This window comes from Leisingera aquaemixtae (assembly GCF_001458395.1).
GTDB lineage: Bacteria > Pseudomonadota > Alphaproteobacteria > Rhodobacterales > Rhodobacteraceae > Leisingera > Leisingera aquaemixtae.
Window position 1 is genome coordinate 1 of record NZ_CYSR01000031.1, and the last position, 56,183, is coordinate 56,183.

Annotated in this window: 52 protein-coding genes (1 of these 52 running past the window's edge); 20 read left to right on the forward strand and 32 right to left on the reverse strand. The window is 63.7% G+C overall.

Translation table 11 applies throughout. The features are described 5' to 3' along the window. The first annotated feature begins 152 nt into the window (after positions 1-152). The 7 genes from PHA8399_RS16920 to PHA8399_RS16950 all read left to right on the forward strand — a co-directional run bounded on the left by PHA8399_RS16920 (position 153) and on the right by PHA8399_RS16950 (position 4,975). Positions 153-767, forward strand: a complete 615-nt coding sequence (locus PHA8399_RS16920; protein ID WP_058287300.1) for a ribonuclease D — start codon at positions 153-155, stop codon at positions 765-767. Beyond that, the gene (locus PHA8399_RS16925; protein ID WP_058287301.1) at positions 764-1,732 is read left to right on the forward strand and encodes a KpsF/GutQ family sugar-phosphate isomerase; all 969 of its coding nucleotides are present in this window, start codon (positions 764-766) and stop codon (positions 1,730-1,732) included. The genes PHA8399_RS16920 and PHA8399_RS16925 overlap by 4 nt, the downstream gene beginning before the upstream one ends. A gap of 23 nt (positions 1,733-1,755) precedes the next feature. Continuing rightward, positions 1,756-2,355, forward strand: coding sequence for an LPS export ABC transporter periplasmic protein LptC (lptC, locus tag PHA8399_RS16930; protein ID WP_058287302.1), 600 nt, complete (start codon positions 1,756-1,758; stop codon positions 2,353-2,355). A gap of 3 nt (positions 2,356-2,358) precedes the next feature. Next, the gene (locus PHA8399_RS16935) at positions 2,359-2,871 is read left to right on the forward strand and encodes an LptA/OstA family protein (protein ID WP_058287303.1); all 513 of its coding nucleotides are present in this window, start codon (positions 2,359-2,361) and stop codon (positions 2,869-2,871) included. Then, entirely contained in the window at positions 2,871-3,629 is a 759-nt protein-coding gene (gene lptB, locus PHA8399_RS16940; RefSeq protein ID WP_058287304.1) for an LPS export ABC transporter ATP-binding protein, read from the forward strand. The genes PHA8399_RS16935 and lptB overlap by 1 nt, the downstream gene beginning before the upstream one ends. 271 nt (positions 3,630-3,900) lie before the next feature. After that, positions 3,901-4,458, forward strand: a complete 558-nt coding sequence (gene hpf, locus PHA8399_RS16945; protein WP_058287305.1) for a ribosome hibernation-promoting factor, HPF/YfiA family — start codon at positions 3,901-3,903, stop codon at positions 4,456-4,458. Positions 4,459-4,510: 52 nt separating this feature from the next. Next, positions 4,511-4,975, forward strand: a complete 465-nt coding sequence (locus tag PHA8399_RS16950; protein WP_058287306.1) for a PTS sugar transporter subunit IIA — start codon at positions 4,511-4,513, stop codon at positions 4,973-4,975. A gap of 354 nt (positions 4,976-5,329) precedes the next feature. Here the strand turns inward: PHA8399_RS16950 and PHA8399_RS16955 are convergent, their stop codons facing one another. From PHA8399_RS16955 to cysQ, 8 genes are all read right to left on the reverse strand, one after another. Continuing rightward, complete coding sequence (locus PHA8399_RS16955) at positions 5,330-6,766, reverse strand: hypothetical protein (RefSeq protein ID WP_058287307.1); 1,437 nt, start codon at positions 6,764-6,766, stop codon at positions 5,330-5,332. Between the two features lie 6 nt (positions 6,767-6,772). Next, positions 6,773-8,473 carry a DUF5927 domain-containing protein gene (locus PHA8399_RS16960; RefSeq protein ID WP_058287308.1) on the reverse strand — a complete coding sequence of 567 codons (1,701 nt, stop codon included), beginning with the start codon at positions 8,471-8,473 and terminating at the stop codon, positions 6,773-6,775. Continuing rightward, entirely contained in the window at positions 8,470-9,456 is a 987-nt protein-coding gene (locus PHA8399_RS16965; protein WP_058287596.1) for a glycosyltransferase family 2 protein, read from the reverse strand. Before PHA8399_RS16965 ends, PHA8399_RS16960 begins: the two co-directional genes overlap by 4 nt. A 192-nt stretch (positions 9,457-9,648) precedes the next feature. Next, complete coding sequence (locus PHA8399_RS16970; protein ID WP_058287309.1) at positions 9,649-10,689, reverse strand: glycosyltransferase family 2 protein; 1,041 nt, start codon at positions 10,687-10,689, stop codon at positions 9,649-9,651. A 2-nt stretch (positions 10,690-10,691) separates the two neighbouring features. Then, the gene (gene galE / locus PHA8399_RS16975) at positions 10,692-11,675 is read right to left on the reverse strand and encodes a UDP-glucose 4-epimerase GalE (RefSeq protein ID WP_058287310.1); all 984 of its coding nucleotides are present in this window, start codon (positions 11,673-11,675) and stop codon (positions 10,692-10,694) included. Between the two features lie 47 nt (positions 11,676-11,722). Next, the gene (gene galU, locus PHA8399_RS16980; RefSeq protein WP_058287311.1) at positions 11,723-12,616 is read right to left on the reverse strand and encodes a UTP--glucose-1-phosphate uridylyltransferase GalU; all 894 of its coding nucleotides are present in this window, start codon (positions 12,614-12,616) and stop codon (positions 11,723-11,725) included. Between the two features lie 182 nt (positions 12,617-12,798). Then, complete coding sequence (locus PHA8399_RS16985) at positions 12,799-13,599, reverse strand: 3-deoxy-manno-octulosonate cytidylyltransferase (RefSeq protein ID WP_058287312.1); 801 nt, start codon at positions 13,597-13,599, stop codon at positions 12,799-12,801. Beyond that, entirely contained in the window at positions 13,599-14,396 is a 798-nt protein-coding gene (gene cysQ, locus PHA8399_RS16990) for a 3'(2'),5'-bisphosphate nucleotidase CysQ (protein WP_058287313.1), read from the reverse strand. Before cysQ ends, PHA8399_RS16985 begins: the two co-directional genes overlap by 1 nt. 110 nt (positions 14,397-14,506) lie before the next feature. On the opposite strand from cysQ, the gene PHA8399_RS16995 reads away from it, so the two are divergent. Next, on the forward strand, positions 14,507-15,328 hold the full coding sequence (locus PHA8399_RS16995) for an ABC transporter permease (RefSeq protein ID WP_058287314.1): 822 nt from the start codon (positions 14,507-14,509) through the stop codon (positions 15,326-15,328). Then, complete coding sequence (locus PHA8399_RS17000; RefSeq protein WP_244270246.1) at positions 15,325-15,978, forward strand: SH3 domain-containing protein; 654 nt, start codon at positions 15,325-15,327, stop codon at positions 15,976-15,978. The genes PHA8399_RS16995 and PHA8399_RS17000 overlap by 4 nt, the downstream gene beginning before the upstream one ends. A gap of 80 nt (positions 15,979-16,058) precedes the next feature. Here PHA8399_RS17000 and PHA8399_RS17005 read toward each other — a convergent pair whose 3' ends face one another. Further along, positions 16,059-16,661: an alpha-ketoglutarate-dependent dioxygenase AlkB family protein gene (locus tag PHA8399_RS17005; RefSeq protein ID WP_058287316.1), complete on the reverse strand. Its 603-nt coding sequence runs from the start codon at positions 16,659-16,661 to the stop codon at positions 16,059-16,061. A 215-nt stretch (positions 16,662-16,876) separates the two neighbouring features. On the opposite strand from PHA8399_RS17005, the gene dnaK reads away from it, so the two are divergent. The 3 genes from dnaK to radC all read left to right on the forward strand — a co-directional run bounded on the left by dnaK (position 16,877) and on the right by radC (position 21,043). Further along, positions 16,877-18,799 carry a molecular chaperone DnaK gene (gene dnaK, locus PHA8399_RS17010; RefSeq protein WP_058287317.1) on the forward strand — a complete coding sequence of 641 codons (1,923 nt, stop codon included), beginning with the start codon at positions 16,877-16,879 and terminating at the stop codon, positions 18,797-18,799. 77 nt (positions 18,800-18,876) lie between these two features. Continuing rightward, a complete protein-coding gene (dnaJ, locus tag PHA8399_RS17015) occupies positions 18,877-20,034 on the forward strand; it encodes a molecular chaperone DnaJ (RefSeq protein ID WP_058287318.1) in 1,158 nt (385 codons plus the stop codon). A gap of 244 nt (positions 20,035-20,278) precedes the next feature. Continuing rightward, positions 20,279-21,043 (forward strand): RadC family protein, encoded by a 765-nt coding sequence (radC, locus tag PHA8399_RS17020; protein ID WP_058287319.1) that lies wholly within the window; start codon positions 20,279-20,281, stop codon positions 21,041-21,043. Positions 21,044-21,143: 100 nt separating this feature from the next. Here radC and PHA8399_RS17025 read toward each other — a convergent pair whose 3' ends face one another. From PHA8399_RS17025 to secA, 3 genes are all read right to left on the reverse strand, one after another. After that, positions 21,144-22,697 (reverse strand): phosphate ABC transporter substrate-binding/OmpA family protein, encoded by a 1,554-nt coding sequence (locus tag PHA8399_RS17025; protein WP_058287320.1) that lies wholly within the window; start codon positions 22,695-22,697, stop codon positions 21,144-21,146. 24 nt (positions 22,698-22,721) lie between these two features. Continuing rightward, positions 22,722-23,627: a hypothetical protein gene (locus PHA8399_RS17030; protein WP_058287321.1), complete on the reverse strand. Its 906-nt coding sequence runs from the start codon at positions 23,625-23,627 to the stop codon at positions 22,722-22,724. Positions 23,628-23,976: 349 nt separating this feature from the next. Then, entirely contained in the window at positions 23,977-26,676 is a 2,700-nt protein-coding gene (gene secA / locus PHA8399_RS17035) for a preprotein translocase subunit SecA (RefSeq protein WP_058287322.1), read from the reverse strand. A 176-nt stretch (positions 26,677-26,852) separates the two neighbouring features. On the opposite strand from secA, the gene PHA8399_RS17040 reads away from it, so the two are divergent. The 3 genes from PHA8399_RS17040 to mutT are packed head-to-tail and all read left to right on the forward strand — an operon-like array spanning position 26,853 to position 29,328. Further along, entirely contained in the window at positions 26,853-27,704 is an 852-nt protein-coding gene (locus PHA8399_RS17040) for a peptidylprolyl isomerase (protein WP_058287323.1), read from the forward strand. 2 nt (positions 27,705-27,706) lie between these two features. Beyond that, entirely contained in the window at positions 27,707-28,933 is a 1,227-nt protein-coding gene (gene argJ, locus PHA8399_RS17045) for a bifunctional glutamate N-acetyltransferase/amino-acid acetyltransferase ArgJ (RefSeq protein ID WP_058287324.1), read from the forward strand. After that, entirely contained in the window at positions 28,930-29,328 is a 399-nt protein-coding gene (gene mutT, locus PHA8399_RS17050) for an 8-oxo-dGTP diphosphatase MutT (RefSeq protein ID WP_058287325.1), read from the forward strand. Before argJ ends, mutT begins: the two co-directional genes overlap by 4 nt. Positions 29,329-29,996: 668 nt before the next feature. Here mutT and infB read toward each other — a convergent pair. The 6 genes from infB to pip all read right to left on the reverse strand — a co-directional run bounded on the left by infB (position 29,997) and on the right by pip (position 37,349). After that, the gene (gene infB / locus PHA8399_RS17055; protein ID WP_058287326.1) at positions 29,997-32,483 is read right to left on the reverse strand and encodes a translation initiation factor IF-2; all 2,487 of its coding nucleotides are present in this window, start codon (positions 32,481-32,483) and stop codon (positions 29,997-29,999) included. 8 nt (positions 32,484-32,491) lie between these two features. After that, complete coding sequence (locus PHA8399_RS17060) at positions 32,492-33,112, reverse strand: RNA-binding protein (RefSeq protein ID WP_058287327.1); 621 nt, start codon at positions 33,110-33,112, stop codon at positions 32,492-32,494. Positions 33,113-33,138: 26 nt separating this feature from the next. After that, entirely contained in the window at positions 33,139-34,755 is a 1,617-nt protein-coding gene (nusA, locus tag PHA8399_RS17065) for a transcription termination factor NusA (RefSeq protein ID WP_058287328.1), read from the reverse strand. Next, positions 34,755-35,345 carry a ribosome maturation factor RimP gene (gene rimP / locus PHA8399_RS17070; RefSeq protein ID WP_058287329.1) on the reverse strand — a complete coding sequence of 197 codons (591 nt, stop codon included), beginning with the start codon at positions 35,343-35,345 and terminating at the stop codon, positions 34,755-34,757. The genes nusA and rimP overlap by 1 nt, the downstream gene beginning before the upstream one ends. A 181-nt stretch (positions 35,346-35,526) precedes the next feature. Continuing rightward, positions 35,527-36,372, reverse strand: coding sequence for an ABC transporter substrate-binding protein (locus PHA8399_RS17075; protein ID WP_058287330.1), 846 nt, complete (start codon positions 36,370-36,372; stop codon positions 35,527-35,529). After that, positions 36,369-37,349 carry a prolyl aminopeptidase gene (gene pip / locus PHA8399_RS17080; RefSeq protein WP_058287331.1) on the reverse strand — a complete coding sequence of 327 codons (981 nt, stop codon included), beginning with the start codon at positions 37,347-37,349 and terminating at the stop codon, positions 36,369-36,371. Before pip ends, PHA8399_RS17075 begins: the two co-directional genes overlap by 4 nt. A 50-nt stretch (positions 37,350-37,399) precedes the next feature. On the opposite strand from pip, the gene ubiG reads away from it, so the two are divergent. After that, a complete protein-coding gene (gene ubiG / locus PHA8399_RS17085) occupies positions 37,400-38,146 on the forward strand; it encodes a bifunctional 2-polyprenyl-6-hydroxyphenol methylase/3-demethylubiquinol 3-O-methyltransferase UbiG (RefSeq protein ID WP_058287332.1) in 747 nt (248 codons plus the stop codon). A 314-nt stretch (positions 38,147-38,460) separates the two neighbouring features. On the opposite strand, the gene PHA8399_RS17090 is transcribed toward ubiG, so the two are convergent. The 4 genes from PHA8399_RS17090 to PHA8399_RS17105 all read right to left on the reverse strand — a co-directional run bounded on the left by PHA8399_RS17090 (position 38,461) and on the right by PHA8399_RS17105 (position 40,815). Further along, positions 38,461-38,901 (reverse strand): MarR family winged helix-turn-helix transcriptional regulator, encoded by a 441-nt coding sequence (locus tag PHA8399_RS17090; protein WP_058287333.1) that lies wholly within the window; start codon positions 38,899-38,901, stop codon positions 38,461-38,463. Then, positions 38,901-39,731 (reverse strand): carbon-nitrogen hydrolase family protein, encoded by an 831-nt coding sequence (locus tag PHA8399_RS17095; protein WP_058287334.1) that lies wholly within the window; start codon positions 39,729-39,731, stop codon positions 38,901-38,903. The genes PHA8399_RS17090 and PHA8399_RS17095 overlap by 1 nt, the downstream gene beginning before the upstream one ends. Positions 39,732-39,746: 15 nt before the next feature. Beyond that, positions 39,747-40,004, reverse strand: coding sequence for a glutaredoxin 3 (grxC, locus tag PHA8399_RS17100; protein WP_058287335.1), 258 nt, complete (start codon positions 40,002-40,004; stop codon positions 39,747-39,749). Positions 40,005-40,086: 82 nt separating this feature from the next. Continuing rightward, complete coding sequence (locus PHA8399_RS17105; protein WP_058287336.1) at positions 40,087-40,815, reverse strand: ComF family protein; 729 nt, start codon at positions 40,813-40,815, stop codon at positions 40,087-40,089. Between the two features lie 13 nt (positions 40,816-40,828). Here PHA8399_RS17105 and PHA8399_RS17110 point away from each other — a divergent pair, with 13 nt between their 5' ends. The 3 genes from PHA8399_RS17110 to PHA8399_RS17120 all read left to right on the forward strand — a co-directional run bounded on the left by PHA8399_RS17110 (position 40,829) and on the right by PHA8399_RS17120 (position 45,912). Further along, positions 40,829-41,668 carry a methyltransferase domain-containing protein gene (locus PHA8399_RS17110; RefSeq protein WP_058287337.1) on the forward strand — a complete coding sequence of 280 codons (840 nt, stop codon included), beginning with the start codon at positions 40,829-40,831 and terminating at the stop codon, positions 41,666-41,668. A 102-nt stretch (positions 41,669-41,770) separates the two neighbouring features. Further along, entirely contained in the window at positions 41,771-42,832 is a 1,062-nt protein-coding gene (gene hemH / locus PHA8399_RS17115) for a ferrochelatase (protein ID WP_058287338.1), read from the forward strand. Between the two features lie 71 nt (positions 42,833-42,903). Then, on the forward strand, positions 42,904-45,912 hold the full coding sequence (locus tag PHA8399_RS17120; protein WP_058287339.1) for an aminotransferase class III-fold pyridoxal phosphate-dependent enzyme: 3,009 nt from the start codon (positions 42,904-42,906) through the stop codon (positions 45,910-45,912). A gap of 76 nt (positions 45,913-45,988) precedes the next feature. Here PHA8399_RS17120 and PHA8399_RS17125 read toward each other — a convergent pair whose 3' ends face one another. Both PHA8399_RS17125 and PHA8399_RS17130 read right to left on the reverse strand, forming a co-directional pair. Then, positions 45,989-46,171, reverse strand: a complete 183-nt coding sequence (locus PHA8399_RS17125) for a hypothetical protein (protein WP_008557026.1) — start codon at positions 46,169-46,171, stop codon at positions 45,989-45,991. 138 nt (positions 46,172-46,309) lie between these two features. Then, entirely contained in the window at positions 46,310-46,927 is a 618-nt protein-coding gene (locus PHA8399_RS17130; RefSeq protein ID WP_058287340.1) for a L,D-transpeptidase, read from the reverse strand. A 170-nt stretch (positions 46,928-47,097) separates the two neighbouring features. Here PHA8399_RS17130 and dalA point away from each other — a divergent pair, with 170 nt between their 5' ends. After that, positions 47,098-47,580 (forward strand): divisome-associated lipoprotein DalA, encoded by a 483-nt coding sequence (gene dalA / locus PHA8399_RS17135; RefSeq protein ID WP_058287341.1) that lies wholly within the window; start codon positions 47,098-47,100, stop codon positions 47,578-47,580. A gap of 108 nt (positions 47,581-47,688) precedes the next feature. Here the strand turns inward: dalA and PHA8399_RS17140 are convergent, their stop codons facing one another. The 8 genes from PHA8399_RS17140 to hslO form a co-directional block, all read right to left on the reverse strand. Further along, on the reverse strand, positions 47,689-48,216 hold the full coding sequence (locus tag PHA8399_RS17140) for a L,D-transpeptidase family protein (RefSeq protein WP_058287342.1): 528 nt from the start codon (positions 48,214-48,216) through the stop codon (positions 47,689-47,691). A 65-nt stretch (positions 48,217-48,281) separates the two neighbouring features. Then, entirely contained in the window at positions 48,282-49,091 is an 810-nt protein-coding gene (locus PHA8399_RS17145) for an ion transporter (protein WP_058287343.1), read from the reverse strand. Between the two features lies 1 nt (position 49,092). Continuing rightward, positions 49,093-50,340 carry a class I SAM-dependent RNA methyltransferase gene (locus tag PHA8399_RS17150; RefSeq protein WP_058287344.1) on the reverse strand — a complete coding sequence of 416 codons (1,248 nt, stop codon included), beginning with the start codon at positions 50,338-50,340 and terminating at the stop codon, positions 49,093-49,095. 54 nt (positions 50,341-50,394) lie between these two features. After that, on the reverse strand, positions 50,395-52,239 hold the full coding sequence (locus tag PHA8399_RS17155; protein ID WP_058287345.1) for an ABC transporter ATP-binding protein: 1,845 nt from the start codon (positions 52,237-52,239) through the stop codon (positions 50,395-50,397). Continuing rightward, positions 52,236-54,074, reverse strand: a complete 1,839-nt coding sequence (locus PHA8399_RS17160) for an ABC transporter ATP-binding protein (protein WP_058287346.1) — start codon at positions 54,072-54,074, stop codon at positions 52,236-52,238. Before PHA8399_RS17160 ends, PHA8399_RS17155 begins: the two co-directional genes overlap by 4 nt. A gap of 214 nt (positions 54,075-54,288) precedes the next feature. Continuing rightward, on the reverse strand, positions 54,289-55,440 hold the full coding sequence (locus tag PHA8399_RS17165) for a CCA tRNA nucleotidyltransferase (protein WP_058287347.1): 1,152 nt from the start codon (positions 55,438-55,440) through the stop codon (positions 54,289-54,291). Continuing rightward, the gene (locus tag PHA8399_RS17170) at positions 55,440-56,096 is read right to left on the reverse strand and encodes a CoA pyrophosphatase (protein ID WP_439330526.1); all 657 of its coding nucleotides are present in this window, start codon (positions 56,094-56,096) and stop codon (positions 55,440-55,442) included. Before PHA8399_RS17170 ends, PHA8399_RS17165 begins: the two co-directional genes overlap by 1 nt. Then, a protein-coding gene (gene hslO, locus PHA8399_RS17175; protein WP_058287349.1) for an Hsp33 family molecular chaperone HslO crosses the window boundary here: on the reverse strand, positions 56,041-56,183 show its 3' end. The gene runs 844 nt beyond the window's last position; the window shows 143 of its 987 coding nt (coding positions 845-987); its start codon lies off the right edge, out of view; it ends in the stop codon at positions 56,041-56,043. The genes PHA8399_RS17170 and hslO overlap by 56 nt, the downstream gene beginning before the upstream one ends.

A 56,183-nucleotide genomic window follows, 5' to 3' on the forward strand; every position in this document is an offset into this window, starting at 1 on the left:
ATATTAAATCCAAACCGCGCCCGGCTGACCGGAGGCCCCGCATGTGTGCCCCGCATAAACCAGCGTGGCCCCGCGCAGTTGAGTTTGAAGGCCAGAGCGCCTATCTCCTCTCCAGCCCCTGCCGGCGCGATGATCATCAAAAGGGAATTCCAGTGGCCAACCACCTGTACAAAAACGACCTGCCCGACGGGCTGGACCTCGGTCCCGTTGTCGCCATCGACTGCGAGACCATGGGGCTGAACCCGCACCGCGACCGGCTTTGCGTGATTCAGATGTCCGGCGGCGACGGCAATGCCCATATCGTGCAGGTGGAAAAGGGCCAGTCCGAGGCGCCCAACCTGTGCCGGATGCTGGAAGACCCCAATGTGCTGAAGCTGTTCCATTTCGGCCGGTTCGACATCGCCGCCATGTATCATGCCTTCGGCGCCCTGGCCGCGCCGGTCTATTGCACCAAGATCGCCAGCCGCCTGGTGCGCACCTACACCGACCGGCACGGGCTGAAGAACCTGACACAGGAACTCTTGGCCATAGACATCTCCAAGCAGCAGCAGATGAGTGACTGGGGCGCGGAGGAGCTGACCGAAGCACAGCTCGACTATGCCGCATCGGACGTGTTGCACCTGCACAAGCTGCGCGACGCGCTGGACAAGCGGCTGGCCCGCGAAGGCCGCTCCGAGATGGCCCAGGCCTGCTTCGATTTTCTTCCCATGCGCGCCAAGCTGGACCTGGCCGGCTGGCCCGAAATTGACATCTTTGCCCACTCATGACCGATACAGAAAAATTCCTCGTGACCGCGCGGCAGGTGATCACCGATGAGGCGCAGGCGCTGAATGCCCTGGCCGAAAGCCTGGACGAGCGCTTTGCCGAAGCGGTGCAGCTGATTTTGCAGGCCAAGGGCCGCATCATCGTCAGCGGCATCGGCAAATCCGGCCATATCGGCCACAAGATTGCCGCAACGCTGGCGTCTACCGGGACTCCCGCCTATTTCGTGCATCCGGCCGAGGCCAGCCATGGCGATCTGGGCATGCTGTCCGAAGGCGATGTGGTGCTGGCAATCTCCAACTCCGGCGAGGCGCCGGAGCTGGCCAACCTGCTGGCCTTCACCCGCCGCTTTTCGATCCCGCTGATCGGGCTGTCCAGCAAGATGGACAGCACCTTGATGAAACAGGCCGACGTGCATCTGCAGATCCCCTCGCTGGGCGAGGCCTGCGGGTTCGGGATGGTGCCCTCGATCTCCACCACGCTGACGCTGGCGATGGGTGATGCGCTGGCGATTGCGCTGATGAAGCACCGCGATTTCCGCCCCGAGAACTTCCGCGACTTCCATCCGGGCGGCAAGCTGGGCGCGCAGCTGAGCAAGGTGCGCGACCTGATGCACGCGGGCGACGCCCTGCCGCTGGTCAGCGGGGACACCCCGATGGCCGATGCGCTGATCGAAATCAGCCAGAAGGGCTTTGGCGTCGCGGGCGTTGCTGCCGCCGACGGCTCGCTGGCCGGCATCATCACCGACGGCGACCTGCGCCGCCACATGGACGGGCTGCTGAACAAGACCGCGGCGGAAGTGATGACCGCAAGCCCCGCCACCATCGCCCCCGGCGCCATGGCGCAGGAGGCCGTCGCGGTGATGAACCAGCGCAAGATCACCTGCCTGTTTGTGGTCGACCCGGACAACGGGCAGAAGGCTGAGGGTTTGCTGCACATCCATGACTGCCTGCGCGCAGGCCTGGGCTGACCGGGCGCCGGGGGGAGCTGACGATGGACAGTCATTCCAGAGCCGTTGCCTATCTCAAGGTGCTGCTGCCGCTGGCGGCCCTGGTTCTGATGTCGACCCTGTTCCTGATCTCGCGGGGGGTGAACACCGATGCGGTGATCCCCTTTGCGCAGAAAGAGATCGAGGACCGGATGAAGGGACAGCAGGTGACCGCCCCGTTCTTTTCCGGCACCACTGCGGGCGGGGATGAGATCATGGTCACCGCCTCGCTGGCGCGTCCCGGCCGCGACGGCGCACCGGCGGTTGCCAGCGATCTGTCCGCCGACATCCAGCTTGCCCAGGGCGGCCGGATCACGCTGGCCTCCGAAACCGGCGCCATTCACCCGGACCAGGACATGGCACGGTTTGCCGGCAATGTGACAATCACCACAGCCGACGGGCTTGTGGTCGAAACCGAAGAGCTGAACACCGCGCTCAGCGGGCTGGAGGCCGACAGCCCCGGACCGGTCCGCGCCACCGGCGCAATCGGCGAGCTGACTGCGGGAAATATGCACATTGGCGTTAAAACCGAAGGCGGCCCGGTCCATATGCTGTTCAAAAACGGCGTGAAGCTGCTATATGACCCCCAGCAACCGGAAAGATAACCTGTGTCCTATTTGCGCACCCTGATCTTCTGCCTGCCGCTGGCGGTATTTCCCGGCCTCGCGGCAGCGCAAACGGCTTCCGTCGCCTTTGGCGCCGTCAAGGCCGACCCCAGCCAGCCCGTCGAAGTCACCGCCGACAATCTGGCGGTCAACCAGGCTGACGGATCCGCCGAATTCACCGGCAATGTTCTGATTGTGCAGGGCATCATGCGGCTGTCTGCGGACACCGTCCTGGTGATCTACAAAACCGCGGACGACAGCGGCGCCAAGGCAGGTATCGAACGGCTGGAGGCGGCCGGCAACGTGGTGCTGGTCAGCGGCCCTGACGCCGCCGAGGCGGAGCGCGCAGAATACACCATCGACAACGGCACCATCGTGATGACCGGCAATGTGCTGCTCAATCAGGAAGGCGGCACCCTGGCGTCGAACCGGCTGGAGGTGAACCTGACTTCGGGCACCGCCAAGATGGCCGGCCGGGTGAAGACCATCCTGAACCCCAACGGCGGCAGCAACTGATGGCGAAACCCGACCTGACCGTGACCGAAGGCTCCTCCGGGCTGCGCATCGAGCGGCTGCGCAAATCCTACCGCAAGCGGGTGGTGATCCGGGACGTCTCGATGTCGCTGAACCGCGGCGAGGTGGTGGCGCTGCTGGGGCCCAACGGCTCCGGCAAGACCACCAGCTTTTACGCCATCGCAGGCCTGGTGTTTCCCGAAGCGGGCACCGTCAGCATCGACGGCCAGAACGTGACCGGCCTGCCGATGTACCGCCGCGCGCGCCTCGGCATCGGCTATCTGCCGCAGGAAATGTCGATCTTCCGCGGCCTGTCGGTGGAGGACAACATCTCCGCCGTGCTGGATATTTCGCAAAAGCATGAGCACAAACGCCGCGAGCGGCTGGAAGAGCTGCTGTCGGACTTCTCGATTGAGCATCTGCGCCGCGCGCCCGCGCTGGCGCTGTCCGGCGGTGAGCGCCGCCGCGTCGAAATCGCCCGCTGCCTGGCCGCCGATCCCAAGTATCTGCTGCTTGATGAGCCCTTTGCCGGCGTGGACCCGATCTCGGTCGGCGACATCCGCCATCTGGTGGGCGACCTTAAAAAGCGCGGCATCGGCGTGCTGATCACCGACCACAATGTGCGCGAAACGCTGGAGATCGTCGACCGCGCCTATATCCTGCATGACGGGCAGGTGCTGATGTCCGGAAGCCCCGAGGAAGTGGTCGAAAATGAGAACGTCCGCCGGGTCTATCTGGGCGACAATTTCCGCATTTCCTGAGCCGCTGCGCCGGCGGCGGGCACCCCGGAAATATGCCTGAAAGGCAGGCTTCATTTTTCGGGAATATCCATTGACTCTCCCGCTGTCTTGCCGTCGAATTGGCCCATGGCATACGCGCAGTCCGATGCAATCCGCTCATCAGCCTTGGCGACAAGGACCGGATGGATGCACCCGGACGGCTGGCCTGCCCCCCGGTTCCGGACCTGATGTGACAGCGCCAAGGATTGCCTTGGCGGCGGGCCCGGCCGCAATAATTTGTGAAGGAGATCACATGCGTTACAAAATCAGCGGTAAACAGATCGACATCGGTGAAGCTCTGCAGACCCATGTGCAGAACGAACTGGGGTCGGCCGTTCAGAAATATGCCGAACGCCCGACCGACGCGGCTGTGGTCTTTTCCCGTTCGGCGCATGAGTATGTGTGTGAAGCCACCGTCCATCTGTCGACCGGATTGAGCGCCCAGGCCAAGGCGCATGCAACGGAGATCTATGCCGCTTTCGAGGCCTGCTGCGAAAAGATGGAAAAACAGCTGCGCCGCTACAAGCGCCGCCTGAAGGACCATCACAAGGACCGCAGCGAGCCGGTTGAACATTTGGGCGCCAACTCGTATATCCTCGCGGCTGAGGAAGCGGATTCCGAACCGGACACGCTGCAGCCCATCATCGTCGCGGAAATGGAAACCCGCATTCCGTCTCTGTCGGTCGGGGAAGCGGTGATGCAGATGGAGCTGGCAGGCGCCCCGGTTCTGGTCTTCCGCAACGAAGGCAAGGACGGATTGAATGTGGTCTACCGCCGCGAAGACGGCAATATCGGCTGGATTGATCCGTAAACACATCTAAGGCATCGGCGCCCCGCCGGGGGCGCCGGAACGGAGCAGACATATGCAGATTTCCAGCATCCTCAAGCCAGAGGCCGTCCGGGTAATCGGAGCGGCCTCGAGCAAGAAGCGGTTGTTCCAGGAAGTCGCAGATATTGCTCAGACAGCCTATGGGCTGGACGCCCAGCCCACGGTCGAGGCCTTGCTGGACCGCGAGAGCCTCGGCCCCACCGGTGTCGGCCATGGCGTCGCCCTGCCGCACGCCCGGCTGGGCAGCATCAGCGAGGTCTGCGGCGTCTTTTTGATCCTTGAGAAACCGCTGGATTTCGGTGCCGTCGACCGTCAGCCGGTGGACATCGCCTTTGCCCTGTTTGCGCCGGAGGATGCAGGCGTCGAGCACCTGAAGGCCCTGGCGCTGGTGTCGCGCACCCTGCGCGAGCAGAGCTTCTGCACCAAGCTGCGCGCCAACCACGACCCGGCCACGCTTTACACCATCCTGACCGAGGACCAGTCCGTCCAGGCCGCCTGATCCCGGCGCGGCGCGTGTTGCGTCCGGTCAGCCGGCTGACCAGAAGGCCAGCGGGAAGTTGCCGCCCCGCCGCCGCAGTCTCCGGCCAAGGCAGTCCAAGCTCCGCAAGCGCTCCCGCCCGTCATCGGCCGCCGTCCGGCGGCGCTCTTCCCGTTGGGCCGGGCATGGGCCACGGCCTGCGGCCCCGCCCCATGCGGCAGCATCCCTTAGCCCGGTTTGAGTGTCACCGCACAGACCTGCGCCAAGCGCCGCGCCGCACTGTGTGCGGCGCCGGGCCCAAGGCCGCCAAGGGTATTTGGCGCAGCCAATACCCTGCGGGCGCGGGAGCGCACCGCCTGCCCCAAGCCGTCCGGGTCAGTCTGCGCGCCAGGGTCCGAAACCGAACGCCAGATAATCACGCTGGTAGACCGACGCGATCAGCGCTTCCAGACCGGCGTCGTAAATCTCATCCAGCGCAAATGGCTGCTCCGGCAGCGCGGCCGGAACCGGCCCGGGCTCCATCCGCCCCAGTTTCCGCGCCAAGGCCGGCAAGTCGTCTGCCATCTCCGTTTCGCGGATCAGCAGATCCGGCACCCCGGCGCCGGCGAACCCCTCCAGCGCCTGGCTCTGGCTGGCCCATTCCGCGTCCAGCCGGACCGAGGTCTGACCCGCCAGGCTGGCCCGCACGAACTCCAGGAACGTGGCGAACGCCTCCCGGTGCTGCGCCCGGGTGTACCCCTCGCCCGGCCCCGCCTCCGGCACCGCCAGCCCGAACTGCCGCCGCAGCGTGTTGCGGATCTGCCGGTAACTGCCCGCGCCCGCGTTCAGGATCCGGCGGCAGAACACCGCATGGGCCCGCGCCGCCGGATGCCGCAGCACGGTAAAGCTGCGAAAGCCCTTGTTGCCGCGCTTCCACTGGCGCAGCTGCTTCTGGTTCAGGCCCCGGATCAACCCGTCCGGCGCGACCCGGTCCAGATCCGCCATCCACTGCTCCACCTCCGCCTCCGGCCCGCCCTTGAGCGGCAGATACAGGAGCGGCGTCACCGCACCCGCCACATAGCCCGGCACTGCCGGGCCTCGGCGCGGCTCGAAGTTCGGGGTGCGGGTCAGGTTGAACCTGTCCAGGCCGGACAGGGCCGCCTGCATCTCCTCGGGATTGGCCACCTTGTCCAGCACCGGCGCCGGGTTCTGCCGCTTGAGGCTCTCGTCCAGCGCCTCCAGCTGTTGCGGGACCCCCAGCCAGCGGGCCAGCCCGTTCATCACTGCGACGCTTTGCAAGTCCTCGTAAGCAACATAAAACGCAGTCTGGCCCAGCGCCTGCAGCCGGTTCAGCAGCGTCATCTGAAAGGCCTGCAGCGTTTCGACATGGGCGGCAAACTCCGCCGCATCAAACTGTGCCTTGGCCTCCTTGCGGCGCTTCACATTGGTCAGCTTCCATTGCCCGGTCTCCTGGGCGATCTTCCAGGACACGTAGCTGTCCAGCGGATTGCGCGTCAGCACGATCTTGGCGCAGCGCGGATCCTCCAGCATCTGATCCAGCACCCGCGGATCATGGTCGTGGAAGTAGCGGAACCCGCCCAGCACCCCCGGCTGCGCCCTGATCTCCTGGATCAGCCGCGCCGGATCGGCCTCGCGCAGGCTCTGGGTCACACCCAGGATATCCGCGGAATCGGGATAGCCGATGAAATGCGGATTGAACGCCTCGCCATGACAGGCGAGCCCATCAAAGGCATTCAGATTGGTTTCCAGAAAATTGGACCCGGTCCGCATTTCGGCAAAGACAACGAAGTAATCAAAAGCGGGTACAGACATAAGCGGTTATCGCACCAGATAGGGTTTGCGCTGCGGCGTTGACGGGCTGACAGGCATCGGTCCGGCCGGAAAATCCCCCATCAGATAGGGATGCATCCCCTGGTTCTTCAGAGTCTGCAGAAACTGACCAAAGCCTTCAAGATCCGTCATCCTCGGGGCCTCGCTCAGGTGGCGGGCGGAGATCGCGCCGATTTCGCCAAGGACGGTCTGCAGCGGTTCCATCGGCGCCTCGGCAAAGTCTGCCATGCTCCAGATCCGCACCCGCGCCTTGGTCCATTGCGACCGCAGGATCTTCAGCTGCTCCGCCTCGATCTGCTGCAGCCGCGCCGCCTCCTGCCGCAGTTCCGCGAAACTGCGGCTGGATTTGAACAGCGGCACCGCCCAGGCCCCGCTGATGACCGAGATCTGCGCATTTGTATCGCGCGCCAGCAGCCAGTTCACCGCCTGATTGTCGCGCGGGCCGAACTGAAAGCACTGGCGCTCGCCGCGGGTATTCCAGATCAGGCTGGTCAGAAAGCTTTCCGGATTGCAGTCGCGCGCTTTGGCATTGCTGTTGAGGCAGCCGTTGACCAGTCTCTGCGCTTGCGCGAATTCCGCCCCCTCCGGCGCAAAGAGATGGCCGTGCACCCGGGCGCCAGTGGTTCTGGCCAGCCAGGGCTCAAAATCCTCGAACAGCTCCGTAAAACCCTGGAACACCGAATAGGGGCTGGAGGTGATCCCGTTTTCCGACCCCTGCCCGGGAAAGCGGCTTTGCATGTAAAGGCCGGGCCGCCCGCGGGTGCGCCGTTCCACCGCCTTGGCAAAGATCCGGTCGATCTTGCCGGGGTTCGGCTCGGTCCGTTTCATCGCCCCGGCAGAATCCGTCAGGAATGCCTGATACAGCCGGTCCGCATGCGGCCAGATCTTACGCGCGACAAAACAGTCGGACCGGCGCAAGAGCTGCAGATGGTCGTCATAGAAGATATGCGGCTTGCCCTGAAAATCGAACTTGCTCAGCGTCAGGGAGCGGCTTTCGATATTGCTGGAATACCGCCGCACCAGGGTCTGGAAATAGCTTTCGTCCGGGATCCAGACCTTGCGGAAGTAGGCGTCATAGGCCGGGCGCTCCGGGTCCTCCAAGATCGCCGACAGGGTTTGCCGGGTCAGGCACCACCACTGGCTGCCCATATGCGGCACCAGCCCGGGCGGGATCCGCCGCTTGAACCGCAGCTTGCGCTGCAGGTTTACATAGCGGTCGAACAGGTAGCGGTGCTTTTTCCAGGAGAACGGGAACCGCAGCGTGAACCGTTCATGGCTGAGGCCGCCGACAATCCAAGGCACATCCGCGGTGGTGGCACTTTCGATGAAATCGGTGTCCGGGCGCGCGGCCAGGTAATCGATCAGCTCCTGCACCGGCCTGAGCGGCAGGCAGGAGCCCGAGGCGAGGTAGACGTGGCGCACATCCGGAAACTCCGCCAGCATCACCTCAGACGCCGCCTGCGAGGCGGCAACGATACCCCAAGTGCCCCATTCGCAGCGGTGGCGGGTGGAAAACCGCACCAGCGGGTTGCCGTCCAGCGACCGGCGGAAGCGGTCAAACGCTTCCTGCCGGACCTTGCGGTCCACATGCAGCACAACCGGGCAGCCCGCCGCGGTCCAGTGGCGCACCACCTGCGCCGCCCGTTCCAGCGCGGTGTGGACCAGCATGACAACCCCGGCCGTGCTCATGCCCAGTTGCCCTTGGACATCAGCCCCAGGATCTCAAGCTGGCGCCAGTTGATGTATTTCTCGCTCCATTTGCACCACAGCTCCGGCTGCTCCGTCAGCTTGGCGGCATAGGCCTTGTACTCCACCGATCCGCCGTAATGCTGGCCGCGCTCCAGCTCCTCCTGCGCCTTGGCGGTGAAGGTGTCGAGGAACTTGGTGTGCAGCAGTGCGCCGCTCGCCTTTTCGCCGCCGTCGGTCTCATAAACCTGGTTCAGCCCGCGCGGCAGCAGCGCATGGGTGGAGCTGGCATAGGCATAGCGGCGGTGCCATTTCACCAGCGGGATCTTGTTCAGCGCCGGCGCCCGGTCCGGCTGGTCGGCAAAGAACATCCGCGCCCGCGGCCCGCCCTGGATCCACAGGTTGCCGTATTCCGGGTTGCGGCGGATGGTGTAATTGCCGCTGTCGAACCAATGGGCAATCTCCAGCGGATTCTGCCCCGCCTGATACGGCACCTCACCGATCCGCCCCTTGGGGTAAACATCCAGCAGCATCGCCGAGAAGCTGCGGATAGCCGAATTGTCCAGCCAGTCGGTCAGCGCCCGGATCGGCCGCGTGTCGCAGAACGGGTAGATAAAGAACTCATCCGGATCGACCACCAGCACCCAGTGCCCATGGGCGTATCTGCGCTTGAGACAGTTCATCCAGTCGATGCCAAAGCCCGCGCGCTTGTAGCTTGCCGTGGTGTGCCACAGCGAGACATCCGCCATCCCGCGCAGGTAATCCGCCGTGCCATCGGTGGAGCCATTGTCCACAAATAGGAAATGGTTGATCCCAAGTCCGCGGTAGTACTGCAGGAAATAGGGCAGCCGGATCTGCTCGTTGCGCATGGTGCAGACCAGCAGGATATCCTTTGGGCGGATCGACCGTGTATTGTCCTGCACAGACGTCAGCTCACCGGACTTGCGCACGGCGCGGACCAGCCGCCGTTTGCGCCGCAACCGCATCCGGTAAGAATCCCAAAGCCCCACGTTTACTCCAAACCCTTTTCCAAGGAGCGCGCCAGCCTGCCGAAGCCGCCCCGCACCTTCGGCAAGTTTCCGCGCAATATGTCACGGGCATATGGTATTAACAACGGATTTAGAAACAGTTACGCGGACGCACGGCGCGGCTGCAACACCCCGCGCCGGACATGGCGGTCACCAGGAAAGCGGCGTCATCAGGCCCAGCTCTGCCAACTGGTCCGGACCGCTGTAGCGGGCGGATCCCGGGCGCCACAGATCCGGCGCTTGCGCGATCCGGTCGTAATAGGTGTCAAATTGCTGCGGCGTGTGGAAATGCTGCTGCCGCTGTTTTTCCGTGGCCGATCTGGAAACAATTTCCGGCAGGAACTTCGTGTGCAGCAGCACCCCTGACGGCGCTGTGCCGCCCGGCCCGCCGTATTGCGCATTCATCCGCGGCGGAAGCATCGAATGGGTGGAGTTGATATAGGCATAGCGCCGGTTCCAGCGCACCAGCGGCAGCTTGTTCAGCGTGGGCGACCGCTCCGGCTGGTCCGGAAAGAACATTCTCTCGCGGGCGCCGCCCTGCACCCACAGATTGCCCATCGGCTGCTGCCGCACCGCGCGGTAAGGCCCGGCGTCAAACCACTGCAGCACCTCGCACGGGTCCTGCCCGGGTGCATAGCTCTGCGCGCCCAGCGGCCCCTTGGGATAAAGATCCAGCATCAGCGCGCCAAATCCCGTGCGCCCCTGCTGTTCCAGCCGCTGCGTCAGGGCGTCCAGCCCATGCGTCTCCATGCCCGAATAGACCAGCAGCTCATCCGTATCGACCGTCAGGCACCAGCGCCCGTGGCCATACCGGATCAGCAGCCAGCCCAGCCAGTCGAGACCAAAACGCGTGTCCCGGTAGCTGCCGCCGGCGCGCCACAGGGACACATCCGGCTGGTCCGCCAGCAGTTCGGCGCTGCCGTCATCGCTGGCGTTGTCCACGGCCAGGAAATGCACCGCGCCCAGGCGCCGGTAATGCTCAAGGAAAAAGGGCAGCCGGGTGATCTCATTGCGCAGGACGATGAAGACGAGGACGCCTTCCTGGGGGATCTGACCGGTGCGGTCCGCGGCCTTGGCCATCCCGCGGCGGGCCCGCAGGGCCCGCCACAGCATCCGCCGCCGCTTCCACCGCATCCGGTAGGCCCCGGTCAGGCCCAGCGGCGGCAGATCAGGGGCGGCGGGGCCAGTCATGCTCAGGCCTCGTAATGGCCCGTCTTATGCCACTTCCAGGCATCGGCGATCATGGTTTCCAAGGTGGAGCGCCGCGGCTCCCAGCCCAGATCGGTCACCGCGCGGGTCGAGCCCGACACCAGCTTGGTGCAGTCGCCAGCCCGGCGCGGTCCGGTGTTGCAGGGCACTTTCTGGCCGGTCACGGCCTCCGCCTTGTCCATCACCTCACGGACAGAGAAGCCCGAACCAGTGCCCAGGTTGAACACCTGGCTGCCGTTGCCGTGTTCCAGCCACTTCAGGCCCAGCACATGCGCGTCCACCAGGTCGCAGACATGCACGTAATCGCGGATGCAGGTGCCGTCCGGCGTGTCGTAGTCGGTGCCGAAGATGGTCAGCGCATCGCGCTTGCCCGCAACTGCATCCAGCACCAGCGGCACCAGATGGGTCTCGGGCCGGTGGAACTCGCCCACCTCGGCCTCGGGGTCAGCACCCGCCACGTTGAAGTAACGGAAAATCACCGACCGCAGCCCGTGGGCGGCGCCGAAATCCTTGAGGATATCCTCCACCGCGCGCTTGGAGGCGCCATAGGCATTCAGCGGCAGCTGCGGGGTGTTTTCGTCCAGCACCACATTGTCATGCTCGCCATAGGTGGCGCAGGTGGAGGAGAACACGAAGTCCAGGCAGCCCGCCGCCACCGCGGCCTCCACCAGGTTCAGCGACCCGCCGGTGTTGTTGGCCCAGTAGCGGCCCGGCTCGCTCATCGCCTCGCCCACCTGGCTCAGCGCCGCGAAATGCATCACCGCGGCCGGCCGGTATTTGGCAAACACCTCATCCAGCCGGGCGCGGTCGGTCAGGTCGCCCTTCTCGAAGGGGCCGAACTTGACCGCATCCTGCCAGCCGGTCACCAGGTTGTCGTAGGTTACAGGAGTATAGCCCGCCGCCTTAAGTGCCTTGCAGGCATGCGAGCCGATGTATCCGGCACCGCCGGTCACAAGGATATTTGTCACTGTCTCTGCCCCATGCTGGGCCGCCCCCGGGAGGGCGGCCAGAGTGGTTACTGCGCGGCCTTTCCGACCTGCGCGATTTCGGTGATGTAGCTCAGCAGGTCGTCCCGCAGCTCATCGCGCGCCAGTGCAAAGGCGACGGTCGCCTGCAGGAAGCCCGCCTTGGAGCCGCAGTCGAACCGCTGGCCGCGGAAGCGGTAGCCGTAGACCGGCACATCCTTGGCGATGTCTTCGGCGATTGCATCGGTCAGCTGGATTTCGCCGCCCGCGCCCTGCTTCATCTTGTTGAGGTTCTTCAGAACCGACGGCGCCAGGATGTACCGGCCGATCACCGCCAGGTTCGACGGCGCCTCTTCCATCTTGGGCTTTTCCACCATGCCGTTGGCGGCAACCACCTGGCCCATGTCCTCTTTCACGTCGAGCACACCGTAAGACGATGTCTGCTCCGGCGGAACCTCCATCGCGGCAACCATGTTGCCGCCGGTTTCCTCGTAGGCTTCGACCATCTGCTGCAGACAGGGCTTTTCCGCCGCGATCACGTCGTCCGGCAGGATCACCGCAAAGGGTTCATTGGCGATCAGCCGGCGCGCGCACCAGACCGCGTGGCCGAGGCCCAGCGCCTTGTGCTGACGGATATAGGCAATGGCACCGGATTCCATGTCTGTGCTCTTGAGGATTTCCAGCAGGTCGTCCTTGCCCTTCCTGCGCAGCTCCTGCTCCAGGACCGGCGAATGGTCGAAGTAGTCCTCCAGCGCGCCCTTGCCGCGCGAGGTGACAAAGATGAATTCCTTGATCCCGGCAGCGCGCGCCTCGTCGATGGCGTATTGCACCAGCGGCCGGTCGACCAGGGTCATGATTTCCTTAGGCACCGACTTGGTTGCCGGCAGGAACCGCGTCCCCAGGCCCGCAACCGGAAAAATTGCCTTAGTTACTTTTCTACGCATGTCGTTCTCACTGTACTTTAATTACCGGGCCTGCGGCTGTCTCCAGCGCGAGCCGCGGAGAAGCTGGCGCGCATTATGCCCGGCCGCCCCCAACGAATTTCAACGCAGCTGCCTGCTGCCCTCTGCGGCCGCGGGTATGCAACCTTCGCGTGCCTTTACTGTCTCTCATTACCATGATCCAGTCACTCGTGCCCCATTTTCTTCATCATAGCCTCCAGGCGCGGCACGTCCTCAGGGTTGTTCAGCTCCCAGAACTCCCGTCCGCGCGCGTCCACTTCAACACACAGCACCTTGCGCCCGTTCTCCAGGAACCGCAGCTGCTCCAGGCCTTCCAGGTTTTCCAGCGGCCCGGTCCGCCACCCAGAATACGCTGCTAGGGCATCCGGGCGGTAGGCATAGACGCCGACGTGATGAAAGACCGGCGTGTTTTCGCCAGCGCCATAAGCCTTGCCGCAATAAGGCACCACCTCTTTGGAGAAATAGAGCGCGCTGCGGTCCTCGGCAAACACCGCTGTGGTGCCGCCGACCCGGCCCGCCTTGCGGTCTGCCAGCAGGCTGTTCAGCGTCTCGCCGTTGCAGCGCAGCACCGGCGTCGCCAGCTCCATGCCGGGCGCATCGCGCAGGCCGGCAACCAGATCCTCGACAAACCAATGCGGGGTCAGCGGCGCATCGCCCTGCAGGTTCACCACGATCTCATAGCCGCCGCCCAGCGCCGCATGCGCCTCGGCGCAGCGCTCGGTGCCGTTGGCGCACTCCGGCGCGGTCATCACCACCTCGGCGCCGAACGCCTCAGCCGCGTCCTTGATGCGATCGTCATCCGTTGCCACCACCACCCGGTCCGCGCCCTGCACCGAACAGGCCGCCCGCCAGGAGCGCTCCACCAGGGTACGCTTTTCACCGGTGGCCCCGGTCAATGGCACCAGCGGCTTGCCGGGGTAACGGGTCGAGGCGTAGCGGGCGGGGATGACAATCAGGACAGACATCAGGCTTTCTTCAATTCCACAGCCGGTGCATAGGCGATGAAGAACGGGTTCGCATAGCCCTCTTTACCGTAAATAAGCGGGGAATGATCGTCAAAACGCACCACTTTCCCGCCTGCACCCGCCAGCACCGCGTGACCGGCGGCGGTGTCCCACTCCATGGTGCGGCCGACACGCGGATAAAGATCCGCCTCGCCGGTGGCCACCAGGCAGAATTTCAGCGAAGAGCCTGCGCTCTTCATGTCCTTGACGCTGTACTTGCCGATGTAATCGTCGGTTGCCTGATCGCGGTGCGATTTCGAGGCCACCACCATGAGCGCCGAATTGTCGCTGTCCGCAACCCGGATCGGGCGGATTTCCCCGATGGTTTCGGGGTCGAACGCGCCTGTTTCCTCGACCGCGCTGCCGTCCGCCAGGGTAAAGAACATCCGCTCCTTTGCCGGCGCATAGACCACGCCGCGGGTCGGCACGCCCATTTCCACCAGCGCGATATTGACGGTGAAATCGCCGCGGCGGTGGATGAATTCCTTGGTGCCGTCCAGCGGGTCGACGATCAGGAAGGTGTCGCCGCGCGCACTGTGCGAAGCCGCCTGCTCCTCGGTAACCAGCATCATGTCCGGGAACGCCGCCCGCAGACCCGCCGAAATCAGCGCATCCGCGGCTTCATCCGCTTCCGTCACCGGGCTCTCGTCGGATTTCACCTTCACGCCGAAATCGTCGGAGTTGTAGATCTCCATGATCTTTGCGCCGGCCTCGATGGCCAGGCGGCGGATCACGGGCACCAGGTCTTCATATGTCACGCGGACCTCCCTGTCGGGTTTAATTGAAAATTTGCCTCTCGTCTCTTATGCTGTGCAGACAGCAGAACGGCAAGCAGCCGCATCGGATTCGAGCAGAGAATACAGGCCTCATGTTTCAGCAGCGCACGCAGCAATCCTGGATCTCCGGTTTTGTCGCCCTCACAGAGGTCGTGTTCCACTCCGTCGTGCGCAGCGTCCGCTCCAAGCATAACAACGCCTTTGCCGCGCTTGGCCTGAACATCATGCAGGCGGTGCTCTTTGTGGCCGCATTTTACGTGATGTTTGCGCTCCTTGGGCTGCGCGGCTCCGCCATCCGCGGCGATTTCCTGCTGTATGTGATGTCCGGCATTTTTCTGTTCATGGTGCACACCAAAACCGTCAGTGCGGTTGCAGGCGCCGAAGGGCCCAGCAGCCCGATGATGCAGCACGCCCCGATGAACACGATGGTGGCCATTCTGTCCGCGGCCATCGGCGCGCTTTATATTCAGGTGCTTTCGCTGTTCATCATCCTGTTTGTCTATCACGTGGCCTTCACCCCCCTGCATATCGAAGATCCGGCGGGGGCTTTCGGCATGGTGCTGCTGGCCTGGATCACGGGCGCGTCCGTGGGTCTGGTGTTTCTGGTGCTCAAACCCTGGGCGCCCGGCTTTGTCAGCATCCTGACCATGATCTACCAGAGGGCCAACATGATCGCTTCCGGCAAGATGTTTCTGGCAAACACGCTGCCCAGCTTCATGCTGGCGATGTTCGACTGGAACCCGTTGTTCCACTGCATCGACCAGTCCCGCGGCTTTGTGTTCATCAACTACAACCCGCATTTCAGCTCCTGGCAGTATGCGGCCTGGGTGGCACTGGTGCTGATCGTGATCGGTCTGATGGGCGAGTTCTACACCCGCCGCAACGTCTCCCTCAGCTGGAGCGCGCGGCGATGAGGGCGATGAGACGGTGCGCTGCTGCCGCCCTGCTCTGGCTGGCCGCCGCCACTCTGCCGGCCGCAGCGCAGGAGTTTCCGGCGCTTTACAGCGTCGCCGGCGTGGCGGCGGATGACGTGCTGAACATCCGCAGCGCCCCTTCAGCCGCCGCTGACATCATCGGCACCCTGGCGCCGGACCAAACCGGGGTTGAGGTCGTGGCAGCGGACGGCAGCGGCACATGGGGCCTGGTGAACAGCGGCGAGCGGTCGGGCTGGGCCGCCCTTCGGTTTCTGACACTGGAACCCCGGGACGACTGGCGCAAGCGCCAGAAACAGGCCCTGAACTGTTTTGGCACGGAGCCCTTCTGGTCGCTTGCGCTGGATGAAACGCCAAACCTGACCACCCCGGGCGGGCCGGAGATGCCGTTCGTGCTGCTGGCGCGCGAACCTGGCTCAAACCACAGCGGCAAATCGGGCTTCCACGCTGTCCGCCGGAATGACGGCAATGTCTCACACACCGAACCGGTGGCGCTGTCCGGCACGCTGACTGCGCAGCAATGCTCCGATGGCATGTCTGACCGGACCTACGGCATCTCGATTGACCTGCTGCAGTTGCGCGGCGCCGGGCAATTGGACGTTCTGACCGGGTGCTGCTCGCTGGTGCCCTAAGCAGCGTTCCGCCCCAAGACTTTTACTGAAAAAGTCTTGGCAAAAGTTTTCCGGAAAACTTTTGCGCCCCGCCGCCGGCGTCAGGTCACTACTCTCAATGTCAGGTTGATCCGCCCGCCCTTGGGCAGCAGGCGGGAGGATTTGAACCGGATCCGGTCCACCCCGTGATACATCAGCCGCGCCTCGCCGCCCATCACCACCACATCGCCCGAGCTGAGCCAGACCGACTCCGTCCTGCCGCCGCGGGTCCGGTTGCCGATCCGGAACAGCCCGTCATCGCCCAGCGAGACCGACACCACGGGAAAGGAAAAATCCGCCTCGTCTTTGTCCTGGTGCAGCCCCATCCGGGCCCCCTCGCCGTAATAATTCAGCAGGCAGCATTCCGGTTCGCGCTCCAGCCCGGTCAGCTGCCGCCAGATCTCCAGCACCGGTTTCGGGATCGCGGGCCAGGGCCGCCCCGACGGGTGTGCTTCGGCATAGCGGTAGCCGGAGGCATCCGAATACCAGCCGAATTTCCCGGCCGAGGTCATCCGCACCGACATCTGCCCGCCGCCCGGCACCACCGGCGAAAACAGGGGCGCTGCCTTCAGCACAGGCCGCAGCGCCTCAATCAGCGCCGCCTGCCGGGCGGGCTCCAAACAGCCCTTGTGGATATCGAATCCGCGCACGCGCAGCAGGGTCATTGCCGTTCATCCATCCTTAACCAAGACCGCTGCAAAAAAGCGCATTGATTCACGCTTGGCCGCGCGCCTGAGCGCTTGCAGGGCCGTTTTCACGTCCCTATATACGCCGGGACGCGGCAAGGTGCAGACCAAACCGCAACTTCAGATCGGGGCCGGGATGCCGCAACGGGTTCAGGCCTCGGGTAATCGCCTTGAGTAAATGTAAGGGATCGAACATGAGCAAAGTTATCGGCATTGACCTGGGTACCACCAACTCCTGCGTGGCCATCATGGATGGCTCCCAGCCCCGCGTGATCGAAAACGCCGAGGGCGCGCGCACCACCCCGTCGATTGTCGCCTTCACCGATGAAGAGCGTCTGGTCGGCCAGCCTGCCAAGCGCCAGGCGGTGACCAACCCCGACAACACTGTTTTCGGCGTCAAGCGCCTGATCGGCCGCCGGTTTGACGACCCCGCTGTCGCAAAAGACAAGAAAATGGTGCCGTTCTCCATCGTGAACGGCGGCAACGGCGACGCATGGGTCGAAGCAAAGGGTGAGAAATACTCCCCGTCGCAAATCTCCGCTTTCACCCTGGGCAAGATGAAGGAAACCGCGGAATCCTACCTGGGCGAGGAAGTCACCCAGGCGGTGATCACCGTGCCTGCCTACTTCAACGACGCCCAGCGTCAGGCCACCAAAGACGCCGGCAAGATCGCGGGCCTCGAAGTGCTGCGCATCATCAACGAGCCGACCGCGGCTGCGCTGGCCTATGGCCTGGACAAAGAGAACACCCAGACCATCGCCGTTTATGACCTCGGCGGCGGCACCTTCGACGTGACCATTCTGGAAATCGACGACGGCCTGTTCGAAGTGAAGTCGACCAACGGCGACACCTTCCTGGGCGGCGAAGACTTCGACATGCGCATCGTCAACTACCTGGCGGATGAGTTCAAAAAGGAAAACGGCGTCGATCTGTCCAAGGACAAGATGGCTCTGCAGCGCCTGAAAGAGGCTGCAGAAAAAGCCAAGATCGAACTGTCCTCCACTTCGCAGACCGAGATCAACCAGCCGTTCATCTCGATGGACCCGTCCTCGGGCCAGCCGCTGCACATGGTGATGAAGCTGACCCGCGCCAAGCTGGAAAGCCTGGTTTCCGACCTGATCAAGCGTTCGATGGACCCCTGCAAGGCGGCTCTCAAGGATGCAGGCCTCTCCGCCTCCGACATTGACGAGGTGGTTCTGGTCGGCGGCATGACCCGGATGCCGCGTGTCATCGAGGAAGTGACCAAGTTCTTCGGCAAGGAGCCGCACAAGGGTGTGAACCCGGATGAAGTGGTTGCCATGGGCGCCGCGATCCAGGCCGGCGTTCTGCAGGGCGACGTCAAGGACGTGGTGCTGCTCGACGTGACCCCGCTGTCGCTGGGCATCGAAACCCTAGGCGGCGTCTTCACCCGCCTGATCGACCGCAACACCACCATCCCGACCAAGAAGTCGCAGGTGTTCTCGACCGCGGAAGACAACCAGAACGCCGTGACCATCCGCGTGTTCCAGGGCGAGCGTGAAATGGCTGCCGACAACAAGATGCTCGGCCAGTTCAACCTGGAAGACATCCCGCCGGCACCGCGCGGCATGCCGCAGATCGAAGTGACCTTTGACATCGACGCCAACGGCATCGTGTCGGTCGGCGCCAAGGACAAGGCGACCGGCAAGGAACAGCAGATCACCATCCAGGCATCCGGCGGCCTGTCCGACGACGACATCGAAAAGATGGTCAAGGACGCCGAAGCCAACGCCGAGGCGGACAAGGAACGCCGCGAGCTGGTGGAAGCCAAGAACCAGGCCGAATCGCTGATCCACTCGACCGAGAAATCGGTGGAAGAGCACGGCGACAAGGTCGACCCGTCCACCGTCGAAGTGATCGAACTGGCCGTGGCTGCGCTGAAGGACGATCTGGAGAACGAGAAATCGTCCGCCGAGAAGATCAAGTCCGGCATCCAGAACGTCACCGAGGCCGCGATGAAGCTGGGCGAGGCGATCTACAAGGCGCAGGCCGAAGAAGCCGAGGAAGAGCCCGCAGCCGCGGATAATGCGTCCGCAGGCCCGGCCGATGACGACATTGTTGACGCCGAATTTGAAGACCTGGACGACGACAAGCGCTAACGCCTGACACTCAGGCCAAAGCGGGCCGGTCCGTACCCCGGACCGGCCCATTTTCGTTGAGGCAGATGGGGTAACCGATGTCAAAACGCGACTATTACGACGTTCTCGGGGTAGCCAAAGGCGCCACCGCTGACGAAATCAAAAAAGGCTTTCGCAAGAAGGCCAAGGAACTGCATCCCGACCGGAACAAGGACAATCCGGACGCCGAGGCGCAGTTCAAAGAGGCCAATGAGGCCTACGACGTTCTGAAGGACGCTGACAAAAAGGCGGCCTACGACCGCTTTGGCCATGCCGCCTTTGAAAACGGCATGGGCAGCGGCCAGCGCGGCGGCCACGGCCAGGGCTTTGGCGGCGGCGATTTCTCCTCCGCCTTCTCGGATGTGTTCGACGATCTGTTCGGCGACTTCATGGGCGGCCAGCGCGGCGGCGGCGGACGGCAGCGGGCCGCCCGCGGTGCCGACTTGCGGTATAACCTGCGGGTCTCGCTCGAAGAGGCCTTTTCCGGCCTGCACAAGACCATCAAGGTGCCGACGTCAGTGGCCTGCTCCTCTTGCGAGGGCACCGGCGCCGAAGGCGGGGTCGAGCCGACCAACTGCCCGACCTGCTCCGGCATGGGCAAGGTCCGCGCGCAGCAGGGCTTCTTCACCGTCGAACGCACCTGCCCGACCTGTTCGGGCCTGGGCCAGATCATCAAGAACCCGTGCAAATCCTGCCATGGCCACGGCCGGGTGGAAAAGGACCGCTCGCTGTCGGTGAACATTCCGGCAGGCGTCGAAACCGGCACCCGCATCCGCCTGGCAGGCGAAGGCGAAGCCGGCCTGCGCGGCGGCCCTCCGGGCGACCTCTACATCTTTGTCGAGGTCTCGGCGCATAAGCTGTTCGAGCGTGACGGCAACAACCTCTACTGCCGGGTGCCGGTCAGCATGGCCAAGGCAGCACTTGGCGGCTCCATCGAGGTGCCGACCATCGACGGCGGCCGCGGCCGGGTGCAGATCCCCGAGGGCAGCCAGTCGGGCCGTCAGATGCGCCTGCGCGGCAAGGGCATGCCGGCGCTCCGTGGCGGCGCCACCGGCGACATGTTCATCGAACTGGCGGTGGAAACCCCGATGAACCTCACCACGCGCCAGAAGGAGCTTCTGCGCGAGTTCGAGGACATCTCCGCGGAAAACACCAACCCCGAATCCCGCAGCTTCTTCTCTTCGGTGAAAAGCTTCTGGGACGGAATGAAAGGCTGAGGCCGGGGTTTTGCCCAGCTGAGCCGCAGATGAAAGCGCCCCTGCCGGGGCGCTTTTTCTTTAGCGCTCCGCCCGAACCTATTGCCAGCCGGCCGCGGCAGAATCCAGGCACGCCGCACCGCGGCGGTGCACAGGGGGTGTACAGGGGGTGCACGCCTGTCACCCCCGCTCTGCCGCCGCATCGCGGCGTACCTTGCGGCGGGAGTTAACACTTCCTCAACCATGATGGCGGCACTATGGCAGTATGGCACAGGATCCCGCATTCGAGGACGTCTCCCTGCCGCTGTTTCCCGGCGGCGACGACACCCCTGCGGCCCCCCTGTCTCCGGGCCGCCTGCCCTCCTACATCAAGGACCACCGCGCCCGCCTGCGCGAGCGCTTCATGCAGGGCGGCGCCGCGGCAATGCCGGATTACGAGCTGCTGGAGCTGCTCCTGTTCCGCTCCATCCCGCGCCGGGACGTCAAACCTCTGGCGCGGCAACTACTTGATACCTTTGGCGATTTCAACCGCGTGGTGACTGCCTCACCGGAACGTCTGGCGAGTGTCAAAGGCATCGGCGATGCCGTCATCATCGATTTCAAAGTGTTGGAGGCTGCAGCCCACCGGATGGCCCGCGCCCGGGTGATGCAGCGGCAGGTGATCTCCAGCTGGGACGCGCTGCTGGACTATTGCCACACCACCATGGCCCACCGCGAGACGGAGCAGTTCCGTATCCTGTTCCTGGACCGCAAGAACGTGCTGATCGCGGACGAGGAACAGGCCCGTGGCACCGTCGATCACGTTCCCGTATACCCGCGGGAGGTCGCCAAACGCGCCCTTGAGTTGAACGCCAGCGCCTTGATTTTAGTGCACAATCACCCGTCCGGCGACCCCACACCATCGGACAGTGACATCGGCATGACGGACCAGATCCAGGCCGCCCTCACCGCACTTGGCATCACCCTGCACGACCACCTGATCATCGGCAAATCCACCGAACTCAGCTTCCGCGCCCAGGGGCTTCTCTAGCGCGGCCGCACCGCGCGCCAGCGCGGTGCCCGGCCCAAGGGGTTGCAGGGCATCCCTGATGCCTTGCCAAACGCGCGGGAGCGCGCCCGGCGTGCCGCTCCTAGCGCACCCAGACCTCGACCCGGCGGTTGATCTGGCGGCCCCAGGCGCTGTCATCACAGGCCATCGGCAGCGCCTCGCCAAAGCCCTCGGTCCGGATCCGAACCCGGCTGATATCGGCAGTCTCGGCGGCCTTCACCACTGCGTCACGCACTGCGCCCGCGCGTTTCAGCGCGATCTGCCGGTTGCCCTCCGCAGGCCCGACACCGTCGGAAAACCCCGCAAAAACAATCTCCTTGGCATCAAATTCCCCGGCTTCCAGCGCCCGGGCCAGCTGCTCGATATTGCTGCGGGACTGCGCATCCGGGCGGGCTGAGCCGGGCTCGAACCGGAAGGAGGCTGTCAGCCGCCGCATCCCGCCCAGCACCGTGACCAGCCGCTGCAGCTCTTCCAGCCCGGCCTCACCCTCTGCGGCCAGGATCGCATTGGCAAAGCGGCTGCCCTGGCGGCTGACCGGGATCAGCTCCGGCGCCTGGTCCACGAACCCCGCCCGGCGGATCACTGCCTGCGCCGCAGGCCCGCGGACATAGGTCAGGAAATCCCGCGCCACCTTGGGCAGGCGGCGGGCCGGCAGATACAGGAACATCGGCACCGTCAGCGGATAATCCTCGGTCTTCACCGCCCAGCGGCTGGCCTGCAGGGAAAACCCGCACGGCCCCGTCAGCGTCAGCATCCGCGCCGCGCCCTTCTCCGCATAGCTGGCGATGCCGATGGAAAACGGGTCGACCAGAACCTGGCGCACCAGTGTGCTGCTGCGGTCGTGACGCCGGATCTGCGGCGCGAACCCGGCGCCAAAAGGCGCCATCAGCTTATCCTCCACCGCCTGCGCCAGCCCGGAGCCGGACACTGGCATATGCAGGGAAATCGGCGCGTCGGGGCCGCCAAGCTCCTTCCAGTTGGCAATCCGGCCGGACAGAACCTGCGCCAGTTGCGGCAAGGAAATCTCCCGCACCGGGTTGCCGGGCGCCACAACCGGCACAAAGGCGTCCAGCGCCAGCACGCGGCTGCGGCCAGGTCCGGTCAAATCCCCCAGCTGCGCGGCGCGGGCGGCCTTTTGCTCCAGCGGGCGGATCTCGCGCAGCGCCATCGCCACATCGGCCTCATCCACGATCAGCGCCGCAAACCCGGCATCGGTATTGCTGGCCGTGAAGGTGAACCGGGCAGCCGGCTGCTGGCCGCGCAGCAGGACATGGCTGAAGTTGCCCTGCGGCAGCGGTTCGCGCCGGGTCTGGTAGCCGTTGCGCAGCGCGAACCCCTCGATCAGCGCCGGCAGCAGCACTTCGGACATGGTGGATGACCCCGCCAGGGTGATCTCCGCCACAAACCCGGACAGGCTGGGACAGCCCGGCCCCTCGCAGTACACGCCGGAGCCGTCCACGGTGAGTTCGCCGAACTGGGTCTGCACCCGGTAAAACTCGCCGTCGAAGCCCAGCAGCGTGCCGGTGATCTCAACCGCGCCATCCGGCGAAGAGAGGGTGACATCCTCGGCCGCAAGCGCGCGCGCGAAAGCCGCCAGAAAAAGTGCGGCGCAGACGGCCGCACGCAAGAAGGTCATATGGATACCTGAAGTTACTGCAAATCAGTTTGAGGCGATTTTCAGGTCTTCCACCAGATTATTCAACACCAGAAAACTGCCCTGAGCATCGCAATCCGGCATTGCAATCACCAGATCCCGGCTGCTGAGCCGTCCGCCGCTCAGCTGCAGCGCCTGGGCCGAAATATCGCGGCCGCAGTTGAGGCCCGTCACCTCCGCTTCGGCGGTCAGGGAGACCGTGCCGGAGCGGCCTGGGTGGCTGGCCGGCACACTGTAGATTTCGGCGATCCGCGGCGCCAGAAGGCTGGCATCACCAAGCCGGATCACCTGCCCGGCAGCTGCGCCGGGCACCGCCCCGTGCCAGACATGGCCGGTGCTGTCATACCCCGCGCCGAACTCCCGGGCGTGGATTTCAAGGCCGCTGCTGCCGCTCCACTGCAGAACCACGCGCTCCACGGTCTCCGCGTCCGCAGCTTCGGCAACGGCAACCGCACCGCCTCCGCTAGCGGTCTCCGCAATATAAACCGCGGTCCGCGTCAGGGCCGGAACCTGCGCTGCGAAGTGCCCGGACCGGTCCAGTGCGGCGGTGAAGGTCATGCCGCTGTGATGCACGGTCAAGCGCTCGCCGCCGTGGCACGGCGCGGAAACGGTGAGGGACACCATGGCCATGGGGCCAGCTTCAGCCGCTGCTGTCACATTGCAGGCGCCGGGCTGCGCCAGAGGCGCGGATTGCGGCTGTGCGTCAGAAAGGGCCGGTTCAGCCCGGCGGGAGGTCAGGGTGATATTCTCGATCTTGAGTTCAGCCGGCCCGGGTTCGGGCGGCAGCTGCGGGTCCGCTGCGGCAGCCGCCTCCCCCGCCCAGCGGGGGCTGGATGCCTGCATAAAGAACCCGATGCCCAAGGCGCACGCCAGTGTCATCGCACTTGTCAGCACCACCTGTTTGCTCAGCATGGGATCCTCCTGAACCTGTCTGTCGAAGCAAGCTTGGCTGAAAATGCCGGCCGGTTTGTGGCCTCAACCGGGAGAGATTCCGGCAAATGCGGCAGCTTTGCCATCATTGTTGCAGAGGCGGAAACAACAACGCGGGAGCGCAAGCGGGGAACTCCCGCGCCTGCGGGCGCCCTGGCTGCGCCAGAAACTCCCTGGCAGCCTTGGGCGTGGCGCTGCGCATCGCGCAGCGCTACGCCCAACGGGAGCGGTCTTTGGACAAGGACCGGCGACGGGCGGGAGTACTCCCCCTCCGCGGCCGGGCGGCAGGTTCCGGTGTTTTGGCCGGACCCTGAGTGTTCGGGGCCTGCGGTCAGGCGAGGCTGCCGTGGCAGTGCTTAAACTTCTTGCCGGAGCCGCAGGGGCATTTGTCGTTGCGCGAGGGGTTGCCCCACGTGGAGGGATCATCCTCGGCAAAGCCCGGTACGGGTTCTTCTGCGGCGGCTTCAGCAGGGGCAGGCGCGGCCGCCATCTTCTGCATCGCAGCCTGCCGGGCCGCCATTTCCATCAGCATCTGCTGCTGCTCTTCCTCGGTCATCGGGCGCACCCGGCTCAGCTGCTGAGACACTTCCTCGCGCAGGGAGTCGAGCATGCTTTCAAACAGCTGGAAGCTCTCGTTCTTGTACTCATTGAGCGGATCGCGCTGCGCGTAGCCGCGGAACCCGACAACCGAGCGCAGATGCTCCAGCGTCAGCAGGTGTTCGCGCCATTTCTTGTCGATGGTCTGCAGCAGCACCTGCTTTTCAATGTTGCGCATGTTCTCCGGACCAAAGGCCTCGGCCTTTTCCGCCATCAGCTTGTCGGAGGCCTCCACCAGGCGCTCGCGGATCTGCTCGTCATCGACGCCTTCTTCGGCGGCCCATGCCGCCACCGGCACCTCGATGCCCAGCATCTCGCGCACTTGCTCCTGCAGGCCCGCGGTGTCCCACTGGTCCGCATAGGTCTTGGGCGGCATGTGGGTGTCGAGCAAGTCGTCGATCACCTCGTGGCGCATGTCGTCGACGATTTCGGACAGGTCCTCGGCTGCCATGATCTCGCGGCGCTGGCTGAAGATCACCTTGCGCTGGTCGTTCATCACGTCGTCGAACTTCAGCACGTTCTTGCGCATGTCGAAGTTGCGGCCCTCGACCTTGGCCTGGGCGCGTTCCAGAGACTTGTTCACCCAGGGGTGAATGATCGCCTCGCCTTCCTTCATGCCCAGCGACGACAACAGCTTGTCCAACCGTTCGGAACCGAAGATGCGCATCAGGTCGTCTTCGAGGCTGAGGTAGAAGCGGGTGCGGCCCGGGTCGCCCTGGCGGCCCGAACGGCCGCGCAGCTGGTTGTCGATGCGGCGGCTTTCGTGGCGCTCGGACGCCATAACAAACAGCCCGCCGGCATCCAGCACTTTCTGCTTTTCCTCGGCGTGCTTGGCTTCCTCAGCCGCACGCAGCTGGGCCGGATCCGCATCGGGGTTTGCCTCCAGCGCCTCCAGCACCTTCAATTCGACGTTGCCGCCCAGCTGAATGTCGGTACCGCGGCCGGCCATGTTGGTGGCGATGGTCACCGCGCCAAAGCGGCCGGCATCGGCGACGATCTGCGCTTCCTGCTCATGGTGGCGGGCGTTCAGCACGTTGTGCGGGATGCCTTCCTTCTCCAGCAGCTGGCTCAGCAGCTCTGATTTCTCGATCGAGGTGGTGCCCAGGAGGACCGGCTGGCCCTTCTCATTTGCCTTCTTGGCTTCCTTGATCATCGCCTCGTATTTCTCGCGGGCGGTGCGGTAGACCTGATCGTCCTCGTCCACCCGCGCGATCGGGCGGTTGGTCGGCACTTCGACCACGCCGAGGCTGTAGATTTCGGCGAATTCCTCAGCCTCGGTCATCGCAGTGCCGGTCATGCCCGACAGCTTGTCGTAGAGGCGGAAGTAGTTCTGGAAGGTGACAGAGGCCAGAGTGGTATTTTCGGGCTGGATCTGCACGTCTTCCTTGGCCTCGATGGCCTGGTGCAGCCCTTCGGACAGGCGGCGGCCCGGCATCATGCGGCCAGTGAATTCGTCGATCAGCACCACCTGGCCGTCGCGGACGATATAGTCCTTGTCGCGCTGAAACAGCTTGTGCGCGCGCAGGGCCTGGTTCACGTGGTGAACGACGGTTGTGCTTTCGGGATCGTAGAGCGAGGCCTCTTCTTCCAAGAGCCCATGCTGGCGCAGCGTCTGCTCCAGATACTCGTTGCCGTCCTCGGTGAAAGTCACACCGCGGGTTTTCTCGTCGACCTCAAAGTGCTCCTCCGACAGCAGCGGGATCATCTTGTCGATGGTCGCGTACAGCTCGGAGCGGTCCTCGGCGGGGCCAGAAATGATCAGCGGGGTGCGGGCCTCGTCAATCAGGATCGAGTCCACCTCGTCGACGATGGCAAAGTTGTGCTGCTTCTGGAACACCTGATCCAGCGACGGTTTCATGTTGTCGCGCAAGTAATCGAAGCCCAGTTCGTTGTTGGTGGCATAGGTGACGTCGCAGCCATAGGCGGCCATCTTCTCGGCGTCGGCCTGGCCGGACCAGATCACGCCGGTGGTCATGCCGAGCTGGGCAAACACCTTGCCCATCCATTCGCTGTCGCGCTTGGCCAGGTATTCGTTCACCGTGACCACATGCACGCCCTTGCCGGTCAGCGCGTTCAGATAGGCCGGGAAAGTCGCCACGAGGGTTTTGCCCTCGCCGGTCTTCATCTCGGAAATGTTGCCCTGATGCAGGAACACGCCGCCCATCAGCTGGGTGTCAAAGGCGCGCAGGCCCAGGGCCCGCTTGGCCGCTTCGCGCACGTTGGCAAAAGCCTCCGGCAGCAGCGCGTCCAGGCTTTCGCCGTCCAAGGCGCGCTTGCGCAGCTCGTCAGTCTTGCCGATCAGCCCGTCATCGCTGAGCTTCGCGAACTCGTCCTCCAGCGCGTTGATCTGTGCGATCAGCGGCCGCGTCGCCTTGATCCTACGGTCGTTCGGCGTGCCGAAAACCTTTTTGGCGAGTGTTCCGAAACCCAGCATGTTTTCTCCAGCGATCCTATCTCCGGCCTTTGCATCGGGCAGGCTTGCCCGCCATGTCCGCAACCCATAAACAAGGTGGAAAGACGGTCCTGCCAATGGCCTCAGAGCGATGTAAGCGGCAGGGTTTAGAGTGTCAACGGCACGCCCCCCGGCGGCCAAGGAATAGGAAGATTTCTATGCGTAAAGGTCTCACTTTTCTGTGCGGTATGGCAGTGGCGGCCTGCGCAGCGCTTCCGCTTGCGGCAGTTGCCGCACCCCATGCCAACACGGTGGTTGCCACAGTCAATGGCGAAGATATCACCATCGGCCATATGATCATGGCGCGCGAAAACCTACCGGAGCAGTACAAGCAGCTGCCGGATGACGTGCTGTTCAACGCGATCCTTGACCAGCTGGTGCAGCAGACCGCGCTGAAACAGCAGCTGCATGGCGAGGTGCCCCGCTATGTGGAGCTGTCGGTCGAAAACGAAAAGCGCGCCATGCTGGCGGCAAATGTGATCGAGATGGTGATGGACAACGCCAGCGGCGAAGAAGCGCTGCGTGCGGCCTATGAGGAGAAATACTCCTCCGGCGACGGCGGCGATGAATTCCACGCCGCCCACATTCTGGTCGAAACCGAGGAGGACGCGCTGGACGTGATCAAGGAGCTGGACGACGGCGCCGATTTTGCCACCCTCGCCAAGGAACGCTCCACCGGCCCCTCCGGCCCCAACGGCGGCGATCTGGGCTGGTTCACCACCGGCCGCATGGTGCCGGAATTCGAAGACGCGGTGGTGAAGCTGCGCTCAGGCGAGGTCTCCGGCCCGGTGCAGACCCAGTTCGGCTGGCACGTGATCCTGCTGAATGAGCGCCGCAAGACCGAAGCCCCGGAATTCGACGAAGTGCGGGCGCAGCTTGCCGATGAACTGCAGCAGAAAGCGGTCGAGGCGCGCGTGAACGAGCTGACCGCAGCGTCCGAGATCGAGCGGCCCGAGATCGAGGATCTGGATCCGGCCATTCTGCAAGACCTCAGCCTGGTAAGGAACTGATCATGGCGAAATCCCTGCCCGTCTCGCCGCTGGCCCCCGCCAGCTTTCCCGACCTGCCGGTCATCAAGGGAGTACGTTTTGCCTCTGCGTCTGCCGGTGTGAAATACCAAGGCCGCACCGATGTGATGCTGGCGGTGATGGATCCGGGCACCTCTGTTGCCGGCGTGTTCACCCGCTCCAAGACCCGTTCTGCCCCGGTACTGGACTGCCAGGCCAAATTGGGCGGAGCTGCGGATGCCGGCGCGGCAATCCTGGTAAACTCTGGCAACTCCAACGCCTTTACCGGCCGTCACGGGCAGACTTCGGTGGCAGAGATCACCTCTGCGGTTGCCGCTGCGGCAGGCCTGCCGGCAGAGCGTGTCTTTACCGCCTCGACCGGCGTGATCGGCGAACCGCTGCCGCATGACCGCATCGTCGCGAAGATCGGCGAACTGAACGATGCACTGGACGAGACCGCGCTGGAAGGCGCTGCCAGGGCGATCATGACCACCGACACCTTTGCCAAAGGCGCCAGCGCCACGGTCGGGATCGAAGGCAAGACCGTCAAGATTGCCGGCATCGCCAAAGGCTCCGGCATGATCGCGCCGGACATGGCGACGATGCTGGTCTACATCTTCACCGATGCGAAGGTCGAGCAGGCGGCGCTGCAGGCGCAGCTGGCGGAGATCTGCGACCGGACCTTCAATTGCATCACCGTGGACAGCGACACCTCGACCTCCGACAGCCTGATGCTGTGCGCCACCGGCGCCTCGGGCGTGGATGCCACCGGCAACGCAGAGTTTGCGGCGGGGCTGGAGCGGGTCATGCTGGACCTGTCGCACCAGGTGGTGCGCGACGGGGAAGGCGCAACCAAGTTCGTCGAAATTCAAGTGACCGGAGCGGCCACCGACGCCGATGCCAAGGTGCATGGCCTGGCAATTGCCAACTCGCCGCTGGTCAAAACCGCCATTGCCGGCGAGGACCCGAACTGGGGCCGCGTGGTGATGGCAATCGGCAAGTCCGGCGCCGCAGCGGACCGGGACCTGCTGTCGATCTCCTTTGGCGATGTTCTGGTGGCGGAAAAGGGCTGGGTCTCGCCGGACTACAAGGAAGAACTGGGTGCGGCGGAGATGAAAAAGCAGGAGATCACCATCAAGGTGGATCTGGGCCTCGGCAGCGGCCAAGCCACTGTCTGGACCTGCGACCTGACCCATCAGTACATCTCGATCAACGCGGATTACCGGTCATGAAAACTGTTCTGGTCTCCGCTGTCGCGCTCATCGATGCCGATGGGCGCGTGCTGCTGGCGCAGCGGCCCGAGGGAAAATCCATGGCCGGCCTGTGGGAATTTCCCGGCGGCAAGATCGAACCGGGGGAGACACCGGAGGCTGCGTTGATCCGCGAGCTGCACGAGGAACTGGGGATCGGCACCTGGGCCTCCTGCCTGGCGCCGCTGACCTTTGCCAGCCATTCCTACGAGGATTTCCACCTGCTGATGCCGCTGTTTGCCTGCCGCAAGTGGGAAGGCATCCCGCAAGCCAAGGAAGGCCAGACCCTGAAATGGGTGCGTCCGCAGGACCTGCGCGACTATCCGATGCCGCCGGCCGATATCCCCCTGATCCCGATCCTGCGCGACTGGCTCTGAACCTCCGAATCCTTGGGCCAGACGCCCGTCCGGTCCGGTTTTCTTCCGGTTTACCGGGCGTTTAACTGCTGCCGGCCGCGCGGGTAATGCTTTGTTAATCAATCTAATTGAGCATTAGTATACGGAGCAAGCCACTACCCTGAATTGCAAACAGGCAGGACCGGACCATGCTTAGAACAATCGCAATCGGTAAGTTTTCCCTGGTTCAAGGCAGTTTCATACGGGCGCTCCCCGACGGGAGAATCGCGGTGCGGGTTGGTTCAATAACCTATCAAGGCCAGCCAGTGACGCCAGCCGCCTGAGCCGCCACTCACGCACATCAGGCACACTGAGAGGGCAGCTGCCAGCAGCTGCCCTTTTCTGGATGCATAAGCGGCAGCGAGACCGGGTGCTGGAGCAAGCTTTCAGGCAAGACACCTCTCCTTTTGGAACGGGAAACCGTCCTTTCGCCAGCTATGATTTACCGGCCGGCCCGGGCACTGTGACAGTGCAGCAGCGAAGGGCCTGGTTTGATGCTCCGCCGGACCGCCAAGGGCCGGCCTTCGCCCCCCCCAGACGCTTCGTCAGCTGCTGCACGAATTTCCCGCGCCGGACAGGCCCGTCCGGCGCACAGAAAAAGGCCCCAGCAGGGTTGCCGGGGCCTTTGAATTTGTCCGATCGCGGACCGATCAGTCGAGGGTGCGGGTCACTTCCTCGCGCTCGAAAATCTCAATCACATCGTTCGGACGGATATCGTCGTAGTTTTCGAACGCCATACCGCATTCCTGACCGGACTGGACCTCGGCGACCTCATCCTTGAAGCGCTTCAGGGTCTTCAGCGTGCCTTCGTGGATCACCACGTTGTCGCGCAGCAGGCGCACGCCTGCCGAGCGGCGGGCAATGCCTTCGGTGACCAGACAGCCGGCAACCTTGCCAACACCGGTGACCTTGAAGACTTCCTTGATCTGCGCGTAGCCGATGAAGTTTTCGCGGATCTCTGCCGACAGCAGGCCGGAGGCCGCCGCCTTCACGTCGTCCACCAGGTCATAGATCACCGAATAGTAGCGGATCTCCACACCCTTCTGATTCGCGGTGTTGCGCGCCGAGGCGTTCGCACGGACATTGAAGCCCATGATCGGCGCACCCGAAGCTTCGGCGAGGCCGACATCGGTTTCGGTGATCGCACCGACGCCCGAATGCAGAACGCGCACGCGCACCTCTTCGTTGCCGATCTTTTCCATCGCCTGAACGATGGCCTCGGCAGAGCCCTGCACATCAGCCTTGACCAGGATCGGCAGCTCAGAGACGTTCTCGTCTTCCTTGGCCTTCGCCATCAGCTGTTCCAGCGTGGTCGCGGCACCGGCTGCGGCGCGCTTGTCCTTGGCCGCCTGCTCGCGGTACTCGGCGATTTCGCGCGCCTGGGCTTCGGTTTCGGTGACGTTCAGAACATCGCCCGCTTCCGGGGTGCCATTCAGGCCCAGCACTTCGACCGGAACCGACGGACCGGCTTCCTCAACCCGCTCGCCCTTGTCATTGATCAGCGCACGGACCTTGCCGTACTGCTCACCCACAACAAAGATGTCGCCCTGGCGCAGGGTGCCGTTCTGAACCAGCACGGTGGCCACGGGGCCGCGGCCCACGTCCAGCTGCGCCTCGATCACGGCGCCCTGTGCGGCACGGTCGGGGTTCGCTTTCAGTTCCAGAATTTCCGCTTGCAGCGCAATGGCTTCCAGCAGTTCGTCCAGGCCCTGGCCGGTGACAGCGGAGACTTCCACGTCCTGCACTTCACCGGACATGGCTTCCACGACCACCTCGTGCTGCAGCAGGTCGGTGCGGACCTTGGTCGGGTCAGCGGCCGGTTTGTCGATCTTGTTGATCGCAACGATCATCGGCACCTGCGCCGCCTTGGCGTGGTTGATTGCCTCGATGGTCTGCGGCATCACCGCGTCATCCGCAGCCACCACCAGCACCACGATATCGGTCACCTGCGCACCGCGGGAGCGCATCGAGGTGAAGGCCGCGTGGCCGGGGGTGTCGAGGAAGCTCAGCACCGCGCCGCTGTCGGTAGTCACCTGGTAAGCACCGATGTGCTGGGTGATCCCGCCGGCTTCGCCAGCCACAACACGGGCGTCGCGGATTGCGTCCAGCAGCGAGGTCTTGCCGTGGTCGACGTGGCCCATGATGGTGATGACCGGCGGACGCGGTTTCAGGTCCTCGTCCTTGTCCTCGACTTCCTTGATCACGTCTTCAACGTCGGAGTCGGATACCCGGACCACTTTGTGGCCGAATTCTTCGATGATCAGTTCGGCAGTGTCGGCGTCGATGGTCTGGTTCTGCGTGACCATCATCCCCATGTTCATCAGCGACTTGACGACTTCGCCAACTCGCTCTGCCATCCGGTTGGCAAGCTCCGAAACCACGATAGCTTCCGGCAGCTGCACGTCACGGATGACCTTTTCACGCTCGACCTGGCCGCCCATGGCTTTTTGCCGGGCGCGCTCCTGCTTCCGCTTCATCGACGCCATCGACCGCTGGCGGTTGCCGCCGCCTCCGGTCGCCTGGCCCAAGGTCAGTTTACCCGAGCGGCGGCCATCGTCCTGGCCCTTGCCGCGGTTCTGGCGTGGTTCGCGTTCGCGATCTGCCTTACGGGGCGAGGCAGACGGCGCAGGTTTGTTCGGAGCTGGGCGCGCGGCTTTGGGCGATTCCGCTGCAGGCGCAGCGGCTGCGGCTGCGGCGCGTTCTTTGGCGACTTCAGCTTCGCGCTTTTTGCGCTCTTCTTCTTCCAATTTAGCCTTGGCACGTTCCTCGGCTTCGCGCTGCTCACGCTCTTTGGCTTCCGCTTCGGCGCGGCGGCGCTCACGCTCTTCGGCGCGGGCCTTTTCCTCGGCTTCGCGCTGCGCGGCTTCTTCAACCTCGCGGGCCTTGGCGGCCTGCAGCGCCTTCAGGCGGCGCTCCATCTCTGCATCGCTGATGCCGGCAGGCCGGCGGGATCCGGACGCTGCCGGTGCAGCACCGCTGCCGCTTTTGGCCGCACCCGGCTTGGGAACCACCACGCGCTTGCGCTTGGTTTCCACTACGACATTCTTGGTCCGTCCATGGCTGAAACTCTGTTTCACGTTCCCCGGACGGGAACCCCCACGCAGACCCAGTGTCTTTTTGCCGTCACTATCGCTCATAAAGCTACTTATCCTTCCGTGCGGCCGCTGCCGCCCACCGTTTCGCGCAAACCTTGCAGTCGTTGCGCCTCATCTACAACACGTTTGCTGAGTCCGCCAGAGGCGAGGGCGGCATGTATCACAGTTTGGCGCCCAAATGCCATTCCCAGCTCGTCCGCCGTGAGGCAGCCGATAAATTTGCCCTTGTAGGGCGTGCTCAGCTTCGACTTTCCGCGGCCCGACCCGTCAGAGGCCTGGATCAGCACCCGGGCCTCTTCCTTGGCCAGCCAGTCCTTGACCTTCTCGAAACCGGCCACCGCGTCGCCCGACTTGCGCGCCAGGCTGATCAGCCCGACGAGGCGGCGGGCCACTTGGGTCTCCACCTCGCCGGCAAGCCCGCTGGAGACCTGGACCTGCGATTTGAAGCCGCGGGCGAACAGCTTCTTTTTGACGGCGGTTTCCAGCGCCGGGTGGCTGGACGTCACATAGACGCCCCGGCCCGGCAGCTTCTCCATCACATCGGGCACAACCTGGCCCTCGGGCCCCATCACAAAACGGATGAGCCCCTGTTTGGGCTGGGTCTCGCCGGTTGCGATGCATTTACGCTCGCTGCCTTCGGACCGGTCTTTTTGAACGCCGCCGCGTGTCATTCAGGTCTCCTTTGCAAAGCCCGGGATCAGGCTTCGCTTTCCTCTTCGCCAGCGTCGTCGTCTTCCGCCGCTTCCGCTTCCAGCTCAGCCGGATCCACCCAGCCCAGCATGATGCGGGCGGTCATGACCATGTCCTGTGCGTCTTCCAGCGATACGCCGAAAGGCTCCAGGATGCCGTCATCCTTGATCCGCTCGCCACCATTGGAGGTCCAGCCGCCGGCCAGTTCCCAGTCCGCGCAGGTGGCGAAATCTTCCAGCGACTTCACGTCGTCCTTGGCCAGCGCCTCGACCATTTGCGGGGTCAGGCCCTCGAACTGGATCAGGCTTTCCTCGGCGCCCAGCTCGCGGGCCGCATCCAGGGCCGCCTTGGCCTGGGCTTCCAGATAGTCGCGGGCACGGGCCTGCAGTTCCTCGGCGGTGCCTTCGTCAACACCGTCAATGACCAGCAGTTCATCGAGCTCGACATAGGCAACCTCTTCCAGGTTGGTGAAGCCCTCAGACACCAGAAGCTGGGCAAAGAACTCGTCCAGATCAAGGGTCTCCATGAACAATTTCGTGCGCGCCTCGAATTCCTTCTGGCGGCGGGCCGACTCTTCTTCCTCGGTCATGATGTCGATATCGAGACCGGTAAGCTGCGACGCCAGGCGCACGTTCTGGCCGCGTCGGCCGATGGCGAGCGACAGCTGCTCTTCCGGCACCACAACCTCGATCTTGCCGGCTTCCTCGTCCAGAACCACCTTGGTCACTTCGGCCGGCTGCAGCGCGTTCACCAGGAAGGTCGGCTGATCCTCGTTCCACGGGATGATGTCGATCTTCTCGCCCTGCAGCTCGTTCACGACGGCCTGCACGCGGGAGCCGCGCATACCAACACAGGCGCCGACCGGGTCGATCGAGTTGTCATAGGAGACAACAGCAATCTTGGCGCGCGAGCCGGGGTCGCGGGCGACTGCCTTGATCTCGATGATGCCATCATAGATTTCCGGCACTTCCATCTTGAACAGCTCGGCCATGAACTCCGGCGCGGTGCGCGACAGGAAGATCTGCGGGCCGCGCGGTTCGCGGCGCACGTCCTTGATGTAGCAGCGCACACGGTCGTTCGGGCGGTAGCTTTCGCGGCCGATCTTCTCGTTGCGGCGCAGGATGGCTTCGCCCGCACCCACATCGACGATGACGTTGCCGTATTCCTCGCGCTTGACCAGGCCGTTGATGATGGTGCCGGCGCGGTCCTTGAATTCTTCGTACTGGCGGTCGCGTTCAGCTTCGCGCACCTTCTGCAGGATCACCTGCTTGGCCGACTGGGCGGCGATCCGGCCCATCTCAACCGGCGGCACTTCCTCGACGTAGGTCTGGCCCACTTCGGGGTTCGCCATGTACTGGCGCGCCTGATCAACGGTCATTTCAGCCTGGTAATTTTCCAGCTCGTCATCCGCCACGACGGTGCGCACGCGGGTAAAGGTGGCGCGGCCGGTCTTGCGGTCGATCGACACCCGGATATCCATCTCGGCGCCATAGCGGCTCTTGGCCGCACGGGCGAGGCTCTCTTCCATCGCCTCGATCACCAGACCCGGGTCGATCATCTTTTCGCGCGCCACGGCCTCGGCGGTTTGCAACAGCTCCAGCTGGTTTGCAGAGGTGATAGCCATTACTTTTTCTCCTCTTCGGACTCTTCGGTCTCGATTTCGTCGAATGCGTCTTCGTTGAGCGTCCCGGCCTCTTTGCGCTGACGCAGCATTTCCTTGATCAGTTCGTCGGTCAGAACCAGCTTGGCATCGCTCAGCCAGTCGAACTTCAGACCAACGGTCACGGTCTGGCCCTGATCCTCGATGTTGATCAGGACTTCATCGTCCTCGGTGCCCGCAAGCTCCCCCTTGAAGCGGCGGCGGCCGCCGACCGTCTCGGCGGTTTCAAGCTTGGCCTCGTAGCCCTCGAACATCTCGAAGTCTTTCATCCGCGTCAGCGGACGGTCAATGCCCGGGCTCGACACCTCCAGCGCATAGGCATCGATGATCGGGTCTTCGACGTCCAGCGCTGCGCTGACGGCGTTCGAAATCTCGGCGCAATCATCCACCTCGATGCCGCCGTTGGGCTTGTCGGCCATGATCTGCAGCGTCGTCGATTTACCAGACATCAGCCGGATTCGCACCAGCTCATATCCCAGATCCTCGATCACCGGGGTGACGATCTCGGCCAGGCGCCGGTCGATGGCAGCTTTGGCAATCAGGTCGTTGGTCATCAGACCTCCACTTGGAGCGGCAGGCGCAAACCTGCAAACACAAAAAAACGGGCGCGCGGCCCGTCGAAATTCCCGGTGGAGCCTTGAGCCAGAGGTTCAACGCGCCGCTGTTGTCAAAGCCATATAGGGGGGATTGGGGAAAACTGCAAGGCTTGTCTTCCGTGACGGCCGCCGGGCGGCGTCAGGCGATCCACCAGCGCTCGGCGATGCGGCCGTCATCCAGCGGTGCGCGCTGGCCCACCTTGCGCGGGATGCCGACGGTGTGCCGGGCGGCCAGCGCCATGTCGCTGGACGACGGGTGGTACAGGAATTCGCCCCGGCGCAGCAGGCCGCGCGGCTCCGGCAGGGCTGCCACATCGACATACCCGTCACGCAGGGCTTCGGCCCGGACGGCGGCGTCGGGGATCACGATGATCTCTACCGTCTCCGCCCAGCCTGCGGTGCCGGCCTTGTAATGATCTGCCACCTTGGAGGCGCGGAAATGGCGGCCTTCCTGGGCGCGCGCCACCTTGTAGCAGCCAGTCCCGACCGCATCGGACAGCGGCACCGGCAAAGCGCCTCCGGGGGCGATTTCCTGGCCGGCGCCGGCCAGCAGATAGGGCAGATGCGGGTTCGGTTGCTCAAGCTCCACCAGCAGCTGATGGCTGCCCAGCGCGGAGATCGCCTGCACCTCAGCCCCGGTGATTCCCTGCACCAGGAGCGAGGCGGCGGCATCATCCGCAGTCAGCGGGCTGCCATCGTGAAAGGCCACGCCGTCCCGCAGGCTGAAGGTCCAGGTCCGGGCATCCTGCGTGGACTGCCAGCCGGTGGCCAGCTCGCCGCGCAGCAGCCCGTCCGGGGCGATTTCGGTCAGCGTGTCATAGATTGCGCCGCGGGCGGCCTGTTCCAGCATTCCGCCATCGCGCGGAACCGCCAGACGCAGCACACCGCCCGGCTTGGGCGACGCATGAACCGACCCGCCGGCAGCGGCCAGCAGGGCTGCGGCAGCACCCGAGGTGAACAGCGCGCGGCGGTCGATGCGCGTCATGGCACAAGCTCTCCTGCAATCCGGTCCATCGCCCGGACCAGCTCTGCGCTGATTCCCGGCTCCGACAAAGCATGGCCTGCGTTGCGCACCATCTTCAACTCCGCATTTGGCCACAGCTCATTCAGGCGCCAGGCGGACGACGGCGGGCAGATCATGTCATAGCGGCCCTGCACGATCACGCCGGGGATATGGGAAATCCGTCCCATATTGGCAAGGATCTGGCCGTCATAGTCGAGAAAGCCGCCATTTCGGAAATAATGGTTCTCCAGGCGGGCAAAGGCGCGGGCGTAATCGCCCGGGCTTTCACCGCTTTGGCCGTTGGAATGCACAGTGGCCAGCGCATTTTCCCACGCCGACCAGGCACGGCCGAAGCGCACTTCCTCGTCCAGATTTCCGGAAAAAAGCCGCTTGTGATAGGCGCTGATCATGTCGCTGCGCTCCCCATCGGGGATCAGCGATACGAATTTGGCCCAGGTTTCGGGCCAGAACTTGCCGGCGCCGCCGCCATAGAACCAGTCCAGCTCTGCCTTGGTCATCAGGAAGACGCCGCGCAGGATCATCTGCTGCACGCGGTCCGGGTGGGTCTGGGCATAGATCAGCGCCAGCGTCGCTCCCCAGCTGCCACCGAACAGGATCCAGGACTCGATGCCGGTCTGGCGGCGAATCAGCTCCATATCGGCGACCAGATGCCAGGTGGTGTTGTTCTCGCAGGAGGCGTAGGGGCGCGAGCGGCCGCAGCCGCGCTGGTCGAACAGGATGATCCGGTAAACATCGGGATCAAAATAGCGCCGCATCGCCGGGCTGCTGCCGCCGCCGGGTCCGCCGTGGCACACAATCACGGGTATGCCGTTTGGATTCCCGCTCTGCTCTGCATATATACGGTGGCCCTGGCCTGCGTCGATCATGCGCTGGTCAAAGGGTTCGACCGGCGGGTAAAGATAATGCACTGCGCGCTTTTGGTCCGGGTATCTATCCATTACTGACCTTAGTGAGACGTCAGACTACAAAAGAGCACACGGAGACAGGAATGCAAGCGCCTCAGTCCACGGTCGACCCAGCGGAAATCGCTAAATTCGAGGCGATGGCGGCGGAGTGGTGGGATCCGAATGGCAAATTCAAGCCGCTGCACATGCTGAACCCGTGCCGGCTCGATTACATCACCAAGCAGATTGCCGCCGAGTTTAACCGCGACCTGACGTCACGGAATCCGTTTGAGGGGCTGCGGCTGCTGGACATCGGCTGCGGCGGCGGGCTGCTGAGTGAACCGATGGCGCGGCTGGGCGCGACGGTCGTGGGCGCCGATGCCGCCGAAGGCAACCTGCCGGTCGCGCGCATCCACGCCGAGCAATCGGGGCTGGAGATCGACTACCGCCACACCACCGCCGAAGCGCTGGCTGAGGCTGGCGAGCAATTCGACGTGGTGCTCAACATGGAGGTGGTGGAGCATGTCGCCGATCCGCTCAGCTATCTGACCGCGACGCAGCTGCTGCTGAAACCCGGCGGGCTGCAGATCTGCTCGACCATCAACCGCAACCCGAAAAGCTTTGCCATGGCCATCATCGGCGCCGAAGTGATCATGCGCTGGCTGCCGCGCGGCACCCATGAATGGTCCAAGTTCATCACGCCGGATGAGCTGTTCGAGCTGCTGCGCAAGGCCGGACTGAAGCCGGTGGACCGCAAGGGGTTCGTGTTCAATCCGATCACCTGGACCTGGTCAATTTCCGAGCGGGATTTGTCAGTGAATTATGTGACGGCCAGCGTGAAGCCCGGCTGAGCCGCAGCGGCCATCGCCCTGCCGGCGCGGCCGCCTATCCTTAAGGATAGGTGGTAATCCTTATGCACCCTTTAGTTGCACCGCCCTGATTGTTAACGTCAGGTAACGGATTTGGAATGTTACCCGGTCCGCCTGGGGCAAAGCCCTTTAATTGAAGGATTGCTTACCGCTGTTTCCGGCGGGTCCGCCCTGAGGTTGCCAGGACCGCCACTCACGGATTGATGGGGACTGATGGGGAGGAAGGGCGCCTGCTTGCGGGCGTCCTTCTTTTTTGGGCGACCGTTGCAATCAACCGGCTACCGGGGCCGGCCGGATCAGCCGCTTTCTTCCAGCTTGCCGCGCAGTTCGCGCAGGATCGGCAGGGCGGCCCGGACCCGGTCGCTGCCCAATTCCCCCACCACTTCGGAAATCACCGGAATGATCCCGGCCAGCGCCGCATCGCGGGCCTGTTTGCCCGCCGGGCTGATCGCCACCATCTTGCGCCGCGCATCATCCCAATCCGGGCGGACATGGATATATCCCGCCACTTCCAGCTTGTTCAGCGTGTTGGTCATGGCGCCGCGCGTCACGTGAAACGCCTTGGCCAGCTGTGCGGGCGAGCGTTCCAGCCCGGCGCGGGCCAGGTGGTTCAGCACCGAAAAATGCGACAGCTCCATACCCTTAGGCAGCACTTTGCTGAGGCGTGACCGGGCCAGTTGGTCAGCCATGAGTATCTCGCTGAACAGCGATACCGCCAGGGAATGGGTTTCATCCATCAGGGTCCGTCGAACTCCCGGTCGTGGGTCAGGGAAGGCACACGCTTGCGTGCTTCTGCCACTTTTTCGAGGTCGAGATCAACGTAAGTGACGCCGGGCTCCTGGCCCGCATCCGCCAGCACCTCGCCCCAGGGGGCGACGGCGAGAGAGTGCCCGTACGTCTTGCGGCTGGGCCCGCGGGAGGCTGGATGCTTGCCGGTCTGCGCCGGTGCCAGCACGAAACACCCGGTCTCGATCGCCCGGGCGCGCAGCAGCGAATGCCAATGCGCCGCGCCCGTCACATAGGAGAACGCCGCTGGCACGGTGAGGATTTGAGCTCCGCCTTGGGCCAGCGCCCGGTGCAGATGCGGGAAGCGCACGTCATAGCAGATCGTCATGCCGATCCTGGCGAAGGGCGTTTCCGCCACGACGGCCTTGGTGCCCGGGCGGTAGCCATCGGATTCGCGGTAGGTTTCCTCTGGCGTGACCTCCACATCGAACATGTGAATCTTGTCGTAACGCGCGGCGATTTCACCCTGCGGGCTGATCAGGAACTGCCGGTTGGCAAAGCGCCCGTCATTGTCGCGGGTTTTGACCCCCAGCGAGCCCAGCAGCAGCCAGACCCCGTGCCTGGCCGCCTCGTCCCGCAGGGCGGCCAGGCACGGGTCGTCCTCTTCGTGGCAAAGAACACCATTCTGATGGGTCCGGCTGCCGGAGAGGCAATTGGTAACCTCGGGGGTCAGCACAAAACCGGCCCCGCCGCGCACAGCCTCCGCCATCATGGCCTTCACCGTTTCCAGGTTTTCAGCCGGGATATCGGTGGATGTCATCTGAAGCAGAGCTGCGCGCATGCTGTCTCTCCGGGATCAGGCCGCCAGCAGCGGGTCGAGCTTGCCCGCCTGCTCCAGCGCATAGAGGTCGTCACAGCCGCCGACATGAGTGCCGCCAATGAAGATCTGCGGCACGGTGCGGCCGCCGTTGGCACGCTGGATCATCTCCGCCTTACGCTCCGGCTCTTCCAGCACGTTGACTTCCGAAAATGCCACACCCTTCTGGTTCAGCAGCCGCTTGGCCGCGTGGCAGTAACCGCACAGAGGCGAGGTGTAGATTTCTACGGTTTTCATTCAGGACCCCATTATCTGGTTTCGAAGCTTGTGGAGGAATTGGGGATTCATTGCAACAATTGCCAGAGGCAGGCCGCCGGGCTCACGTTTGCGTGACCCGGGCCAGCACCGCCACCCGCACATCGGCTGCTCCCGCCCGCAGGCAGGCATCGGTGCAGGCGCTCAGCGTGGCGCCAGAGGTCATCACGTCGTCCACAATCAGAACACTGCGGCCCCTGATCCTGTTCAGCCGGCCCGGATGCGCGCCGATGGCGGACCCCAGCAGATGGTAACGCTGGTCCCGTGTCTTTCCTTCCAGCGCGGGCGTTTTCCGAATCCGGCGCAGCAGGTCCGGGCAATGCTGCAATCCCGCACGTCTGGCCAGCGCGTCTGCCAGCACGGCCGACTGATTGTACTTGCGCTTCAGCAGCCGGGTCCAATGCAGCGGCACCGGGCAGATCAGCGGATCATTCTGCAGCATCGGCTGCGCTGCGCGTTCCAGCCAAACGGCTGCGGTCTGCGCGATTTCTGTCCGGTCGCCGTGTTTCAGGGCCAGCACCAGTTTGCGCCCCTGCCCCTCGTAAACCAGCGCCGACCGCCCCTGGCTCCAGGGCCGCGGATGGCGCAGGCAGCTGTCGCACTCCAGACGGAAGCCGTCCGCTTCCCCCGGCAGCGGAACGCCGCAGCCTTCGCACACTGTGCCGCTGATGAAGCTCATACCGGACCAGCATGTCCCGCACAGGCCGAAGTCGCTGCCGACCAGCCCGCCGCAGCCCAGGCATTGCGGAGGGTAGATCAGCGAAACAGCGGTTTGAATCCCGGCCAGCAGCATCTAAATAGCCCCCATGACACACGCACCCCAAGACCGGGCCCAGCAACAGCTCTTTGACCGTCAGGCGCTGGCAGCCCGCCGTGCCAGACGGCAGGCGGACGCCCTTTTTCTGCACCATATGGCGCGGGATGAGGCCGAGGATCGCCTGAGCCTGGTTAACAGAACCTTTACAGCGCCCGCCGTGGTCTGCCCTTTCCCGGAGGTCTGGGAAGGGTTTCAGCTGGACGCGAAGATTGTGTCCGACGCGGACGTTCTGGAACTGGAGCAAGGCGCGCATGATGTGGTGATCCATGCCATGTGCCTGCATTGGGCCAATGATCCGGTGGGGCAGCTGATCCAATGCCGCCGCGCCCTCAAGGAAGACGGGCTGCTGCTGGTCATCCTGCTGGGCGGCCAGACCCTGCACGAGCTGCGCGCAGCCATGGCCGAAGCAGAGACAGCCGTTCTGGGCGGCCTGTCGCCGCGGGTTGCCCCGATGGGAGAGATCCGGGATTTGGGCGGGCTGCTGCAGCGGGCCGGTTTTGCCCTGCCGGTGGCCGATCTGGTGCCGCTCACCGCGGAATACCGCGATCTGACGCATCTGATCCACGACCTGCGCGGCATGGGGGAGACCAACGCCCTCGCCCAGCGCCTTAAGCGCCCGGCGCCGCGAACCCTGTTCCAGCTGGCCGATCACATCTATCGCGCGCATTTCGCCACCGCTAACGGCCGGTTGCCAGCGACGTTTGAACTGGTATGCCTCACCGGCTGGTCGCCGTCGGACAGCCAGCAAAAACCCTTGCGCCCCGGCTCTGCCCAGATGCGTCTGGCGGATGCCTTGAGGGTGCCGGAATCCAAGCTCGGCCCCCGATAAGTTTCCGCTATGGCTGCGCCAATGTGATCCAATTGGCCTTCTGCGCGTAAAGACAGTAGTTTGCCGCCAACACCGAAATTCTCAGCCCCACAGGACCTGCCCATGCTGGACGCCGCCCGGACCGCCAAATGCCCTGCCCACGCCCCCGCCGATCACCCCAAGATCCCGGCGGAGAAAGTCGGCATCCTGCTGGCCAACCTTGGCACGCCGGACGATCATTCCTATTGGCCGATGCGCCGCTACCTGAATGAGTTCCTGTCCGACAAGCGGGTGATCGACTATCCGTCATGGAAATGGCAGCCGCTGCTGCAGCTGATCATCCTGACCAAACGCCCGTTCTCCTCCGGCGCGGCGTACAAGTCGATCTGGAACCATGACAAGGGCGAAAGCCCGCTGATGACCATCACCAAAGACCAGACTGCCAAGATGGCTGAGGTGATGAAAGCGCAGTACGGCGATCAGGTGATGGTCGATTTCTGCATGCGCTACGGCAACCCCTCAACCAAGTCCAAGGTACGGCAGATGGTGGAGGCCGGCTGCCAGAAGATCCTGTTTGTGCCGCTCTATCCGCAATATGCCGGCGCGACCTCTGGCACGGCCAACGACCAGTTCTTCCGCGCCCTGATGGAAGAAGCCTGGCAGCCCGCCGCGCGCACGATCGCGCCTTATTTCGAGCAGCCTGCCTATATCGACGCGCTGGCGCGGTCGGTGGAGGAGGCCTATGCCAAGGCAGCGAAGCGTCCGGATATCCTGGTGGTTTCTTACCACGGCATGCCCAAGCGTTATCTGATGCAGGGCGATCCTTATCATTGCCAGTGCCAGAAAACGACACGCCTGCTGAAGGAGCGGCTGGGCTGGGACGACACCCAGATCACCTCGACCTTCCAGTCGGTTTTCGGGCCGGAGGAATGGCTGAAGCCCTACACCGTGGACCACGTCGCGGCGCTCGCCAAGGACGGCAAGAAGAACATCGCGGTGATCGCGCCGGCCTTCTCTGCCGACTGCATCGAGACGCTGGAAGAGATCAACGAGGAAATCCGCGAAAGCTTTGAACACGCGGGCGGCGAAGACTTCCTGTATATCCCCTGCCTCAACGATGATGAGGACCATATCGCCGCACTGGCCGGGGTTATCGAGCAGAACCTGCAAGGCTGGCTGGACTAAACCCTCGTCCCGGTCCAAATAGGATCCAATGTTGGATCGCCGGGCACGCCGGCAGACCGGGGAGAGTTTGGATGACGCTTGCGCATTGGGCCGCCGCCCTTGAAGAACATTGGGGGATCAAGGCGGAACTCAGCCGCCTTGATGGGGAGTATGATCTGAACTTCCTGGCCCGCGACGCACATAGCCAGGGCTATATCCTCAAAGCCATGCGCCCGGGCTGTGAGACTTGGCTGGTCGATATGCAGGTGAAAGCCTTCGAGCATATTGCCGCGCGCCAGCCGGATCTGCCCTGCCCCCGGGTGATCGCCTCAGCTGACGGCCGCTCTCTGCTGACACTCCCGGACGAGAATGGCCAGGACCGGCTGGTCTGGCTGCTGAACCAGCTGCCCGGGCACTGCTATGCCAAGGCTGCGCCGAAAAGCGATGCCCTGATTCATGAGATCGGCGAGGTGCTGGGCGGCTCGGCCAAGGCGCTGGAGGATTTCCGGCACGAAGGTCTGGAGCGCGATTTCAAATGGGATCTGATGCGCGCAGGCTGGATCAGGGACCAGCTGCCCTGCATCACCGATCCGTCGCGCCGTTCGCTCCTTGAAGAGATTTCTGAGGATTTCGCCAAGTTAGAGCCTGCGTTGGCGGCGCTGCCCAAGCAGGCCATTCACAATGACGCCAATGACTACAACATCATGGTGGCGGGTGAACTGGGCGAGCCGCGCCGGGTGTCGGGCCTTATCGACCTGGGTGACATGTGCGCAGCGCCACGGATCTGCGACCTGGCGATTGCTGCGGCCTATATCGTGCTGGACCATCCGGCCCCGGAAGCCGCCCTTGCGGCTTTGGTGGCGGGCTATCACGCGGCCTCTCCGCTGACGCCCGCCGAAGTGGACATGGTCTGGCCGCTGCTGCGCACGCGGCTGGCTGTCAGCGTGGTGAACTCTACCCTGATGGCGGCGGAGAACCCGGACGATCCCTATGTCACCATCTCGCAAGCCCCGGCCTGGCGGTTCCTTGAGGGCAACACGCTGCATGGCGGTCTGCTGACGGCCCGGCTGCGTGCCGCCTGCGGGCTGCCGGTGGTGGACGGCGCCGGCCGGGTGATGGCCTGGCTTGATCAGGAACGCGGCAACTTCGCCCCGCTGATGGGCCAGGATCTGGCAGGCGCACCAATGGGGTCGCTGTCGGTAGAGCACTCCACTTGGCCGCAGAACCCGTTTCACATGCCGCTGGAGGAAGCTGCCAGAGTCGGCGAGGAGTTCGAGGACAATGGCCGCATCTGGATGGGTTATTATAACGAACCGCGGCTGATCTACACGGATGCGGCCTTCCGCAAAGGGCGATGGAAAGCCGACAACCGCCGCACCGTGCATCTGGCGGTAGACGCCTTTGCCCCGGCGGGCACACCGATGTTTGCCCCCTTGCGCGGTGAGGTCTATGCGGCCGAATACCGAGACGGTCATCTGGATTATGGCAGGGTGGTCATCCTGCGGCATGAAACGCCGGCGGGCGATTCGTTCTATACCCTTTACGGCCATCTGGACCCGGAATGCCTCACCCGGCTGAAGCCCGGCTACATCGTGGAGAAAGGCGAGGAGTTCTGCCGCCTGGGCGATCCCGGCCAAAACGGCGGCTGGGCGCCGCATGTGCATTTCCAGCTGGCGCTGACCACCGAGGGGATCGAGGCCGATTGGCCCGGTGTCGGCGACCCGGACGAAATGTACCTGTGGCAGTCCCTATGCCCCAACCCGGCGGCGCTGCTGAACCTGCCGGATGAAAAAGTCCGATATCACCCCACAAGCAAGGAAGACGTGCTTGCCGGCCGCCGCGCGCATTTCGGCGGCAACCTGAGCCTCACCTACAAAGACCCGGTGATGCTGGTGCGTGGATGGAAACACCACCTGTTCGACGAATGGGGGCGGCCCTATCTGGACGCCTACAACAATGTCCCTCACGTCGGCCACGCCCATCCGCGCATTCAGGCGGTGGCGGCGGATCAGCTGAAACGGATGAACTCGAACACCCGCTACCTGCATCCGGCGCAGACCGCCTTTGCCGAGAAGGTCCTGTCAAAACTGCCGGACCGGTTCGAAGTCTGCTTTTTCGTGAATTCCGGCACCGAGGCCAATGAGTTGGCCCTGCGCCTGGCCCGCGCCCATACCGGGGCCAAGGGCATGGTGACGCCCGATCACGGCTACCACGGCAACACCACCGGTGCGATTGATATCTCTGCCTACAAATTCAACAAGCCCGGTGGCGCTGGCCAAGCGGACTGGGTTGAGCTGGTGGAAGTTGCCGATGACTACCGCGGCTCTTTCCGGCGCGGCGATCCGGACCGGGCGCAGAAGTTCGCAGATCTCGTAGACCCGGCAATCGCCCGTCTGCGGGAAAAGGGCCATGGTGTTGCCGGGTTCATTGCCGAAACCTTCCCGTCTGTGGGCGGCCAGATCATCCCGCCCAAGGGCTACCTGCCTGCGGTTTATGACAAGATTCGCGCCGCAGGCGGCGTTTGCATCGCAGACGAAGTGCAGACCGGCCTGGGCCGTTTGGGGGACTTCTACTTTGGCTTTGAACATCAGGGGGCGCTGCCGGATATCGTTGTGATGGGCAAACCGATCGGCAATGGGCATCCGCTGGGCGTATTGGCCACCACCAAGGAAATCGCCGCGAGCTTCGACAACGGCATCGAATTTTTCTCAACCTTTGGTGGCTCGACCCTCTCCTGCCGAATCGGCAAGGAGGTGCTGGACATCGTCGATGACGAAAGCCTGCAGGAAAATGCCCGTGTGGTTGGCGCCCAGCTGATCGGCGGACTGAAGGCGCTGGAGGGGAAGCACGCCTGCATCGGCGATGTGCGCGGTATGGGCCTGTTTTTGGGGGTGGAACTGATCAATCCGGACGGCTCCGAGGCCACGGAGATCTGTGCCTACGTCAAGAACCGGATGCGCGATCACCGGATCCTGATCGGCAGCGAAGGCCCCAAGGACAATATCCTGAAAATCCGGCCGCCGCTGACGATAGAGCCGGATGATGCGGACATGATCACCAGTGTTCTGGACGAGATCCTGCGCGAGGTGGCGGCGGTCTGACCGCCCCCGCAGCGGCCTTTAGCCAACAAAAAAGGCGGTGGAGAACCACCGCCTTTTCCGTAACTGTGTCGCGAACTTAGTTCGCTGCAACAGCTGCGCCAACCAGGACCAGCAGCAGCAGCGGCAGCAGGATGCCGCTGGAAGAGCCCTGTGCTTCTTCAACGATGACCGGCGGTTCTACAACCGGCTCGGACAGGTTGCCCGCGGTAGCGGTCGAAGCAGCAGCGGTCAGCGCAGCAGCGATAACGAGTTTTTTCATGTTAACCTCCAGAATTTGCGCGGGCCATAAAGCTGAACCGCGCACCCAAGACATACCTCGTATTTTTTTCTAACCAGCAAAATCGCGCGATTGCAATTGCTTGTTATAGTTAACAGGCTAGCGCCCGGTCCCGTGGCGTCAAATTAGCAACACCTGTGTGCCCACTTTGGCAAGGCTGAACAGCTGGGCAATGTGTTCATTGTAAAGCCCGATGCAGCCATTGGATGATTTGCGCCCGATTTTGCGCGTGTCGTGGGTTCCGTGGATCCGGTAATACTTCCAGCTGAGGTACAGCGCATGGGTGCCAAGCGGGTTGTCCGGTCCCGGCGGGACATATGCGGGCCATTCCGGATTGCGCTTGCGCATGTTCGGGGTCGGCGACCAGCTGGGCCCTTCCACCTTGCGCACCACCGTGGTGCGGCCGCGCCGTGTCAGATCGTCCGACAGCGGCACCGAGGAGGGGAACAGCTTGTAGGTATTTCCATCCGCGGACCAGAAGTGCAGCGCCCGGCTGTCGATATCGACAAGAATCGCGCCATTGCGCAAATTGTCGAAATACGGCCTCCACGTTTTGGAGCGGAAAGCAGAGACATTTCGATGAACCGGCGGTTCCGGCTCCGGCGGCGGCCGCAGCGGATCGTAAGCCTGCTGAGAGAGTCCGGTGTCTTCCTGCGCCAGCGCGGAAGAGGAAATCAGGGCAGCGCTGCCGGCAAGAAACTGCCGCCTGCTGAAGTTCTTAAATGGGATACGGGACATGATTCATTCCAACTTGCGCAATCGGGATCCAGGATTTTTGCATTTTATGGCCGGAAAGCCGCAGTCGCAAACCAATCCGTCACCGCGGTCCGCATATTTCTGCCACCCCGTTTGCCTCCCGGCCACAGGAAGGATAAGTGCAGAAGCATCTGACGGAGCATGAGAGAATTATGAAGCGCGTTTTTCTGCTTATGGCTGCGGCCATTCTGACTGTCGCGGCCGCTTGTACGCCCGCAACCGACTCCAGCAGCACCTACCGCATACGCAATGCGGACAAGGTCCAGATCCGGATGCTCGATTCCGTCAATGCGCTGCGCCAGGCCGCAGGTGCGCAAACGGTTCAACTGAACGCTGAGCTGACCGCCGCCGCCGCGACCCACTCGCGCGATATGTCGGTTCAGAACCGGCCCTGGCATTTCGGCTCCGACGGCTCCTCGCCGCTCGACCGGGTCACACGGGCAGGCTACAATGGCACGCTGCTGGGCGAGAACATCTCGGAAACCTACGAAAATGAGCAGCAAACGCTCACCGCTTGGCTGGAACGGCCCGCCACGCGCGCGGTTATCCTGGATCCGAAGGCTGCGAATATGGGCTTTTCCTGGTTCCAGGAGCCGAACGGAAAAATCTGGTGGACACTGGTAATGGGCAGCTGAGCCGCGGCGCGCCGTGCGTTAGCACGGCGCCACGCCCAAGGCTGCCAGGAGGTGCCGGCCCCGCCGGCGCATCTGCAGGCGCGGGAGCCCGCCGCCGGGGATTGCGGATCAGGGCCGCAAAGCGATGGTGGTTCCGTCCTGCACCATGGCATAGATCTCTTCGATGTCGTCGTTTGACACCGCGATGCAGCCTGCGGTCCAATCGCTGACCCGCGCTGCGCGCTTGCGCTCCTTCGGGTTGTTGGGCTGCCCGTGAATAAAGATCTCGCCGCCGGGCTTCTTGCCCGCCGCTTGCGCCGCGGTCTGGTCCTGCACATTCGGATATGAGATGCCGACTGACAGGTGGTACCGGCTGTTCGGGTTGCGGCGGTCGATCACATAGGTGCCTTCCGGAGTTTTTCCGTCGCCCTCGAACTGCTTGTGGCCCTGCGGTGCAAAGCCCAGATCAACGTCATATTCCCGCAGCACCTCTTCGTAGTGCAGCAGATACAGCTTGCGCGAGCTCTTGTTGATCACAACCGATGTGACCTGGGGTCCTTCATAAAACTGGAACCTGCGCGCCGCGCTGCCGGTCCTGCTGCAGCCTGCCAGTGCAAGGCTAGCGGCAGCACCGAAACCGAATGCCCTTCTGTTCATTTTTCAGCCTGTATTTTTTGTTTGCCTCTATTCAGGCCATACCGCGAAATCGGGATTAAGAAAATTCACATTTTCCTGTCTTCGCCTGCAGGGCCGGAAATCTTCCGCTCAATGGCCTCCAGACGGGCAAGCACTTCATCCCGGTACGCATCGGTGCGCACGCCCTCTTCCTCGCCGTGCGCGTCCTGCATCGAGTTCACGATCAGGCCAACCAGCAGGTTCACCACCGCAAAGGTGGTCACCATGATGAAGGGCACGAAGAACGCCCAGGCATAGGGGTGAACCTCCATCACCGGCCGCACGATCCCCATTGACCAGCTTTCCAGTGTCATGATCTGGAACAGCGAATAGGCGCTGCGTCCCAGATCGCCGAACCACTCCGGGAAATCCTGGCCGAACAGCTTGGTAGAGATCACTGCGCCGATATAGAAAATGATCGCCATCAGCAGAAAGACAGAGCCCATGCCGGGCAGCGCGGTAATGAAGCCTTCGACCACCCGTCGCAGCCTTGGCGCCACCGAGATGACCCGCAGAACCCGCAGAATGCGCAGTGCCCGCAGAACCGACAGCCCCTGTGCCGCCGGCACCAGCGCAATGCCGACAATTACGAAATCAAACACATTCCAGCCGCTTAAGAAGAACCGCAGGCGGCGGACATAAAGCTTGGCCAGGATTTCGACGACGAAGATCGACAGGCAGGCGTGGTCAATCAGGTAGATCAGGTCGCCAGCTCTGGCCATTACTGATGGTGCAGTTTCCAGTCCCAAAGTGACTGCATTGACCAGGATGACAGCGGTGATGAAACGGCCAAAGCCTGCACTGTCCAGAAAGGCTTCGAGCCGGCGTGTCGGGGTGGTCGCTGGGGTGTCGGTCATTTCAGTCTTTCAGGGTGAATCGCGCAACAGCTTCGATATGGGCAGACCAGCGGAACTGGTCAACAACCTGGACCCAGCCGAGGTCATAGCCCGCTGCGGCCAGCGTTTTGGCATCCCGGGCAAAGCTGACGGGGTTGCAGGACACATAGGCGATCACTGGCGTGCGGGCTTTGGCCAACTGCGCGACCTGGGCTTCGGCGCCGGCCCGGGGCGGGTCGATCACTGCCGCGTCAAAGGCGGCGCCGAACGGGTTCAGATCTTCGGGCAGCAGCGGATTGCGGAACAGGTCGCGGGCTTCGGTGGTGACTTTTTTCAACCCCTTGGCCTTGCGCCAGCCGGCGTCCAGCGCCGCCACCATATCCCGCTCTCCCTCGACTGCGTGCACCTCGGCAGCCTGCGCCAGAGGCAGCGCAAAGGTGCCGCAGCCGGCAAACAGATCAACGATCCGCTTGGCGCCCCTGGTGATTTCCAACACAGCGGCCAGCAGCGCGGCCTCGCCGTCTTTGGTGGCCTGCAGAAAGGCTCCCGGCGGCGGGCAGACCAGGGCGGGACCAAACGGCTGCACCGGCGGCTGCTCCATCGCGATCAGTTCGTCGTCCCAGGTCAGGCGGGCAATCCGGTGCTTCTCTGCCAGCTGTGCCAGCACGATCCGCAACGGCCCGTCCAGTGGCTTGCCGTTCTGGACAAACATATCCAGGCCCGCGTCCGAGGCGGTGACCGTGACCGACAACGGTGTTTTGCGGCTGGCTCCGGCCAGGGCCAGCGATTCCGCTACAGGAATTGCCGCCATCAAGGCGGGGTCCAGCAGCCGGCAATCGGGAATCTCTGTAATCACGTCCGACGCCTGGCCGTGGAATCCGGCCATCGCACCCTTCTTGGTGCGCCGCACCGCAAGCGTGGCCCGGCGGCGGGACTGGGACGGCGAGGTGTGGACAGGCCGGAACTCCGTCTCCAGCCCCTGCGCGGTAAGCGCATTGCGCACCACATCCGTTTTCCACTGGGCGACAAAGCCATCACTGGCGTGCTGCAGCTGACAGCCGCCGCAGGACTTGTAGTGCCGGCAGGGCGGCTGCACCCGGTGCTCCGACGGCGTCTCGATGCGGATGCTGGTCAAGCGGCTGCCCACGGCAATGCCGCTGACAACCTCGCCCGGAAGGGTGCGCGGGGCAAACAAGGGGCCGTCGGCCACGCCATCGCCCTGATGGCCCAGCCGGCTGATCGTTGCTGTAATTCTGGCTGCGTCTGTCATGGCGGCTCAATAGCGCGCCACAGGGGCCAGCAAAAGCAAAATGCGCCGGCAGGTTTACTCCGCCGCCGCCTGCTCCTCGTCTGTGCAGATGAAACCGCCGGACTGGCGCGCCCAGAACTGCGCGTATAGACCGCCCGTGGCCAGCAGTTCATCGTGGCTGCCGGTTTCGGCAATGCGCCCCCTGTCCATCACGATGATCCGGTCCATTTCGCTGAGCGTCGACAGACGGTGGGCAATCGCCAGCACCGTCTTGCCCTCCATCACCCGGTGCAGCGCCGCCTGAATTGCGGCCTCAACCTCAGAATCCAGCGCCGAGGTTGCCTCGTCCAGCACCAGGATCGGCGCGTCCTTCAGAATGGCGCGCGCCAGTGCAATCCTCTGCCGCTGTCCGCCGGACAGTTTCACCCCCCGTTCGCCAAGATACGCGTCATAGCCGGTGCGGCCCTGGCCATCCTCCAGCTCTGTGATGAACTCATGCGCCTCAGCCTTCTGCGCCGCCGCGATCAGCTCTTCCTCAGTGGCGTCAGGCCGGCCATAGAGAATATTCTCCCGTGCCGAGCGGTTGAACATGGCGGTTTCCTGGGTGACCATGCCGATCTGGCTGCGCAGCGAATTCTGTGTGACGGTGGAAATATCCTGTCCGTCGATCAAAATCTTCCCGTTTTCCCCTTCATAGAGCCTGAGAAGAAGCGATACGAGCGTGGACTTCCCGGCCCCTGAGGCACCAACGATGCCCAGCTTCTCCCCCGGATGAATGGTCAGGCCAACGCCCTGCACCCCGCCCACATCCCGGCCATAGGCAAACTCCACCTGGTCAAAAGCAATTTCACCCTTGCTGACCTTCAAGGGCTTGGCACCAGGCTTATCCTCAACCCTGTCGCGGACGGACAGGGTTTTCATGCCGTTCTCGATCTCGCCCACGTTGGAATAGATCGCCATCAGCGTGAAGCTGACCCAACCGGTCATCTGGGCGATGCGGATCGAGACCGCGCCCGCCGCCACGATGTCGCCTTCGGTTGCCGTGCCCGACTGCCACAGAAACAGCGTTGCACCGATCAGCAGCACCGGCAAAACGCCAGCCAGGCACATCAGGGAGAAGCGGAAGCTGGCGGATAGGTAACCGAAATGCAGCGACTTGTCACGGAACCGCACCATGGCGTCCTGGGCGGTGCGTTCCTCATGGTCGGCATGGGCAAACAGCTTGACCGTCTTGATGTTGGTGATCGAGTCGACAACCTGCCCGGTTACCATCGCCCGCGCCCCGGCCCGTGCGCCAGACCGTTTGCGGATGCGCGGCAGAAACCAGCGGATCAGCGCGAAATAAGCGATCAGCCACACCAGGAACACCGCGGTGATGCGCCAATCAATAGAGCCTAACAAGGCCAAAGAGCCTGCAAGAGAGGCCAGCGCAAAGGCCACCACATTGATCATCTCAGTGGTCACGGAGGTGACGGCAGTTGCCGTCTGCATCTGCTTCTGAGCGATCCGGCCGGCAAAATCATCGTCGAAGAACCGCACCGATTGGCCCAGCGTCCACCGGTTCAGCCGCGACAGCACCAGCGGGTTCACATTGGGCTGCACGATAATGGCGTTGGAGGCGGCAGACAGGCCAAACAGCACCGGGCGTACAACAAGGAAAAAGCCCAGCGCCAATGCGATGACCGCCACATTGCCGGCCGAGAAAAACTGTTCCGGCCCGCTGGCGATTGCGGTGTCGATGACCATCCCCAGGATAAAGGCGGTGCCCGCCTCCATCCCGCCGGCAAGTGCTGAAAAAGCCGCCGCCAGCACCAGCATGGGCCATGCCCCGGCCAGACACCAGCGCAGGAAGGATCCCAGCCTTTGCGGCGGCGGGCCCTCTGCCGGGCGGAAGGCGTCGATCAGGTTGCCAATTGTCATTCTGCTGCCTCAATACTCAGGAAGCCGCCGGACTGGCGCGCCCACAGCTGGGCATAAAGCCCCTGCGCCTGCAATAGCGCCTCATGCGAGCCTTCTTCAACTATACGGCCCTGATCCATCACCAGGATACGGTCCATCTGCGCGATGGTGGACAGCCGGTGTGCAATGGCAATTACCGTCTTGCCCTTCATCATGCCGTAAAGCGTTTCTTGTATCGCCGCCTCAACCTCGGAATCCAGCGCCGAGGTAGCCTCGTCCAGCACCAGAATCGGCGCGTCTTTCAGGATCACCCGCGCCAGAGTCACCCGCTGGCGCTGGCCGCCGGACAGCTTCACCCCGCGCTCGCCCACGTGGGCATCATAGCCCTTTCGGCCCTGGGGGTCCTCCAGGTCCAGAATGAACTCATGCGCCTGCGCCTGTTTGGCAGCGGCGATCATCTGCGCTTCGGTCGCGTCCGGGCGTCCGTACAGCAGATTGTCCCGGACCGAACGGTGCATCAGCGCGCTGTCCTGCTGGACCATACCGATATGGCTGCGCAGGCTGTCCTGTGTCACCGCCCGGATGTCCTGGCCGTCGATCAGGATCTGGCCACTGTCAGCGTCGTAGAACCGCAAAAGCAGTTTCACCAGGGTCGATTTCCCGGCGCCAGAGCGTCCGATCAGGCCGATCTTCTCGCCCGGCTGGATGGTCAGGCTGATCCTGTCCAGCCCGCCCGCCTCCCGCCCGTAATGGTGCGAAAGGTTGCGCAGCTCGATCTCTCCCTTGGTCAGCTTCAGCGGTTCCGCATTGGCAGCATCCACCAGGTCGATCGGCTGGGCGATGGTTTCCATCCCCTCGGCCACAACCCCCAGCTGGCGGAAGAAGGAGGTCAGCGCCCACATGATCCAGCCGGTCATTGCATTCAGCCGCAGGGTCAGCGCCGTGGCCGCCGCCACCAGACCGACCGAGGCCGTCCCCTGCATCCACAGCATCACGGCCCAGCCGACGACGCCGATAATCAGCAGACCGTTCAGCGTGACCAGCGTGGCATCCATGATGGTGAAGATGCGCATCTCTGTCTGGAACGTCTTGCGGGTGTTTTCGATTGCCTCGTGGGCATAGGTCAGCTCCCGGTCGTGATGGGCAAACATCTTGACCGAGTGGATGTTGGAATAGCTGTCAACCACCCGCCCCGTCACGGTCGAGCGCGCGTCTGACGACGCCTGGCTGGCCGGCCCGACCCGTTTGACGGTCCACATCACCAGAAGCGCATAAAGCGCGAACCAGACAGCCAGCGGCAGCATCAGCCGCACATCGGCCACCCACAGAAGCACCGCAGCGCCAACCAGATAAGCCAGGGAAAAGGTGATCGCATCAAACACCTGAAAGATCACTTCCCCAGCGGCGGGCGGGGTCTGCATGATCCGGTTGGCGATCCGGCCGGCAAAATCATTCTCGAACCAGCCCACCGATTGGCGCAGCACATGCTTGTGCGCCCGCCAGCGGATCAGCGTGCCAAAGTTCGGCAGGATCGCATTGTTCAGCAGCGCGACGTCCAAAAGCTGAATCACTGGCCGCAGCAGCAGAATGAACAGGGCGACCAGGATCAGCTCAGTCCCATGGTCGTCCCACACCTGCTGGGGCGTACCCGACATCAGGTCGACGATCCGGCCCATATAGTAGATCAGCCCGACCTCGATCCCGGCGACCACCACCGACATAAGCGCGGTCAGGACAAAGACGGATTTGAACGGCTTGCAATAGTCGCGCAGGAAAGGCCACAGCCGCGTCGGCGGCGTGTTGGTTTCCGGGTAGGCGCAATAAGGGTCAATAAGATTTTCAAAGAAGCGAAACATGCGGATGCTCCAGTCGTTCGAGCAATTCGGAATACAGATGCAGACAGCGGGCGGCCCAAGGCCCCCACGTCAAACGGGGCAAGGTCTCAGGCGTTAAAGAAACCAGATCCCGTAATACATCAGCATTCCTCCGTCATGTGGTGGCTGCCCTATGGGTACGCAAGATTTGCCGCCGTGTCACCCCCCAAGGTTGTGACGCTGCTGACAGGGCTTGTCAGCGGAGCGAAGCCAGCAACTCCTCGCGCGAAAGAGTGAACCCGGAAGCGATCCAGTTTGCTTCCATTTTCTTCATCGCTGCCCCCAATTCCGGCCCCGCCAAACCGGGCAGGAGATCGCGGGCTTTTACTGGAAAGACCGCACTGGCGCCCAGCGCAATATCAGTCTCCAAATCAGGGGAAAGCGGCTGTTGAAACAGGGCAGCGCGCAGCAGAAGCGCATCCAGCGCCTTCTCCGCACCCAGCCGGTATCCCAGCTCTCCTGCCTGCGCAGTGCCAGCCGCTGCCTTCCGGATTGCGGCCAGGTGAGAGGCCTGCGCCTTGCTCAGCCTCAGGGCCTCCTGCAGGCCTTCCCCGCCCAGCACGGCAAGGCGGCGGATGCCAGAGGCCGTTCGCCCGGCCTCCAAATGAATCAGCGGCGCAAGCGTCCGGTCATCCGCGCCGGGCAGAATCCGCGCCAGCACGCCAGCCTGCCGCATCGCTGCAACAGACGGCGCGGGATCGGGCGCCGCCAGCAGTTTCAGCAGCTCCGCGCCGACCCGCTCCTTGGACAGCGAGGCCAGACCGTCCAGATTGGCGGAAATCGCTGCCAGCGCATCCGGATCAAATCCCTCTGCCTGATCGCCGTACCAGGCGTGAAAGCGGAAATACCGCAAGCTGCGCAGGTAATCCTCGCGGATGCGGTGTTCCGCGGTGCCGATGAACCGCACCCGGCGCTTGGTCAGATCCGCAAGGCCGCCCAGCGGATCGACGATCTCGCCATCCGGGCGCGCATAGATCGCGTTCATGGTGAAATCGCGGCGGCGGGCGTCCTCAGTGATGTCGGTGGAAAACGCCACAACAGCCCGGCGGCCATCGGTCGCCACGTCTTTGCGGAAGGTGGTGATTTCGTGCGGGATGCCATTTTTGACCAGAGTCACTGTGCCGTGGTCGATCCCGGTCGGAACCGCCTTGATCCCGGCGCGGGCGGCCAGTTCCATCACCTGCTCCGGCCGCGCGTCGGTGGCGATGTCCATGTCGGAGACCGGCTCGCACAGCAGTGCGTTGCGCACGCATCCGCCGACAAACAGCACCTGCGCGCCATCCGCCGTGACAGCCTCGAACACCGCCTGCGTTGCCTGGTCGTTCAGCCAGGGCTGGTCAATCCGCATCAGCTCTCCATCCGTGCCGCAAAGCCGCGCAGCATCCGCGCGGTGGCGCCCCAAATGTAATAGGGCCCATAGGGAACGGTATAATAGCACCGGCGGGTGCCGCGCCAGCGGCGCGATTCGATGATGTAGTTTTCTGTGTCCAGAACGTGCCCCAGCGGCACGGAAAACACTTCGGCCACTTCCCCGGCTTCCGGTCGGGCCGCGAAGTCTTCGCGGATCAGCGCAACAACCGGGGTGACGGAGAATCCGGTCACTGTCTCGTGCTCCGGCAGACAGCCAAGGATTTCGGGCAGGTCCTGCGGCAGTCCGATTTCCTCCCAGGCCTCGCGCAGGGCGGCAGCGCAGGCGTCCTTGTCGCCCGCATCGACCTTGCCACCGGGAAACGCGATCTGTCCCGGATGGTGCTTGAGCGCCGAGGACCGTTTGGTCAGGATCAGCCGCGGCACGCCCGACGCAATGGAAACCGGCACCAGAACCCCGGCATCCCGCAGCTTGCGCCCCTCCGGCAGCACCGTGCCTGGGTTGAGGTCAAAGTCGGAAGAGCCGCTGCCCTGAAGCTGCAGCGCAGCGGCTATTCTGTCCTTAAGATCCCGCGCTGCCTCATTCACTGGGCGGATTTTCCGCTTCAAAGCCCAGCGACGCGGGATCCAGGTCATAATGCGCACCGCAAAACTGGCAGTCCGCAGTCACCCGGCCGTCATCCGTGGTCATCTTCTCAATATCCTTCGCCGAGTAGATCGACA

Excerpts from the sequence above, each read along its gene's own strand:
- PHA8399_RS16925 (WP_058287301.1), top strand. The coding sequence starts at position 764 with ATGACCGATACAGAAAAATTCCTCGTGACCGCGCGGCAGGTGATCACC.
- lptC (WP_058287302.1), top strand. The coding sequence starts at position 1,756 with ATGGACAGTCATTCCAGAGCCGTTGCCTATCTCAAGGTGCTGCTGCCG.
- lptB (WP_058287304.1), top strand. The coding sequence starts at position 2,871 with ATGGCGAAACCCGACCTGACCGTGACCGAAGGCTCCTCCGGGCTGCGC.
- hpf (WP_058287305.1), top strand. The coding sequence starts at position 3,901 with ATGCGTTACAAAATCAGCGGTAAACAGATCGACATCGGTGAAGCTCTG.
- PHA8399_RS16950 (WP_058287306.1), top strand. The coding sequence starts at position 4,511 with ATGCAGATTTCCAGCATCCTCAAGCCAGAGGCCGTCCGGGTAATCGGA.
- PHA8399_RS16955 (WP_058287307.1), bottom strand. The coding sequence starts at position 6,766 with ATGTCTGTACCCGCTTTTGATTACTTCGTTGTCTTTGCCGAAATGCGG.
- PHA8399_RS16960 (WP_058287308.1), bottom strand. The coding sequence starts at position 8,473 with ATGAGCACGGCCGGGGTTGTCATGCTGGTCCACACCGCGCTGGAACGG.
- PHA8399_RS16965 (WP_058287596.1), bottom strand. The coding sequence starts at position 9,456 with ATGCGGTTGCGGCGCAAACGGCGGCTGGTCCGCGCCGTGCGCAAGTCC.
- PHA8399_RS16970 (WP_058287309.1), bottom strand. The coding sequence starts at position 10,689 with ATGACTGGCCCCGCCGCCCCTGATCTGCCGCCGCTGGGCCTGACCGGG.
- galU (WP_058287311.1), bottom strand. The coding sequence starts at position 12,616 with ATGCGTAGAAAAGTAACTAAGGCAATTTTTCCGGTTGCGGGCCTGGGG.
- PHA8399_RS16985 (WP_058287312.1), bottom strand. The coding sequence starts at position 13,599 with ATGTCTGTCCTGATTGTCATCCCCGCCCGCTACGCCTCGACCCGTTAC.
- PHA8399_RS16995 (WP_058287314.1), top strand. The coding sequence starts at position 14,507 with ATGTTTCAGCAGCGCACGCAGCAATCCTGGATCTCCGGTTTTGTCGCC.
- PHA8399_RS17000 (WP_244270246.1), top strand. The coding sequence starts at position 15,325 with ATGAGGGCGATGAGACGGTGCGCTGCTGCCGCCCTGCTCTGGCTGGCC.
- PHA8399_RS17005 (WP_058287316.1), bottom strand. The coding sequence starts at position 16,661 with ATGACCCTGCTGCGCGTGCGCGGATTCGATATCCACAAGGGCTGTTTG.
- dnaK (WP_058287317.1), top strand. The coding sequence starts at position 16,877 with ATGAGCAAAGTTATCGGCATTGACCTGGGTACCACCAACTCCTGCGTG.
- dnaJ (WP_058287318.1), top strand. The coding sequence starts at position 18,877 with ATGTCAAAACGCGACTATTACGACGTTCTCGGGGTAGCCAAAGGCGCC.
- radC (WP_058287319.1), top strand. The coding sequence starts at position 20,279 with ATGGCACAGGATCCCGCATTCGAGGACGTCTCCCTGCCGCTGTTTCCC.
- PHA8399_RS17025 (WP_058287320.1), bottom strand. The coding sequence starts at position 22,697 with ATGACCTTCTTGCGTGCGGCCGTCTGCGCCGCACTTTTTCTGGCGGCT.
- PHA8399_RS17030 (WP_058287321.1), bottom strand. The coding sequence starts at position 23,627 with ATGCTGAGCAAACAGGTGGTGCTGACAAGTGCGATGACACTGGCGTGC.
- secA (WP_058287322.1), bottom strand. The coding sequence starts at position 26,676 with ATGCTGGGTTTCGGAACACTCGCCAAAAAGGTTTTCGGCACGCCGAAC.
- PHA8399_RS17040 (WP_058287323.1), top strand. The coding sequence starts at position 26,853 with ATGCGTAAAGGTCTCACTTTTCTGTGCGGTATGGCAGTGGCGGCCTGC.
- argJ (WP_058287324.1), top strand. The coding sequence starts at position 27,707 with ATGGCGAAATCCCTGCCCGTCTCGCCGCTGGCCCCCGCCAGCTTTCCC.
- mutT (WP_058287325.1), top strand. The coding sequence starts at position 28,930 with ATGAAAACTGTTCTGGTCTCCGCTGTCGCGCTCATCGATGCCGATGGG.
- infB (WP_058287326.1), bottom strand. The coding sequence starts at position 32,483 with ATGAGCGATAGTGACGGCAAAAAGACACTGGGTCTGCGTGGGGGTTCC.
- PHA8399_RS17060 (WP_058287327.1), bottom strand. The coding sequence starts at position 33,112 with ATGACACGCGGCGGCGTTCAAAAAGACCGGTCCGAAGGCAGCGAGCGT.
- nusA (WP_058287328.1), bottom strand. The coding sequence starts at position 34,755 with ATGGCTATCACCTCTGCAAACCAGCTGGAGCTGTTGCAAACCGCCGAG.
- rimP (WP_058287329.1), bottom strand. The coding sequence starts at position 35,345 with ATGACCAACGACCTGATTGCCAAAGCTGCCATCGACCGGCGCCTGGCC.
- PHA8399_RS17075 (WP_058287330.1), bottom strand. The coding sequence starts at position 36,372 with ATGACGCGCATCGACCGCCGCGCGCTGTTCACCTCGGGTGCTGCCGCA.
- pip (WP_058287331.1), bottom strand. The coding sequence starts at position 37,349 with ATGGATAGATACCCGGACCAAAAGCGCGCAGTGCATTATCTTTACCCG.
- ubiG (WP_058287332.1), top strand. The coding sequence starts at position 37,400 with ATGCAAGCGCCTCAGTCCACGGTCGACCCAGCGGAAATCGCTAAATTC.
- PHA8399_RS17090 (WP_058287333.1), bottom strand. The coding sequence starts at position 38,901 with ATGGATGAAACCCATTCCCTGGCGGTATCGCTGTTCAGCGAGATACTC.
- PHA8399_RS17095 (WP_058287334.1), bottom strand. The coding sequence starts at position 39,731 with ATGCGCGCAGCTCTGCTTCAGATGACATCCACCGATATCCCGGCTGAA.
- grxC (WP_058287335.1), bottom strand. The coding sequence starts at position 40,004 with ATGAAAACCGTAGAAATCTACACCTCGCCTCTGTGCGGTTACTGCCAC.
- PHA8399_RS17105 (WP_058287336.1), bottom strand. The coding sequence starts at position 40,815 with ATGCTGCTGGCCGGGATTCAAACCGCTGTTTCGCTGATCTACCCTCCG.
- PHA8399_RS17110 (WP_058287337.1), top strand. The coding sequence starts at position 40,829 with ATGACACACGCACCCCAAGACCGGGCCCAGCAACAGCTCTTTGACCGT.
- hemH (WP_058287338.1), top strand. The coding sequence starts at position 41,771 with ATGCTGGACGCCGCCCGGACCGCCAAATGCCCTGCCCACGCCCCCGCC.
- PHA8399_RS17120 (WP_058287339.1), top strand. The coding sequence starts at position 42,904 with ATGACGCTTGCGCATTGGGCCGCCGCCCTTGAAGAACATTGGGGGATC.
- PHA8399_RS17125 (WP_008557026.1), bottom strand. The coding sequence starts at position 46,171 with ATGAAAAAACTCGTTATCGCTGCTGCGCTGACCGCTGCTGCTTCGACC.
- PHA8399_RS17130 (WP_058287340.1), bottom strand. The coding sequence starts at position 46,927 with ATGTCCCGTATCCCATTTAAGAACTTCAGCAGGCGGCAGTTTCTTGCC.
- dalA (WP_058287341.1), top strand. The coding sequence starts at position 47,098 with ATGAAGCGCGTTTTTCTGCTTATGGCTGCGGCCATTCTGACTGTCGCG.
- PHA8399_RS17140 (WP_058287342.1), bottom strand. The coding sequence starts at position 48,216 with ATGAACAGAAGGGCATTCGGTTTCGGTGCTGCCGCTAGCCTTGCACTG.
- PHA8399_RS17145 (WP_058287343.1), bottom strand. The coding sequence starts at position 49,091 with ATGACCGACACCCCAGCGACCACCCCGACACGCCGGCTCGAAGCCTTT.
- PHA8399_RS17150 (WP_058287344.1), bottom strand. The coding sequence starts at position 50,340 with ATGACAGACGCAGCCAGAATTACAGCAACGATCAGCCGGCTGGGCCAT.
- PHA8399_RS17155 (WP_058287345.1), bottom strand. The coding sequence starts at position 52,239 with ATGACAATTGGCAACCTGATCGACGCCTTCCGCCCGGCAGAGGGCCCG.
- PHA8399_RS17160 (WP_058287346.1), bottom strand. The coding sequence starts at position 54,074 with ATGTTTCGCTTCTTTGAAAATCTTATTGACCCTTATTGCGCCTACCCG.
- PHA8399_RS17165 (WP_058287347.1), bottom strand. The coding sequence starts at position 55,440 with ATGCGGATTGACCAGCCCTGGCTGAACGACCAGGCAACGCAGGCGGTG.
- PHA8399_RS17170 (WP_439330526.1), bottom strand. The coding sequence starts at position 56,096 with ATGACCTGGATCCCGCGTCGCTGGGCTTTGAAGCGGAAAATCCGCCCA.